The organism is Variovorax sp. YR266 (assembly GCF_900107295.1).
Taxonomy (GTDB): Bacteria; Pseudomonadota; Gammaproteobacteria; order Burkholderiales; family Burkholderiaceae_C; genus Variovorax.
Genome location: NZ_FNPM01000007.1, coordinates 223,717 through 278,675, shown reverse-complemented (window position 1 = coordinate 278,675; position 54,959 = coordinate 223,717). Strand labels below are relative to the sequence as shown.

At 65.1% G+C, this 54,959-nt stretch carries 56 protein-coding genes and 2 tRNA genes (1 of these 58 running past the window's edge); 27 read left to right on the top strand and 31 right to left on the bottom strand.

From position 1 onward, the window contains the following. Positions 1–3 precede the first annotated feature (3 nt). On the bottom strand, positions 4–1,560 hold the full coding sequence (ahpF, locus tag BLW48_RS19895) for an alkyl hydroperoxide reductase subunit F (protein WP_093051121.1): 1,557 nt from the start codon (positions 1,558–1,560) through the stop codon (positions 4–6). 91 nt (positions 1,561–1,651) lie between these two features. Beyond that, entirely contained in the window at positions 1,652–2,215 is a 564-nt protein-coding gene (gene ahpC, locus BLW48_RS19890; protein ID WP_007830764.1) for an alkyl hydroperoxide reductase subunit C, read from the bottom strand. 261 nt (positions 2,216–2,476) lie between these two features. Here ahpC and bfr point away from each other — a divergent pair, with 261 nt between their 5' ends. The 13 genes from bfr to hemP all read left to right on the top strand — a co-directional run bounded on the left by bfr (position 2,477) and on the right by hemP (position 13,591). Next, positions 2,477–2,953: a bacterioferritin gene (gene bfr / locus BLW48_RS19885; protein WP_007830763.1), complete on the top strand. Its 477-nt coding sequence runs from the start codon at positions 2,477–2,479 to the stop codon at positions 2,951–2,953. A 121-nt stretch (positions 2,954–3,074) separates the two neighbouring features. After that, a complete protein-coding gene (locus BLW48_RS19880) occupies positions 3,075–3,719 on the top strand; it encodes a PepSY-associated TM helix domain-containing protein (protein WP_093051127.1) in 645 nt (214 codons plus the stop codon). A 72-nt stretch (positions 3,720–3,791) separates the two neighbouring features. Next, positions 3,792–4,292 carry a DUF2271 domain-containing protein gene (locus BLW48_RS19875; RefSeq protein WP_371127560.1) on the top strand — a complete coding sequence of 167 codons (501 nt, stop codon included), beginning with the start codon at positions 3,792–3,794 and terminating at the stop codon, positions 4,290–4,292. 52 nt (positions 4,293–4,344) lie between these two features. Next, positions 4,345–5,154 (top strand): DUF4198 domain-containing protein, encoded by an 810-nt coding sequence (locus BLW48_RS19870; RefSeq protein WP_093177072.1) that lies wholly within the window; start codon positions 4,345–4,347, stop codon positions 5,152–5,154. Between the two features lie 14 nt (positions 5,155–5,168). After that, on the top strand, positions 5,169–6,173 hold the full coding sequence (locus tag BLW48_RS19865; RefSeq protein WP_093177070.1) for an FAD:protein FMN transferase: 1,005 nt from the start codon (positions 5,169–5,171) through the stop codon (positions 6,171–6,173). Next, on the top strand, positions 6,170–7,534 hold the full coding sequence (locus BLW48_RS19860) for a sulfite reductase subunit alpha (protein ID WP_093177209.1): 1,365 nt from the start codon (positions 6,170–6,172) through the stop codon (positions 7,532–7,534). Before BLW48_RS19865 ends, BLW48_RS19860 begins: the two co-directional genes overlap by 4 nt. A gap of 231 nt (positions 7,535–7,765) precedes the next feature. After that, on the top strand, positions 7,766–10,162 hold the full coding sequence (locus tag BLW48_RS19855) for a catecholate siderophore receptor Fiu (RefSeq protein WP_093177069.1): 2,397 nt from the start codon (positions 7,766–7,768) through the stop codon (positions 10,160–10,162). A 91-nt stretch (positions 10,163–10,253) separates the two neighbouring features. Continuing rightward, positions 10,254–10,934: a Fe2+-dependent dioxygenase gene (locus BLW48_RS19850; protein ID WP_093177067.1), complete on the top strand. Its 681-nt coding sequence runs from the start codon at positions 10,254–10,256 to the stop codon at positions 10,932–10,934. Between the two features lie 115 nt (positions 10,935–11,049). Next, positions 11,050–11,322 carry a (2Fe-2S)-binding protein gene (locus tag BLW48_RS19845; RefSeq protein ID WP_093051142.1) on the top strand — a complete coding sequence of 91 codons (273 nt, stop codon included), beginning with the start codon at positions 11,050–11,052 and terminating at the stop codon, positions 11,320–11,322. Positions 11,323–11,414: 92 nt separating this feature from the next. Then, the gene (locus tag BLW48_RS19840) at positions 11,415–12,125 is read left to right on the top strand and encodes an energy transducer TonB (RefSeq protein ID WP_093177066.1); all 711 of its coding nucleotides are present in this window, start codon (positions 11,415–11,417) and stop codon (positions 12,123–12,125) included. Between the two features lie 22 nt (positions 12,126–12,147). Further along, positions 12,148–12,864, top strand: a complete 717-nt coding sequence (locus tag BLW48_RS19835) for a MotA/TolQ/ExbB proton channel family protein (protein WP_093051148.1) — start codon at positions 12,148–12,150, stop codon at positions 12,862–12,864. 5 nt (positions 12,865–12,869) lie between these two features. Then, a complete protein-coding gene (locus BLW48_RS19830) occupies positions 12,870–13,283 on the top strand; it encodes an ExbD/TolR family protein (protein WP_007830740.1) in 414 nt (137 codons plus the stop codon). 95 nt (positions 13,284–13,378) lie between these two features. Beyond that, positions 13,379–13,591 (top strand): hemin uptake protein HemP, encoded by a 213-nt coding sequence (gene hemP, locus BLW48_RS19825; protein ID WP_093051151.1) that lies wholly within the window; start codon positions 13,379–13,381, stop codon positions 13,589–13,591. A 182-nt stretch (positions 13,592–13,773) separates the two neighbouring features. Here the strand turns inward: hemP and BLW48_RS19820 are convergent, their stop codons facing one another. Further along, positions 13,774–14,181, bottom strand: a complete 408-nt coding sequence (locus BLW48_RS19820) for a GlcG/HbpS family heme-binding protein (protein WP_093177064.1) — start codon at positions 14,179–14,181, stop codon at positions 13,774–13,776. Positions 14,182–14,345: 164 nt separating this feature from the next. Between BLW48_RS19820 and BLW48_RS19815 the strand changes: the two genes are divergently transcribed. After that, a complete protein-coding gene (locus BLW48_RS19815; RefSeq protein ID WP_093077694.1) occupies positions 14,346–15,047 on the top strand; it encodes a Bax inhibitor-1/YccA family protein in 702 nt (233 codons plus the stop codon). Between the two features lie 60 nt (positions 15,048–15,107). Here the strand turns inward: BLW48_RS19815 and rlmD are convergent, their stop codons facing one another. The 5 genes from rlmD to surE are packed head-to-tail and all read right to left on the bottom strand — an operon-like array spanning position 15,108 to position 20,088. Continuing rightward, positions 15,108–16,544, bottom strand: coding sequence for a 23S rRNA (uracil(1939)-C(5))-methyltransferase RlmD (rlmD, locus tag BLW48_RS19810; protein ID WP_093177063.1), 1,437 nt, complete (start codon positions 16,542–16,544; stop codon positions 15,108–15,110). Between the two features lie 30 nt (positions 16,545–16,574). Then, positions 16,575–17,624: a sigma-70 family RNA polymerase sigma factor gene (locus tag BLW48_RS19805; RefSeq protein WP_093177061.1), complete on the bottom strand. Its 1,050-nt coding sequence runs from the start codon at positions 17,622–17,624 to the stop codon at positions 16,575–16,577. Positions 17,625–17,628: 4 nt separating this feature from the next. Further along, positions 17,629–18,543, bottom strand: a complete 915-nt coding sequence (locus tag BLW48_RS19800; protein WP_093051166.1) for a peptidoglycan DD-metalloendopeptidase family protein — start codon at positions 18,541–18,543, stop codon at positions 17,629–17,631. Between the two features lie 11 nt (positions 18,544–18,554). Beyond that, the gene (locus BLW48_RS19795; RefSeq protein WP_093177060.1) at positions 18,555–19,328 is read right to left on the bottom strand and encodes a protein-L-isoaspartate(D-aspartate) O-methyltransferase; all 774 of its coding nucleotides are present in this window, start codon (positions 19,326–19,328) and stop codon (positions 18,555–18,557) included. Between the two features lies 1 nt (position 19,329). Further along, positions 19,330–20,088: a 5'/3'-nucleotidase SurE gene (gene surE, locus BLW48_RS19790; protein WP_093177058.1), complete on the bottom strand. Its 759-nt coding sequence runs from the start codon at positions 20,086–20,088 to the stop codon at positions 19,330–19,332. Positions 20,089–20,216: 128 nt separating this feature from the next. On the opposite strand from surE, the gene BLW48_RS19785 reads away from it, so the two are divergent. Continuing rightward, positions 20,217–21,203, top strand: a complete 987-nt coding sequence (locus BLW48_RS19785; protein ID WP_093051175.1) for an NADPH:quinone oxidoreductase family protein — start codon at positions 20,217–20,219, stop codon at positions 21,201–21,203. 84 nt (positions 21,204–21,287) lie between these two features. On the opposite strand, the gene BLW48_RS19780 is transcribed toward BLW48_RS19785, so the two are convergent. The 3 genes from BLW48_RS19780 to BLW48_RS19770 all read right to left on the bottom strand — a co-directional run bounded on the left by BLW48_RS19780 (position 21,288) and on the right by BLW48_RS19770 (position 22,710). After that, entirely contained in the window at positions 21,288–21,632 is a 345-nt protein-coding gene (locus tag BLW48_RS19780) for an H-NS histone family protein (RefSeq protein ID WP_093051178.1), read from the bottom strand. A 291-nt stretch (positions 21,633–21,923) separates the two neighbouring features. Beyond that, positions 21,924–21,999 (bottom strand) — tRNA-His (locus tag BLW48_RS19775). 78 nt (positions 22,000–22,077) lie between these two features. After that, positions 22,078–22,710: a YbhB/YbcL family Raf kinase inhibitor-like protein gene (locus tag BLW48_RS19770; RefSeq protein WP_093177057.1), complete on the bottom strand. Its 633-nt coding sequence runs from the start codon at positions 22,708–22,710 to the stop codon at positions 22,078–22,080. A gap of 208 nt (positions 22,711–22,918) precedes the next feature. Here BLW48_RS19770 and BLW48_RS19765 point away from each other — a divergent pair, with 208 nt between their 5' ends. Together BLW48_RS19765 and BLW48_RS19760 are read left to right on the top strand one after the other, a co-directional pair. Next, a complete protein-coding gene (locus tag BLW48_RS19765; protein WP_007830716.1) occupies positions 22,919–23,167 on the top strand; it encodes a GlsB/YeaQ/YmgE family stress response membrane protein in 249 nt (82 codons plus the stop codon). A gap of 43 nt (positions 23,168–23,210) precedes the next feature. Beyond that, a complete protein-coding gene (locus BLW48_RS19760; protein ID WP_093051185.1) occupies positions 23,211–23,543 on the top strand; it encodes a hypothetical protein in 333 nt (110 codons plus the stop codon). 12 nt (positions 23,544–23,555) lie between these two features. Here BLW48_RS19760 and BLW48_RS19755 read toward each other — a convergent pair whose 3' ends face one another. The 6 genes from BLW48_RS19755 to BLW48_RS19730 all read right to left on the bottom strand — a co-directional run bounded on the left by BLW48_RS19755 (position 23,556) and on the right by BLW48_RS19730 (position 28,969). Next, entirely contained in the window at positions 23,556–24,230 is a 675-nt protein-coding gene (locus BLW48_RS19755) for a histidine phosphatase family protein (RefSeq protein WP_093177055.1), read from the bottom strand. Between the two features lie 121 nt (positions 24,231–24,351). Beyond that, positions 24,352–26,271, bottom strand: a complete 1,920-nt coding sequence (locus tag BLW48_RS19750) for a SurA N-terminal domain-containing protein (RefSeq protein WP_093177053.1) — start codon at positions 26,269–26,271, stop codon at positions 24,352–24,354. A gap of 77 nt (positions 26,272–26,348) precedes the next feature. Continuing rightward, positions 26,349–26,424: transfer RNA gene (locus BLW48_RS19745), tRNA-Val, on the bottom strand. Positions 26,425–26,453: 29 nt separating this feature from the next. Continuing rightward, positions 26,454–26,726 (bottom strand): HU family DNA-binding protein, encoded by a 273-nt coding sequence (locus BLW48_RS19740; protein ID WP_007830705.1) that lies wholly within the window; start codon positions 26,724–26,726, stop codon positions 26,454–26,456. A gap of 210 nt (positions 26,727–26,936) precedes the next feature. Continuing rightward, positions 26,937–28,022 carry a tartrate dehydrogenase gene (locus BLW48_RS19735; protein ID WP_093177052.1) on the bottom strand — a complete coding sequence of 362 codons (1,086 nt, stop codon included), beginning with the start codon at positions 28,020–28,022 and terminating at the stop codon, positions 26,937–26,939. Beyond that, positions 28,019–28,969, bottom strand: a complete 951-nt coding sequence (locus BLW48_RS19730) for an alpha/beta fold hydrolase (protein WP_371127559.1) — start codon at positions 28,967–28,969, stop codon at positions 28,019–28,021. The genes BLW48_RS19735 and BLW48_RS19730 overlap by 4 nt, the downstream gene beginning before the upstream one ends. A gap of 38 nt (positions 28,970–29,007) precedes the next feature. Between BLW48_RS19730 and BLW48_RS19725 the strand changes: the two genes are divergently transcribed. After that, positions 29,008–29,967 (top strand): LysR substrate-binding domain-containing protein, encoded by a 960-nt coding sequence (locus tag BLW48_RS19725; protein ID WP_093051196.1) that lies wholly within the window; start codon positions 29,008–29,010, stop codon positions 29,965–29,967. A 12-nt stretch (positions 29,968–29,979) separates the two neighbouring features. Here the strand turns inward: BLW48_RS19725 and BLW48_RS19720 are convergent, their stop codons facing one another. Genes BLW48_RS19720 through uvrC form a run of 3 tightly spaced genes read right to left on the bottom strand, consistent with a single transcriptional unit; the run spans position 29,980 to position 33,443 of the window. Beyond that, positions 29,980–30,867, bottom strand: a complete 888-nt coding sequence (locus BLW48_RS19720) for a DMT family transporter (RefSeq protein ID WP_093177050.1) — start codon at positions 30,865–30,867, stop codon at positions 29,980–29,982. Next, on the bottom strand, positions 30,864–31,430 hold the full coding sequence (gene pgsA / locus BLW48_RS19715) for a CDP-diacylglycerol--glycerol-3-phosphate 3-phosphatidyltransferase (RefSeq protein WP_093051202.1): 567 nt from the start codon (positions 31,428–31,430) through the stop codon (positions 30,864–30,866). The genes BLW48_RS19720 and pgsA overlap by 4 nt, the downstream gene beginning before the upstream one ends. 48 nt (positions 31,431–31,478) lie before the next feature. Next, positions 31,479–33,443, bottom strand: coding sequence for an excinuclease ABC subunit UvrC (gene uvrC / locus BLW48_RS19710; protein ID WP_093177049.1), 1,965 nt, complete (start codon positions 33,441–33,443; stop codon positions 31,479–31,481). Between the two features lie 142 nt (positions 33,444–33,585). On the opposite strand from uvrC, the gene ggt reads away from it, so the two are divergent. Next, positions 33,586–35,628 carry a gamma-glutamyltransferase gene (gene ggt / locus BLW48_RS19705; protein ID WP_093177047.1) on the top strand — a complete coding sequence of 681 codons (2,043 nt, stop codon included), beginning with the start codon at positions 33,586–33,588 and terminating at the stop codon, positions 35,626–35,628. Positions 35,629–35,649: 21 nt separating this feature from the next. On the opposite strand, the gene BLW48_RS19700 is transcribed toward ggt, so the two are convergent. Continuing rightward, complete coding sequence (locus BLW48_RS19700) at positions 35,650–37,092, bottom strand: M20/M25/M40 family metallo-hydrolase (protein ID WP_093051210.1); 1,443 nt, start codon at positions 37,090–37,092, stop codon at positions 35,650–35,652. A gap of 86 nt (positions 37,093–37,178) precedes the next feature. Here BLW48_RS19700 and earP point away from each other — a divergent pair, with 86 nt between their 5' ends. The 3 genes from earP to BLW48_RS19685 all read left to right on the top strand — a co-directional run bounded on the left by earP (position 37,179) and on the right by BLW48_RS19685 (position 39,978). Further along, complete coding sequence (earP, locus tag BLW48_RS19695; protein ID WP_093177046.1) at positions 37,179–38,267, top strand: elongation factor P maturation arginine rhamnosyltransferase EarP; 1,089 nt, start codon at positions 37,179–37,181, stop codon at positions 38,265–38,267. 171 nt (positions 38,268–38,438) lie between these two features. Continuing rightward, on the top strand, positions 38,439–38,993 hold the full coding sequence (gene efp, locus BLW48_RS19690; RefSeq protein ID WP_007830687.1) for an elongation factor P: 555 nt from the start codon (positions 38,439–38,441) through the stop codon (positions 38,991–38,993). Between the two features lie 121 nt (positions 38,994–39,114). After that, entirely contained in the window at positions 39,115–39,978 is an 864-nt protein-coding gene (locus BLW48_RS19685) for an LOG family protein (RefSeq protein ID WP_093051216.1), read from the top strand. A 17-nt stretch (positions 39,979–39,995) separates the two neighbouring features. Here BLW48_RS19685 and BLW48_RS19680 read toward each other — a convergent pair whose 3' ends face one another. From BLW48_RS19680 to pncB, 8 genes are all read right to left on the bottom strand, one after another. Beyond that, complete coding sequence (locus tag BLW48_RS19680) at positions 39,996–40,661, bottom strand: TetR/AcrR family transcriptional regulator (RefSeq protein WP_093077714.1); 666 nt, start codon at positions 40,659–40,661, stop codon at positions 39,996–39,998. Positions 40,662–40,669: 8 nt separating this feature from the next. Further along, positions 40,670–41,125 (bottom strand): hypothetical protein, encoded by a 456-nt coding sequence (locus BLW48_RS19675; RefSeq protein WP_093177206.1) that lies wholly within the window; start codon positions 41,123–41,125, stop codon positions 40,670–40,672. Between the two features lie 83 nt (positions 41,126–41,208). After that, positions 41,209–42,738 carry an MFS transporter gene (locus tag BLW48_RS19670; protein WP_093177044.1) on the bottom strand — a complete coding sequence of 510 codons (1,530 nt, stop codon included), beginning with the start codon at positions 42,736–42,738 and terminating at the stop codon, positions 41,209–41,211. 112 nt (positions 42,739–42,850) lie between these two features. Next, on the bottom strand, positions 42,851–44,014 hold the full coding sequence (locus tag BLW48_RS19665; protein WP_093077717.1) for an MFS transporter: 1,164 nt from the start codon (positions 44,012–44,014) through the stop codon (positions 42,851–42,853). Further along, on the bottom strand, positions 44,011–45,396 hold the full coding sequence (rmuC, locus tag BLW48_RS19660) for a DNA recombination protein RmuC (protein ID WP_093177043.1): 1,386 nt from the start codon (positions 45,394–45,396) through the stop codon (positions 44,011–44,013). Before rmuC ends, BLW48_RS19665 begins: the two co-directional genes overlap by 4 nt. A 20-nt stretch (positions 45,397–45,416) precedes the next feature. Continuing rightward, the gene (locus BLW48_RS19655) at positions 45,417–46,397 is read right to left on the bottom strand and encodes a 2-hydroxyacid dehydrogenase (RefSeq protein WP_093177041.1); all 981 of its coding nucleotides are present in this window, start codon (positions 46,395–46,397) and stop codon (positions 45,417–45,419) included. 25 nt (positions 46,398–46,422) lie between these two features. Further along, a complete protein-coding gene (locus tag BLW48_RS19650) occupies positions 46,423–47,841 on the bottom strand; it encodes a sodium:proton antiporter (RefSeq protein WP_093177039.1) in 1,419 nt (472 codons plus the stop codon). A gap of 37 nt (positions 47,842–47,878) precedes the next feature. After that, positions 47,879–49,099, bottom strand: coding sequence for a nicotinate phosphoribosyltransferase (gene pncB, locus BLW48_RS19645; RefSeq protein ID WP_093177037.1), 1,221 nt, complete (start codon positions 49,097–49,099; stop codon positions 47,879–47,881). 178 nt (positions 49,100–49,277) lie between these two features. On the opposite strand from pncB, the gene BLW48_RS19640 reads away from it, so the two are divergent. Continuing rightward, positions 49,278–49,511 (top strand): CsbD family protein, encoded by a 234-nt coding sequence (locus BLW48_RS19640; protein WP_093177036.1) that lies wholly within the window; start codon positions 49,278–49,280, stop codon positions 49,509–49,511. A gap of 48 nt (positions 49,512–49,559) precedes the next feature. Beyond that, positions 49,560–49,967 (top strand): hypothetical protein, encoded by a 408-nt coding sequence (locus BLW48_RS19635; protein ID WP_093177034.1) that lies wholly within the window; start codon positions 49,560–49,562, stop codon positions 49,965–49,967. A gap of 33 nt (positions 49,968–50,000) precedes the next feature. On the opposite strand, the gene BLW48_RS19630 is transcribed toward BLW48_RS19635, so the two are convergent. Beyond that, entirely contained in the window at positions 50,001–50,447 is a 447-nt protein-coding gene (locus BLW48_RS19630) for an acyl-CoA thioesterase (protein WP_093077723.1), read from the bottom strand. A 229-nt stretch (positions 50,448–50,676) separates the two neighbouring features. Here BLW48_RS19630 and BLW48_RS19625 point away from each other — a divergent pair, with 229 nt between their 5' ends. Next, positions 50,677–51,228 (top strand): phasin family protein, encoded by a 552-nt coding sequence (locus tag BLW48_RS19625; protein WP_093077725.1) that lies wholly within the window; start codon positions 50,677–50,679, stop codon positions 51,226–51,228. 130 nt (positions 51,229–51,358) lie between these two features. Continuing rightward, positions 51,359–52,117: a 3-hydroxyacyl-CoA dehydrogenase gene (locus BLW48_RS19620; RefSeq protein WP_093051251.1), complete on the top strand. Its 759-nt coding sequence runs from the start codon at positions 51,359–51,361 to the stop codon at positions 52,115–52,117. On the opposite strand, the gene BLW48_RS19615 is transcribed toward BLW48_RS19620, so the two are convergent. Then, entirely contained in the window at positions 52,065–53,012 is a 948-nt protein-coding gene (locus tag BLW48_RS19615; protein WP_093177033.1) for a YihY/virulence factor BrkB family protein, read from the bottom strand. The genes BLW48_RS19620 and BLW48_RS19615 overlap by 53 nt on opposite strands. 82 nt (positions 53,013–53,094) lie before the next feature. Here BLW48_RS19615 and dnaG point away from each other — a divergent pair, with 82 nt between their 5' ends. After that, positions 53,095–54,959, top strand: the 5' portion of a protein-coding gene (dnaG, locus tag BLW48_RS19610; protein WP_093051854.1) for a DNA primase. The gene runs 166 nt beyond the window's last position; 1,865 of the gene's 2,031 nt are visible here — the first part of the coding sequence; its start codon is at positions 53,095–53,097; its stop codon lies beyond the right edge, outside the window.

The window sequence follows — 54,959 nt, the reverse complement described above, 5'->3', positions numbered from 1 at the left end:
TGATCACGCAGGGGCCGATGTGCGGATCAGATGGTCGAACGCACCGAGCGCCGCCTTCGCGCCGTCGCCTGCCGCGATGATGATCTGCTTGAACGGCACCGTGGTGGCATCGCCCGCTGCGAACACACCGGGCACAGAGGTCTGGCCGCGCGCGTCGACGATGATTTCGCCGTGCTTCGACAGCTCGACCGTGCCCTTGAGCCAGTCGGTGTTGGGCACGAGGCCGATCTGGATGAACACGCCTTCGAGCTCGACCTTCTTCAGCTCGCCCGTCGCACGGTCCTTGTAGACCAGGCCGTTGACCTTCTGGTCGCCGGTGATCTCGGTGGTCTGTGCGTTGGTGAACACGTCGACGTTCTTCAGGCTCCTGAGCTTGCGCTGCAGCACGGCGTCGGCGCGCAATTGCGTGTCGAACTCGATCAGCGTGACGTGGCCCACGATGCCGGCCAGGTCGATCGCCGCTTCGACGCCCGAGTTGCCGCCACCGATCACCGCGACGCGCTTGCCCTTGAACAGCGGACCGTCGCAGTGCGGGCAGTAGGCCACGCCCTTGTTCTTGAACTCGTGCTCGCCGGGCACGTTGATGTTGCGCCAGCGTGCGCCGGTCGAAATGATGACCGACTTGCTCTTGAGCGACGCGCCGCTTTCCAGCTTCACCTCGATGAGGTCGCTGCCGGGCACCAGCGCTTTTGCGCGCTGCAGATTCATGATGTCGACCTCGTAGTCGCGCACATGCTCTTCGAGCGCGTGGGCGAACTTCGGCCCTTCGGTTTCCTTGATCGAGATGAAGTTCTCGATGCCCATGGTGTCGAGCACCTGGCCGCCGAAACGCTCGGAGGCAACGCCGGTGCGGATGCCCTTGCGCGCTGCGTACACCGCAGCTGCCGCGCCGGCAGGGCCGCCGCCGACGATCAGCACGTCGAACGGGTCTTTGGCGGCGATCTTCTTCGCTTCGCGCTCGACGCCGCTGGTGTCGATCTTGGCGAGGATTTCTTCCAGGCTCATGCGGCCCTGGCCGAACTCGGTGCCGTTCAGGAACACGGTGGGCACAGCCATGATCTGGCGTTCCTTCACTTCTTCCTGGAAGGTGCCGCCTTCGATCATCGTGGTGCGGATGCGCGGGTTCTGCACCGCCATCAGGTTCAGCGCCTGGACCACGTCGGGGCAGTTATGGCAGGTGAGCGAGACGTAGATCTCGAACTCGAAGTCGCCGTCGAGCGCCTTGATCTGGTCGAGCACTGCCTGCTCGACCTTGGGGGGATAGCCGCCGATCTGCAGCAACGCAAGGATCAGCGACGTGAACTCATGACCCATCGGCAGGCCGGCAAAGCGCGGGCCGTGGTTTTCGCTCGGGCGGTTGACCGAGAACGAGGGCTTGCGATGGTTGTCGTCGCGGCTTTCGGTCAGCTTGACCAGCGGGGACGACTCGGCAACGTCCTTCAGCAGCGACAGCATTTCGCCCGAGGCCTTGCTGTCGTCGAGCGAGGCGACGATCTCGATCGGCTGCGTGGCGCGCTCGAGGTAACTCTTCAATTGGGCTTTGGTGCTTGCGTCGAGCATGAGGGACTCTCCTTCGATAACTGAAAACTATCAACTGGGGACAAAAAAGCCCGGGGCCTCGTGAGCGCCCGGGCTTTCGCGCGGGAGACGCTTAGATCTTGCCGACGAGGTCGAACGACGGTGCGATCGTCTTGTCGCCTTCATTCCACTTGGCCGGGCAGACTTCGTTCGGGTGAGCGGCGGTGTAGACCGCGGCCTTGAGCTTGCGCAGGGTTTCCTTGACGTCGCGGGCGATTTCGTTGGAGTGCACTTCGGCGGTCTTGATGATGCCTTCAGGGTTGATCACGAAGGTGCCGCGCAGTGCCAGGCCTTCTTCGGGGATGTGCACGCCAAAAGCGTTGGTCAGCGTGTGGGTCGGGTCGCCCACCAGGGGGAACTTGGCCTTGCCGACGGCCGGCGAGGTGTCGTGCCAGACCTTGTGCGAGAAGTGCGTGTCGGTGGTCACGATGTAGACCTCGGCACCCAGCTTCTGGAACTCGGGGTAGTTGTCGGCCGCGTCTTCGACTTCGGTCGGGCAGTTGAAGGTGAACGCCGCCGGCATGAAGATCAGCACGGACCACTTGCCCTTGAGCGTCTCGTCGGACACATCGATGAACTTGCCGTTGAGGTAGGCCTGGGTCTTGAAGGGCTGGACTTGGGTGTTGATCAGGGACATTGAAATTCCTTAGATGCTGCTGTTGGACAAAGATAAGTGCGAGCCATGAGTATAACTACCAATTCAATACATTTGATAGTCAGTATCTATTAAAAGTATTGGGACTTGCTATGTTTACGATGACCGCGAAACGCGTTTGGCGATACATCAATACGAACGTGTATCACCATCACACGCATGCAGACCGGCGCAGCATGGGATTGCTTGCAAGTGCCACTGCGCCCCTCTGACAATCGCTGCTTTCAGAACAAGGAAAAAACCATGAAGGGCGACCCCAAGGTCATCGAACATCTGCAGGCGCAGCTCAAGAACGAGCTCACTGCAATCAACCAATACTTCCTCCACTACCGCATGCTCAAGCACTGGGGTCTGGACAAGCTGGCGAAGAAGGAATACGAGGAATCGATCGGCGAAATGAAGCACGCCGACAAGCTGATGGACCGCATCTTCATGCTCGACGGCCTGCCGAACCTGCAGGACCTGGGCAAGCTGAACATCGGCGAAGACGTGCCCGAACTGCTGCGCTGTGACCTCGGCGCAGAAACCGGCGCGCAGGCCACCATCAAGGACGGCATCGCGCATTGCGAATCGGTGCGCGACTATGTCTCGCGCGATCTGTTGCAAGAGATCCTGGACGACACCGAGGAGCACATCGACTTTCTCGAAACCCAGATCGACCTGATCGACAAGGTCGGGGTGCAGAACTACCTGCAATCGCAGATGGGCGAACTCGAGTAAGGCGAAGTTCTCGCACCAGCCAATCAACGGGACTTCGGTCCCGTTTTTTATTGCTTTACGTAACTTAACTCTGCACGAATAACAGTCATTCTCATTTGCACGGATAAAATCCGCGCCTTCGATGACTGCCACCCGCCCCGACAACCGCCGCCGTGCCTACTGGCTCAAGACCCTGCACGAATGGCATTGGGTGAGTTCGGCCATCTGCCTCATCGGCATGATCCTGTTCAGCGTCACGGGCTTCACGCTCAACCACGCGGGGCAGATCGAGGCCAAGCCGGCCGTCACGAAATTGAGCGGTTCGATCGACGAAGCCCTTCGCGCGCAACTCGAAAAGCAGTTGCCCGCCGCCAAGGCCAGCAAGGGGAAAGCGCCCTTGCCCACCGAACTCCAGACCTGGGTGCAGACGCACTGGGACGTCGGCACCGCCGGCCGCGAGGCCGAGTGGTCGGACGACGAAATCTATCTGTCGCTCCCCCGCCCCGGCGGCGATGCCTGGCTGCGCCTGAGCCTGGCCGACGGCGAAATCGAATACGAGCGCACCGACCGCGGCTGGCTCTCCTACTTCAACGACCTCCACAAGGGCCGCAACACCGGCGCCGCGTGGAGCTGGTTCATCGACATCTTCGCGGGCGCCGCACTGGTCTTCTCGATCACCGGCCTGTTCATTCTCAAGATGCATGCAGGCAACCGGCCGTTCACCTGGCCGATGGTAGGCATGGGGCTCGTCGTACCGGTGCTGCTCGCGCTGATGTTCATTCACTGATTCATTCATCAATCGTCGATCCAGGAAAAGAGGTTTCCCGTGCACGTTCGCTATTCACTCGCGCCGCTGGCCATGTCGGCGCTGTTCGCAGCCCCGGCCTTCGCGTCGGGACTGGCCGTCAACATCGAGATACCCCGGCTGAATGTCTCCGAGTACCACCGCCCCTACGTGGCGACCTGGATCGAGCGCGCCGACAACACCGTCGCCGGCACGCTGGCCGTCTGGTACGACGTGCGCATCAAGACCAACAACCCCGAGGGCGAAGGCACGAAATGGTTGAAGGACATGCGCCAGTGGTGGCGCCGCGGCGGCCGCGAACTCGCGGTGCCGGTCGATGGCGTGACGGGCGCCACCAAGCCCGCCGGCAAGCATCAGCTGAGCTTCACTGAAGGCACGGCGCCCATGCCCAAGCTCGCACCGGGCGCCTACAAGCTCGTGGTGGAAGCCGCGCGCGAAGTCGGTGGCCGCGAGGTCGTGAGCATTCCCTTCCAGTGGCCGCCGACGGCAGCCGCGCAGCCAACTGCCACTGGCAAGGAAGAGCTCGGCGAGATCAAGCTCGAACTCAAGCCCTGACTTGCGCCGCACAGCCCCTTTCACCGCCAGCCCGTCACATCAAGGAACTGCCATGACCCATTTCAACCTGCGCGCTGCCTCCATCGCCATTGCCCTGTCAGCCGTCGCTTCGCTCGCCCAGGCGCACAACGCCTGGCTGCTGCCCTCTTCCACCGTGTTCTCCAAAGCCGACACCGTGAGCGTCGATGCCGCGGTGTCGAACGACTTGTTCGTTGCCAACCACGCACCGCTGCGGCTCGACGGCCTGCAGATCACCGCGCCCGACGGCAGCACCATCAAGCCCGAGACCGAGGCCAAGCTCAAGCTGCGCAACGTGTTCGACGTGAGCCTGGCGCAATCGGGCACCTACCGCATCGCCGTGATCAATGCCGGCGCCTTCGCGAGCTGGAAGGACAAGGCCACGGGCCAGACCAAGCGTGCGCGCGGCACGGCCGAGACCATCGGCAAGGAAATCCCGGCCGATGCGCAGGACGTGACGGTCACCCAGTCGTCCGGCCGCATCGAGACCTTCGTGACGGTCGGCAAGCCTTCGGTGCTCAAGCCGACCGGCCAGGGGCTGGAGCTGATCGCCACCGGCAGCCCGACCGACCTGGTCAAGGGCGAGAAGGCCACCTTCACGCTGAACCTCGACGGCCAGCCCGCCAAGGGACTCGAAGTGACAGTGACGGCAGGCAACACCCAGTACCGCGACAAGCTCGAGGAAATCAAGCTCAAGACCGACGACAAGGGCCAGTTCAGCGTGACCTGGCCGGCCGCCGGCATGTACTGGCTCGACGCCAGCACCAAGGACAACAAGACCACGGTGCCGCAAGCCAAGGAACGCCGCCTGAACTACGCGGCCACCCTTGAAGTGATGCCCTGACGCAGCAAGCCACCTTGGGCATTTCGTTCAGCACCTGGCGCGCTGGCGGCTACGCCAACTCAGCCGTACCGCGTCCCGCCGATCCCGCGACCCTGCAGCAGTTGGGCGGACAGACCATGGGTACCACCTGGTCGCTGCGCTTCGACAATCCGCGGATGCTGCCGCTGGCGCAGGTGCGCGCGGCCATCGAGTCGGCGCTTGGCCGCGTGATCGCGCAGATGAGCCACTGGGAGCCGGACTCGGACATCAGCCGGTTCAACCGGGCGCCGGCCGGGTCGCTGCACGTGCTGCCCGCGGAGTTCGCCGAGGTGATGCGCTGTGCTGCGCGATGGGCAGCAGCCAGCGGTGGTGCGATCGATCCGACAGTCGGTCCGCTCGTCGCTTGCTGGGGCTTCGGCCCCGAAGCGCGTGAAGGCGGCCTACCTGCTGCAAAGGCCCTGGCCGATGCGCGTGCGCGCGTCGGCTGGTCGCGGCTGGCCTTCGATTCGATCGATGGCTCGCTGCTGCAACCGGGCGGCGTCGCGCTCGACCTTTCGGGCATTGCCAAGGGCTTCGCGGTCGACCACGGCGTCGAGGCGCTGCGCGCACTTGGCCTTGTCGACCTTCTCTTTGAAGTCGGCGGGGAGTTGCGAGGCACCGGGCAACGTCCCGGTGGGCAGCCCTGGCAAGTGCTCGTCGACGGCGACCCGACCAAGGCGCGGCGCGTTGCGCTCGCCGACATGGCCATCGCCACATCGGGCGACCGCTGGCATCGGCGCTCGCACGAAGAGCGCCACTGGTCGCACACCATCGATCCGCGCACGGGCGAGCCTATCGCTCATGCGCTGGCCAGCGTCACCGTGCTGCACGCGGAATGCATGCAGGCCGACGCGCTGGCCACCGTGCTGACGGTGCTGGGCCCGGACGAAGGATTCGACTTTGCGCAGCAGCACGACGTTGCCGCACTGTTCGTGAGCCACGGCGACGCATCGCCTGCGGCAAAGGCCACGCGCGCGTGGCCCGCACCGGCCGGGGCATGAACGACCTCACCTTGCGCGCGCTGGGCGCGGGTTCCACCGTGGTGGCGTATGCGGCGCTTTGTGCGTCGATCTACATGCGCGAGCGCAGGCGTCAAGCCGCTGCCGCACGCGACGCCGTGGCGCTCTCAGGGAGCGGCGACGAGCCCCCCGTTCTCGTGCTGTTCGCCAGCCAGACCGGACAGGCCGAAGCCATCGCCTGGCAGACCGCGCGGCAGCTGAGCGCCGCAGGCATGCCGGCTCGCTTGATGGAGCTGAACACGCTCGATGCCCCGACGCTTGCCGCCGCGCGGCGTGCACTCTTCATCGCAAGCACCTACGGCGAAGGCGACGCACCTGATGGCGCCAGCGTGTTCGCCGAACGCGTGATGATGAATTCGCCACCCAAGCTGCCTTCGCTGCGCTATGCCGTTCTGGCGCTGGGCGACCGCCAGTACGCCAACTTCTGCGGCTTCGGCCGCGCGCTCGACGAGTGGCTGCTTGCGACGGGCGCCAAGCGCGAGTTCGATCGCATCGAGGTCGACAACAGCGACCCTGCGGCACTGGCCGCATGGCAGGCGCAATGGGGCGATATGCCAGCGGCCGACGACAGCGCGACGACTGCCAGCTTCACGCAGTGGCGGCTCATTGCACGCGAGCGGCTCAATCAAGGCAGTGCGGGCGCACCTGTCTTCCACCTCGGACTTGTGCCGCAGGCCGGTGCGATGCCGCATTGGGTTTCGGGCGACCTGGCGCAGGTGGCGGTGGCGAGCGATCCGGCGCGCCCGCGCGACTATTCGATCTCATCCGTGCACGCCGACGGCGAACTGCACTTGCTCGTCCGGCAGGAGCAGCATCCCGACGGGACGCTTGGTGCTGCATCAGGGCTGCTCACGTCCACCCTCAGCATCGGCGACACGGTGGCCTTGCGGCTGCGGCCTCATCGAGGGTTCCGCCTGGACGGCAACGAAACGCGGCCGCTGATCCTCATCGGCAATGGCACCGGCCTGGCCGGTCTGCGCGCCCATCTGCGGGCCCGTGCCGCCGCGGGCAGGCACGACAACTGGCTGGTGTTCGGCGAACGCCAAGCGGCCCACGACTTTCTTTACCGCGAAGAAATCGAAACCTGGCAGGCCAACGGCGTGCTGCAGCGGCTCGACATGGTGTTCTCGCGCGATCAGGCGGAGCGCTTCTATGTCCAGCACCGGCTGCTGCAGTCGGCCGACGCCTTGCTGCGGTGGCTGCACGACGGCGCGGCCGTCTATGTCTGCGGAAGCTTGCAAGGCATGGCGTCGGGCGTGGACGCCGCGTTGCGGCAGGTTGCGGGTGAGGCGCTGGTGAATGAGCTGACAGCCAGCGGGCGCTATCGCCGCGACGTCTATTGAGGCCCGCACGCCTGCTTCAGTTGCGCGATAGCAACAGAAAGCAAAACTTTTGGATTAGAAAGTACTCCATCTGCGTTTCTTCGTATTGAGAAGCAATATCATTCGCAGCGATTTACAAACGCTTTGTAAGTCGACTCACCCAGCCAGTCCGCCCTCGCTTCTCCAGAAAACGCAGGCCGCCAGGACATCGCCAGTCGAGTCCTGCTGCCGCCCTTTTCGGAGAAGAACTTCATGGCCTACATCAAGAGCCGCAAACACACCGTTTCGCGCGCCGTTCCACACCTCTCAGGCGCTGCCGCCGCCACGCTGATGGCCATTGCGGCCCCAGCCGCTCTCGCCCAATCGGGTGGCGCGCTGCCTGAAGTCCGCGTGCAGGACTCCACCGCCGCCGACTACAAGACCGACAACTCGTCGAACCCCAAGTTCACGGCTCCTCTGGTGAACACGCCCCAGACCATCCAGGTCATCAAGGAACAGATCATTCGCGACCAAGGCGCGACCACGCTGACCGAGGCGCTGCGCAACACGCCCGGCGTGGGCACCTTCTTCCTCGGGGAAAACGGCAACACCAACACGGGCGACGCCGTCTTCATGCGCGGCTTCGACAGCTCGAGCGCGATCTTCGTCGACGGCATCCGCGACCTGGGCTCGGTGTCGCGCGACGTGTTCAACATCGAACAGATCGAGGTCGTGAAGGGCCCGTCGGGCACCGACGTGGGCCGCACCTCGCCCACCGGCTACATCAACCTCGTCACCAAGAAGCCGAAGCTCGAAGACAGCTTCCTTGGTTCGCTGAGCTTCGGCAGCGCCGACTTCAAGCGCGGCAGCGTCGACTGGAACAAGTCGCTCAGCAGCGCCAACGGCATCGGCGCGGCGTTCCGCCTGAATGCAGTAACCGAAGACGGCGGCGTGGCCGGCCGCGATTTCGTCAAGAACAAGCGCACGGCGATCGCCCCGTCGCTGGCCCTCGGCCTGAACAGCCCGACGCGTATCTTCCTCGACTACCTGCACGTCAAGCAGAACAACATTCCCGATGGCGGTGTGCCCACCATCGGCCTGCCGGGCTACAGCACGCCTGACGCCACCGCGATCACGCGCGGCCTGGCGCGCCGCACCTACCTGAACGCCGCCGCGCGCGTGGATTCGAGCAACTTCTACGGCACCAGCTCGGACTTCGACAACGTGACCGCGGACATGTTCACCGCGCGCATCGAGCACGACCTGACGCCCGACATCACCATCCGCAACACCACGCGCTACGGCAAGACCTCGCAGGACTACATGCTGACGTCGTTCATGGGCGGCGGCCTCACGGCGTCGGCAACCGGTGTCGGCCAACTGCCGGCCGCGAACGCGGGCTTCCTCAACACGGTGATCCCCACGATTCCCGCCAGCTGGACCGTCACGCGCAACCTGCCCACCAACAAGGACCAGGAAAACACGATCTTCACCAACCAGACGAGCGTGTCGGCCAAGTTCAACACGGGCAGCATCAGCCACTCGTTCAACGGCGGCCTCGAATTCATCCGCGAGAAGCAGACCGCCAACAACTTCTACGCACCAGGCTTTGCCAGCGTGGGCACCACGCTGGCCGCGGCCGGTTCGTGGCCAGCCGCCAACCTGTACAACCCGAACCCGTACGTGAGCGGCTACAACCGCATTGCCAACGGCACCGGCTCGGACGGCAGCACCGACACCATCGGCCTCTACGCCTTCGACACGCTCAAGTTCAACGAGCAATGGCAGCTGACCGCCGGCCTGCGCTATGACCACTACTCGACCACGTACAACGCCACCGCGCTGACGCTGGCACGCACCGGCAACGGCCCGCAGACCTCGACGATCACGCCGACCAACCTGAAGCTGTCGGACAACCTGCTCTCCGGCAAGATCGGCCTGGTCTACAAGCCCACCGAGAACAGCAGCGTCTACGCGGCCTACGGCACCGCCGCACAGCCGCCGGGCGGCGCCAACTTCCAGCTGGCCGCCAGCGGTACCGGCAACAGCGCCGGGCGCACCGACTTCCTGCCGCAAAAGGCCAAGACCTACGAGGTCGGCACCAAGTGGGACGTGATGAACAAGCGCGTGGCCCTGACGGCGGCGCTGTACCGCACCGACGTGAGCAACGAAGTCGTGCAGGACGCGGTCTCGCAGCAGTACTTCCAGACCGGCAAGAAGCGCGTGCAGGGCGTCGAGCTGGGCGTATCAGGCGCGCTGACCGACAACTGGGGCGTGAGCTCGGGCTTCACCACCATGAACACCCGTGTGGCGAGCGGCCCCTCGGTGCTGGCCGATGGCTCGACCGCCCTCGCCTACACGCCGAAGAAGGCCTTCACGCTCTGGACCACCTACCAGTTCCCGTTCGGCCTGACTGTCGGCGGCGGCGCCCGCTACAACGGCAAGCTGCAGCGCGGCACCGACGGTGCGGTGGGAACGCCGGCGTACGTCGATTCGTACTGGGTGTTCGATGCGATGGCCTCCTATCGCATCAACAAGAACATCGACATCCAGCTGAACCTGTACAACCTGTTCGACAAGGACTACGTGGCGGCCATCAACAAGAGCGGCTACCGCTACACACCGGGCACGCCGCGCTCGGCCAAGATCACCGCGAACTTCGCGTTCTGACGGTCCTTGCGCGCGCCGGGCTTGCCCGGTGCGGTGCGAAACTCGAGCCCCGGCCCGCGCCGGGGCTTTTCTCATTGCGGAGTTCCTGAAAATGATGCTGCATGTGCCCGAAGTGCTGAGCCCTGACCAGGTGCGTGAAATGCGCACCGCACTCGATGCCACGCAATGGACCGACGGGCGCGAGACGGTCGGCGCACAAGGCGCGCAGGTCAAGCGCAATCGCCAGTTGCCGGAACAGTCGGCCGTCGGCCGGGAGCTGGGCAACATCGTGCTGGCCGCGCTGGCCCGGCACTCGCTTTTTTTCTCGGCAGCGCTTCCGTCGCGCTTCGTGCCGCCGCTGTTCAATCGCTACGAGGGGGGCGAGCATTACGGCGTTCATGTCGACGGTGCGGTCCGTGCTCTGCCCGGCAGTGGCCAGCAACTGCGCACTGACCTGTCGTGCACCCTCTTCCTGTGCGACCCCGAAGACTACGAGGGCGGCGAACTGGAGGTGATCGACACCTACGGCTCACATGAAGTGAAGCTGCCGGCCGGCGACCTCATCCTCTACCCGGCCAGCAGCCTGCATCGCGTTCACCCTGTGACCCGGGGAGCGCGGATCTGCTCATTTTTCTGGCTGCAGAGCATGGTGCGAAACGACCAGCAGCGCAGCATGCTGTTCGAGCTCGACCAGAACATCCAGAAACTGCGCGTGCACCTCGGCGAATGCGAGGAAACGGTGGCGCTGACCGGGCACTATCACAACCTGCTGCGGCTCTGGTCGGAAGTCTGATTCCGGAGGCACAAGATGTTGCATGAATCAGTAACACATAGTTATTGCAAATGCGATGGATTCTTATTTATAATCAACCACATCCAACAGCCAGCCAACTGCCGCTTTCACAGCCATGATCGTTTGCGTCTGCCGCCGAGTCTCCGACCGAGAAATCGCACGCCATGTGCGGGCCGGCATGACTTTTGACGAAGTGCAATTCGAACTTGGCGTGGCCACCCAGTGTGGTCAATGTGAAGGTTGTGCGCGCGATATCGTCGCGCAGTGCAGCGCTTCGCATCCGGTCGCCGCGCTGAATTGCGATTCGGGTCCGAGAGCGATCCAGCTTGCCAACTCCATCAAGGAAAGCAAGGCATGGAACTCGTCTCGGCACTCGGCGGCAGCCTGATTCTGGTCGCAGGTTCGGTCTGGTGGATCTTTCGCAAGTAGCGCGCGTGGCGTCTTCGTAGCGGTTTTGCTGCAATCGGGGCACCTTTCGCGGTGCCCGCATTCGAATGGTTGATCGTGTCTGACCGCTTTGCTCCCCCCCCATCCGTCCTTGGCCTTTCGCGCAATGTCGTCATTGCCGGCGGTGTCATCCTGTTTCACGCGGCCGCGCTCTGGGCGCTTCAAAGCGGATTACTGCGCCGCGCCGCCGAAGTGGTGATTCCCGTCGAGATACTGAGCCAGTTCGTCGAGCCACCGAAGCCGAAGGCGGACCCGCCTCCGCCGCCCCCACCACCGCCCCAACCCAAGGTGACCAAGGCGCCGCCTCCGCCGCGGCCCCAGGCCATTCGCGAGCCGAAGCCCACGCCGGCGCCCATGGCGCCCGTCGGCGTCACGGAACCACCCCCACCGGCAACGCCGCCGGCACCTCCCGCTCCACCGGCGCCGCCCGCGCTGCCACCTGCGCCCCCGGCGCCACCGGCCGTGCAGCTGCCGTCGAGCAACGCCGACTATCTTCAGAATCCGAAAGCCACCTACCCCGCCATGAGCAAACGGCTCGGCGAACAGGGCAAGGTGATCGTGCGAGTGCTCGTCGGTGTCGACGGCCTGCCCAAGAGCGCCGAGGTCAAGAAATCCAGCGGCTTCGATCGCCTCGACGAGGCGGCCGTGGAATACATCATGAAATGCCGGTTTGTGCCCGGCAAGGTCAACGGCGTGGTGCAGGCCATGTCCTATGACGCCCCCGTCAATTACGTCCTGAACTAATTTTTCTCTGGAGCAACTTCGTATGGATTCCCAATTTGGCTTGATGAACGTCTGGAATCAGGGCGATTTCGTCACCAAGGCCGTGGCGGTGCTGCTGGTCGGCATGTCGCTCGCGTCGTGGATCGTGATCATCGTCAAGGCACTCGATGTCGTCCGCTACAAGCGCCTTGCCAAGCATTCGCAGGACTTCTGGCACAGCGAAGACTTCGCCACCGCGCTGAACAAACTGGGCAAGGACGACAGCAACCCCTTCCGCGCGCTGGCCCTTGAAGGCCGCGAGGCGGCTGCTCACCACCGCAACACCAAGGCCCATCTGCACGATGCGCTCGACGTGAGCGACTGGATCACGCGCGCACTGCGCAATGGCATCGACGCCTTCACCGCCCGACTGCAGACCGGCCTCGCGATCCTGGCTTCGGTCGGCTCCACCGCGCCGTTCATCGGCCTGTTCGGCACTGTCTGGGGTATTTATCACGCGCTCATGAGCATCAGCTCGGCCGGCCAGGCGACCATTGACAAGGTGGCTGGCCCGATCGGTGAAGCGTTGATCATGACGGCGCTCGGCCTTGCCGTGGCCATTCCCGCGGTGCTGGGCTACAACGCACTGGTGCGCGGCAACAAGTTCGTGCTGACCAAGCTCAACGCCTTCGCCCACGACCTGCACGCCTACTTCGTGACCGGCGCCCGCGTCCAGAGCGGCAGCGGCGATGCCGTCGTGGTTCCGCTCAAGAAGGGCTGAGCATCATGGCTTTCGGAACGCAAGACGAACCCGATGAGGTGATGAACGAGATCAACATGACGCCGCTGGTCGACGTCATGCTGGTGCTCCTCATCATCTTCATCATCACCGTGCCGGTGATGAAGCACGCAGTCAACATCGACCTGCCGCGCGCTTCCAGCGAGCCAGAGCAGCCCAAACCGCAGAACATCCTGTTCAGCGTCACGGCTGACGGTTCCTACTACTGGAACGAACAGAAGATTGATGACAGCGAGTTGCCCAACCGCCTCGCCGCCGAAGCCGCCAAGGAACCGCAGCCCGAGCTGCACATCCGCGGCGACAAGGCCGTGCGTTACGAGCGCGTGGCCAAGGCGATGTCGGAAGCCCGTGAAGCCGGTGTGCGCAAGATCGGCTTCATCACAGAGCCTGAAGCGAAGTGATCTGAAATCGCAAGCCAAAAAAAATTGATCGCGACGATTGACTTTTTATTGCGAATCATTATCATTCACTCATCGCTTCGATAAGGGAACTCCAGATGCCAGCCACACCGAATGCCTTTTCTGTCCTGAACCATCCTTCGCTCGACCAGTCGGGTGGCGGCCATGCGTCCATCCAGGCAACGCGTCCAGTGCCGATGGTTGAAAGCACGGAGCTTCTGAAAGGAAGCAAGACTGTGGGCATCATGCACAACGGTTCTCTCTACCGGCTTCAAGCCACCAAACTCGGCAAGCTGATCCTGACCAAGTAAGTCGTCCAGCCCGCCCTTCGCGCAAGTTTCATCGTGGGGCGACTCAAGGAGATTCATCTCCGAAGGGTCGTTTTTTGCTAGCCAACGGTTCGCCGACTAGCCAAGCTTTTTTTCACGCTGAAGCAGCCCAAAAGAAAACGCCGACCTCGAAGTCGGCGTTTTGCTTTGTGCGGAAGAAAAACTCAGAGGCCGAGAGCCGCAATGCCCGCCTTGGCAATCTGGGCATCTTCATTCGACTTCACTCCGCTCACGCCAACAGCGCCGATCACCTGGCCGTCCTTGACGATCGGCACGCCGCCTTCGAGCAAGCCCTGCACTTCGGGAGCCGTCAGGAACGCCGTGCGGCCGCCGTTGATGATGTCTTCGTAGACCTTGCTTTCGCGCCGGCCCATGGCTGCCGTGTGCGCCTTGGCAGGAGCGATGTGCGAAGACAGCGCCGCGGCGCCGTCCAAGCGCTGCAGCCAGAGCAGGTTGCCGGCGTCGTCCGAGATCGCGATCGTCACCGCCCAGTTGTTCTTCAGGGCCTCGGCTTCAGCCGCTGCGGCAATGGCCTTGACGTCGGCGAGTTCGAGGAAAAATTTGGTCTTCATGATGAGCTCAGTTTGCGTGAAAACCCGACAGCATAACGGCCATGCTGCCAGGGGTGTCTTCAGGGCTTGAGAACACCCCGCATACGGTCTTTGCGACACCCCCTCTTGCAGCCCCCTAGAATGCGCCCAACTGCGTCATTGCAGCAATCACAGGAGCTCCGGCCATGAACGACCGCGTTACCACCCTAGATACTTCAACAGGCTACGGCCAGCCGCTGGCGCAGGCTGAACGCCAGCGCGTACTGCGCAACACCTACTGGCTGCTTGCACTGAGCATGCTGCCCACCGTTCTGGGCGCCTGGGTCGGCGTGAGCACCGGCATCACCCGCTCGCTCACCGGTGGCCTGGGCCTCATCGTCTTCCTTGGCGGCGCCTTCGGCTTCATGTTCGCCATCGAGAAGACCAAGAACTCCGCCGCCGGCGTGCCGGTGCTGCTGGCCTTCACCTTCTTCATGGGCCTGATGCTGTCGCGCCTGATCGCGATGGTGCTCGGCTTCAAGAATGGCTCGGAACTCATCATGACGGCCTTCGGCGGCACCGCCGGCGTGTTCCTCGTGATGGCCTCGCTGGCCACGGTCATCAAGCGCGACCTGTCGGGCATGGGCAAGTTCCTGTTCGTCGGCGCGCTGGTGCTGATGTTCGGCGCCATCATCAACGTGTTCGTTGGTTCGACCACGGGCATGCTGGTCATCTCGGTGGCTGCCATCGGTATCTTCTCTGCCTACATGCTCTATGACCTGAAGCAGATCATGGACGGCGGCGAAACCAACTACATCAGCGCCACGCTCGCGCTATACCTCGACCTATTCAACGTGTTCCAGAGTCTGCTGGCGCTGCTGGGCATCTTCGGCGGCGAGCGCGACTGAACGAACGAACAAGCGAGCGAATCGCGCTCACCAGAACAAAGGGCCCCGAGGGGCCCTTTTTCATTCCAGCTCGAAGACCGCTATCGACTCGACGTGCGCGGTGTGCGGAAACATGTTGACCACCCCCGCGAATGTGCAGCGGTAGCCCGCCTGGTGCACCAGCAAGCCGGCGTCGCGCGCGAGCGTTGAGGGATTGCAACTCACGTACACGATGCGCTTGGGCGGCGTCCAGCCATCAGTGCGCAACTCGGGCTGCTGGTGTAGGTCGGCCATGGCCTTGGCCAACGCGAACGCGCCTTCGCGCGGCGGATCGACCAGCCACTTGTCGGCGCTGCCATCTGCCACCAGCATCGCCGGCGTCATGTCGAACAAATTGCGCGCCACGAAGGTTGCAGGCGACAACGCACGGCGGGCCGAGGTTGCAGGCTGGTTTCTCTTGAAGTTGTCGGTCGCGCGCGCCACCAGCGTGTCGCTGCCCTCGATGCCCAGCACCTCGCGCGCCTTGCTCGCCAGCGGCAGGGTGAAGTTGCCGAGGCCGCAGAACCAGTCGATCACGCGCTCGTCCGACTGCACGTCGAGCAGGCGCAGCGCCTTGCCCACCAGCGCCCGATTGATGTGCGGATTGACCTGCGTGAAATCGGTGGGCTTGAACGGCATCGTGACGCCGAACTCCGGCAACCGATACGCCAGCGGCGTGCCGCCCTCTTCCAGCAGCTTCACGGTTTCCGGCCCCTTGGCCTGCAGCCACCACTGGACGCCTTCGTTGCCCGCGGCAAAAGCCTTCAACCGATCGATGTCCGCACGCGAGAGCGGCTCGAGGTGACGCAGCACCAAAGCGATCGTGCCGAGCCGCGTGGAATCGGGTGCGTCACCGCAGGCCAATTCGATCTGCGGGCATGTCTCGCGCGCATCCATCGAACCGATCAACGCGCGCAGCGGCATCAGCATCTCGCTGACCTGCTTCGGCAGCACCGGGCACACCTGCATGTCGGCCAGGTAGCGGCTCTTGCGCTCGTGAAAACCGATCAGCACCGTGCCCTTCTTGACCACATGGCGCACCGAAAGACGCGCACGGTAGCGGTAGTGCCAGGCCGGCCCTTCGAGCGGCCGCAGCAGGTTCTCGGGTTTGACCTTGCCGAGGTGCCACAGGTTGTCTTCCAGTGCGCGCTGCTTCACGGCCACCTGGGCGGCCGCGTCCAGGTGCTGCATCTTGCAACCGCCGCAGGCGCCCGTGTGCAGGCCGAAATGCGGGCAGCCCGGGCGCGCCCGCTGCGACGATTCGCGGCGGATGGTCGTGACCGTGCCCTGCTCCCAGTTGTTCTTGCGGCGATGGACATTGAACTGCACTTCCTCGAAAGGCAATGCGCCTTCGATGAACACGACCATGCCGTCGGCCTTGTGCGCCACGCCCTGCGCATCGAGGTCGAGAGACTCGACCTGCAGCCATTCTTCGCCGGGATTCGTGGGGACTTTCTTTTCTTCGATGGATTCCGTCATCCCCCGATTGTCTCAGCGTGGCCGGGCCCCCTAGAACAGCGCGTCGCGGCCCACGCCCGAACGGGCCAGTTGGCGGCGCATCTTGGCCAGCGCCTCGTTCTGGATCTGCCGTACACGCTCGCGCGTGAGGCCGAGGCGCACGCTCAGCACCTCCAGCGTTTCGGGCTCGCGGTCGTGCAGGCCATAGCGCCCCTCCAGCACCTCGCGTTCGCGCGCATCGAGGGCGTGCACCCATTGGTCGAGCAGGCGCTCCACCTCGTGCGTGTGCGCCACGCCAGTCGGACTACTCTGCTCGTCTTCAGAAGCCACGGTATCGGCCAGCGTGAAGCCCTCGTCTCCCCGGGCATCGCCCGCATCCAGCGAGCGCGGGGCCTCGGACAGGGCCAGCAGGTCGGCCACCGCCTGCACCTCGCGGCCCAGCAGCGCAGCAATGTCTTCCACGCGCACGCCGTCGGGCCGGTGCGCAAGGAATTCGGCGTCGCCTTCGAGGGTGCGGCGAGCCCTCAGAACTTGCTGCAGTTCGCGCACCACATGCACCGGCAGCCGGATCGCACGCGCCTGCGTCATGACGGCGCGCTCGACAGACTGGCGGATCCACCAGGTCGCATACGTGGAAAAGCGAAAGCCGCGTTCGGGCTCGAACTTGGTGATGGCGTGCATCAGGCCAAGATTGCCCTCTTCGATGAGATCGGACAGCGGCACGCCCCGGCCCAGGTAGCTCTTGGCGATGTTGACCACGAGCCGCAAGTTGTGCTCGATCATCGATTGGCGCGCGGCGAAGTCGCCAGCCCGCGCGGCGCATGCAGTCTGGTATTCCTGCGCGGGCGTGAAGAGCTCGGTGCGCCGGACCTGGCGCAGGTAGATGGTCAGCGCATCCGCGCCCTCACCGCCAATCAGTTCGCTCGCGACGCCATTGGGCAGCGCGGTGTCTGTCGACGACGGATCTACGCCTTCTTCTTGGGGACCAGCGCTCTCGCTGGTGAGCTCACGCTGACCCTTGCTGGAAGATGGGCTGCTGCCGCCCCTGCCCGCCGACCCGCGCACAGGCAACAGCGTGCGGCGGGGGCGGGAGGCAGCCATGGCATCACCGGCCGGGCAGGTAGCGCGAAGGATCGACGGGCTTGCCCTGGCGGCGAATCTCGAAATGCAACTTCACGCGATCAGCATCGCTGTTGCCCATCTCGGCGATCTTCTGGCCCTTCTGAACCGACTGGTCTTCCTTCACGAGCAGCGTCTGGTTGTGCGCATACGCCGTGAGGTAGGTGTTGTTGTGCTTCAGGATGATCAGGTTGCCATAGCCGCGCAGACCTGCACCCGCATAGACCACACGACCGTCGGCGGCGGCCAGCACGGGGTCGCCCGCCTTGCCGCTGATGTCGTAGCCCTTGTTCTTGGCTTCGTCGAAACCCGCGATCAGCGAACCGCTGGCGGGCCAGATCCAGCCGAGGTCTTCATCACCCGAGTTGCCGCTGCCAGGACTGGCTGGGGAAGCCGTAACCGGGGCCGGTGGCTTGCTCGCACCGCTGGCAGGCGTCGTGGGCACCACCGCAGGCTGCGGCGTCACAGGCTTCGTGACCGCACCCTCGGAAGAAGTGGCCGGAGGCGTCGCGGGCGCGGCCGCAACAGCCGTTCCCGAACCAACTGGCGGAATCACGCGCAGCACCTGGCCGACTTCGATCAGGTCTGGGTTATCGATGTTGTTCCAGCGAACGATGTCCTGCCAGCGCTGGCCGGTTTCATTGCCGATACGGCGGATCGTGTCGCCCGGGCGCACAGCGTAGTAGCCAGGCTTGCCATAGTTTTCGATACCGGCGAGTGGCTTGCCGTTGGCATCTGTGGTGATGGGCGGGCCGCCAGGCACTGCTGCGCCTGGCGCGCGCGTCATGGTGCCGCGGTCTTCGACCGGTGCCGGCCCACGCGGTGTGGAACAGCCCGCGATCACGAGCACAAAGGCCAACGTGACGCCAGCGAACCAACTCCGATTGCCAAAACCCTGCATTTGTTATTCCTTCAAGCGATACCTGATTTTAGGGGGACAAAGTGAACCGCCTCAAGAATGAGCCGCTCCAGTCCCCGTGAGGTCTTGTCGATGACGACAAGGGCTTGACCACCGCTCGCTGATTGGGTCGGCGCCACGATGCGGCCGCCCACCGCGAGCTGCGCAATCCAGGCCTCGGGCACCGCCTCGCCGCCTGCCGCGGCAATGATGCCGGCATAGGGCGCGCCCTTGGCATAGCCGATCATCCCGTCGCCCAGCATCAGGTGCACCGTGGCCAAACGGAAGTGCCGCAGGTTGGCGCGCGCTCGCTCGTGCAGGCCACGCAGGCGCTCGATGCTGTAGACCTCGGTCGCCACATGATTCAGCACGGCCGCCTGGTAACCGCAACCGGTGCCGATCTCGAGCACGCGGCCCAGTTTGTCCTGCGGCTTTCCTGCCAGTGCGGGTGCACCCATCAGCAGCTCGATCATGCGGGCCACCACGTTGGGCTTCGAAATGGTCTGTCCCAACCCGATCGGCAGGCTCGTGTCCTCGTACGCCTGATTGACCAGCGCACTGTCGACGAAACGATGCCGCTCCACGGCCCCCATCGCGCGCAGAACGCGCGGATCGGAAATTCCTTGTGCTGCAAGCCTCTGCACCATGCGCGCGCGCACGGCATCAGACGCCATCGAGGGCGTGGAGTGCACCAAGGGCTTGGCCGGCACGGCGGGCATGCGCCCACGCGTGGCGGCAGAAGCAGTAGGTGTAAGGCGAACGGGGAAACTGGGCCGCTGTGTGGCCATGTCAGTTGCCGAGACGGGCCACCGTCTCGCGCCATTGGCCGAGGTTGGCGTGGTCGGTCAGGTCGATCTGCAGCGGTGTCAGCGCGATGTGGCCGGCTGCAGTGGCATGGAAGTCGGTGCCTTCGCCGCTGTCCTTGGCGCCGCCCGCGCCGGCGATCCAATACATGGTCTCGCCGCGAGGACTGTCCTGCGTGATCACCTTCTCAGCCGCGTGGCGACGGCCGAGCCGGCAGACCTTGACGGGCTTCAACTCGTCGAAAGGCAGGTTCGGCACGTTCACGTTGAGCAGGAAAGCACCGCCGTCGAGCATGCGTTCGCGTTCGATCTGCTGCACCAGTCGACGCGCCACCTGGGCGGCCGCATCCACATGTGCCCAGCCCTTTTCGATCTGCGAGAACGCAATGGCCGGAATGCCGAACAGATAGGCCTCCATCGCCGCACCGACCGTACCTGAATAGATGGTGTCGTCGCCCATGTTGGCACCGTTGTTGATGCCGGAAACCACCAGGTCGGGCCGATAGTCGAGCAGGCCCTTGAGCGCGATGTGCACGCAGTCGGCTGGAGTGCCGGTCACATAGCGAAAGCCGTTGTGCGCCTCGCGCACGTAGAGCGGTGCCGCCAGGGTCAGCGCGTTCGACTTGGCACTGTTGTTGTGTTCGGGTGCAACCACCTCGACCTCGGCGATGTCCTTGAGCGCGTCGTACAGCGCGACGATGCCCGGCGCCTGAAAGCCATCGTCGTTGGAAATTAGTATCTTCATGGTGTCCTGGATGCGCTCAGATTGTAGGCGTCGGGTGCGTCGCAGCAGGGACAAGCCCACCCCACCGCGCCACCTATCATCGCCCGCATTCATTGGCCGAACATTACCTACCCGAAGGAGACCCGAGCATGCACGCATGGCTTTGCGAAAACCCCACCGGCGTCGACGCGCTGACCTGGAAAGAACTGCCGACACCGACACCGGGCCCGGGTCAGGTGCTGATCGAAATCAAGGCGGCGAGCCTGAATTTCCCCGATCTGCTGATCGTGCAGAACAAATACCAGATGAAGCCGCCCCTCCCCTTCGTGCCGGGCTCTGAATATGCGGGCGTCGTCCAGGCGGTCGGCGATGGTGTCACGCACCTCAAGGTCGGGCAGAACGTGGCCTGCCTTTCGGGTACGGGCGGCTTCGGCACCCATACGCTGGCGCCCGCGGCCCTGTGCATGCCACTGCCTGAAGGTTTCGGTCACGTCGATGCGGCGGCTTTCATCATGATCTATGCCACATCGTGGCATGCACTGATGGACCGCGCGCAACTCAAGGCCGGCGAAACCGTGCTGGTGCTCGGTGCGGCCGGCGGTGTGGGCACGGCGGCCATCCAGATCGCAAAGGCTGCAGGAGCCAAAGTGATCGCAGCAGCCTCCACCGACGAGAAATGCGAGCTTTGCCGTTCCATCGGCGCCGACGCGACGATCAACTACACGACGCATGCGCTGCCCAACGGTTTTCGCGACGCCATCAAGGCCGCCACCGATGGCAAAGGACCGGACGTCATTTACGACCCGGTGGGCGGTGATTTTGCAGAGCCGGCCTTTCGCTCCATCGGCTGGCGCGGCCGTTATTTGGTCGTCGGTTTTGCGTCCGGCCCGATTCCGTCGCTGCCATTGAATCTGACGCTGCTGAAAGGCGCTTCGCTGGTCGGCGTGTTCTGGGGCGATTTCGCCAAGCGAGAACCCAAGGCCAATGCACAGATGATGGCGGAATTGGCGCACTGGTACGGTCAGGGAAAGATCAAGCCAGTGATCGACAGCACGATGCCGATGGCGGAATTGAAGGCCGCATACGCCCACATGGGTTCGCGCGGCGTTAAAGGAAAACTGGTGATGGTGAACTGAGCGCGTCACCCCTCAACGCCCAATAAAAAAGCCCGCGCATGCGGGCTTTTTTATTGGGCACCTGCCCAGCGAAAACAGGGGCACTTACTTGATCTCGTAATCAGAAAGCGACTTGCCTGCGGCCAATGCCTCAGTCACCCAACGCGGCTTGCGGCCACGGCCACCAGACCAGGTTTCGCCCGTCGGGCCGCGGTATTTGGCGGCAGCCTTGGCCGGAGCGGCTCCCGCACTGCGCTTGGCCGCGCCCACACGGCCGGTAAGTTTCAGATCGGAAGCCGTCAAACCGTATTCGGCGATCTTCTTGCGCAACTCTTCAACCACGCCTGCGCGTTCCTGGTTGCGCAGGTCTTCAGCCTGCTTGCGCAATTGCGCAATCTGCTCGTCATGCTTCTTGATCTGGGAATTGATATCGGCGAGGGTCGAAGCCATTGTTGGACTCCTGAAATTGAAAACGGGTGGATTTTAATTCAGTTTACATTTGCCACAAGTACCTTACCGAGCGAAAAAAATGGCGGCGCATTGCATTAATGCAACAACTCGCAACGTAAAGCGCACCACTTTGGACGCGTTATATGCGAGTGAGATGGGGAAAAGAGTCTGCGGCGCGCAGGCAGAAGAAGAAGTTGCGGCGGCCAGAAATGGCAACGCCGGGGCAAGCCCGGCGCTGTGATCCTTTGAGTGCTATTGCGCAATAGCACAAAGGAGATATGAGATATTTTTTGGGGTGGCTGATGGGACTCGAACCCACGACGACCAGAATCACAATCTGGGACTCTACCAGCTGAGCTACAGCCACCGCAGAGCCTACGATTGTAGCGTTAAAAATCGCGGTTTTGACGGCAGCAATCAATGGCGAGGCTTGAAAGCCACATTTTCACCCGGCCGCCATTGGCCCGCCCGGGGTCACACCCTCCTGAATCTTGATCGAGCCATCAGATCTCTCGTGCGTGCCGATCAACAGTCCGCTGGCAATAGCGTGTTCGTGCAAGGCATCGACGATCTCGTCGCGGCCGGGAGTGTCTGAAAGCTCCGGAACGCTTCCAAGCGCAAACAACTGGAACGCGTATCGATGGATCCCGTGCCCAGGAGGCGGATCGGGCGGCAGCCAAGCTGCCTGCAGCGTCGAATTGCGCCCAACGTGCAATCCCGCGCCCTCATTACCCTGACTGGGAATGGCAGCCTCGGCCAGCGCCCCGCTGTCCACCGCAAGATTCACCACGATGGCATGCACCAGCGGATTCGGCGTGGGTGAATCGGCGTCTTCCACGATAAGCAGCAACGACGCCGCGCCAGCCGGCAAGCCGGTCCACTGGAGCGGCGGCGATACGCCTTCTCCATCAGCGGTATAGCGCCTCGGCAGCGGCGCATGGTCCGCAAAGGCCACACTGGTGAGCGCAATGGAGGCCATCCCTTCCCGCATGCCGAGAGTGTTGAAGACGATGTTGTCCAGGCCGGCGCGCACACCCTGCAGCGCCTGGCCGATGACTTCGGGCAGTTTTTCGAGCATGCGAACGGTGTATCGCGGCGCTGGCAGCGGACCTGTAGGACGCGGCGCAGCCTCCACGTCACGAAGTCCGGCACAAATTCTCGTGTGCCTGTTCGATGTGCGTCGCCGGCACCGACACGCATATCGCTCCGCTATCATGAATGCGGCCCGCGCAGACGGGCATGGCTTCTGGCCACTTCCACCACTTCACCACCAAAGGAATTTCTTCATGAGCATCGTCTGGACTATTCTGATCGGGTTCGTCGTGGGTCTTGTGGCACGGGCCGTCAAGCCGGGCGACGACTCCGCGGGCTTCATCGTCACCACCATCATCGGCGTCGCAGGCTCGCTGATCGTCACGTACGTCGGCCAATCGCTGGGCTGGTACACCGCCGGCCAGGGCGCTGGCTTCATCGCCTCCGTGCTGGGCGCGATCGTGCTGCTCATCATCTACGGCCTGATCAAGCGCAAGAGCTGATGCGAAAAAGGGGCCGTGCCGCTCCGCGCGCACGGCCACCGTGATGCCCCGCAAACCACGCGCCAAGCATCATGTCTATGTGGTCGAACTCGACGACCGCGTATGGAACAACGGCCGCTTCAGGCGCGCCAACCCCGACTACCAACTCGGCAAGCCCTTCGTCTACGTCGGCATGACCGGCCTGGACCCCGACATCCGTTTCGACAAGCACAAGGCCGGCATCCAGGCCAACACCTTCGTGCAGGAGTTCGGCCTTCGCTTGCTGCCCGCGCTCTACGAACGCTACAACCCGATGACCTACGAGGACGCGCGCCTGATGGAGGTCGACCTCGGCATCGCGTTGCGCAAGGCCGGCTACGGCGTCTGGCAGGCCTGATGCGGCAAGCCTTCAGGAGTAGGTGATCCAGTCTTCATACGCCGGACCATCCAGGTGCGGCAGCGTGTTGTAGGTCACGAGCATGTGCCGCTTGGGCGTGAAGGCGAACTCGGTCACCGACGTATTGCGGATGCGCAGGTTGAGCTCGATCGTCGTCTCGGCGCTCGTACCGAGCACATGCCCCACCGCCGTGCTGATCGGCCCCCCGCTCGACACCACCAGTACCTTCGCACCATGGTGCTTGTCACGCACGTGGTCGAGCGCCGTCGTCACTCCAGCCAGAAAGTCGACATAGTTCGGCATGCCGACTGGCGCCGTCTTGCCCTGCATCCACGCGCTCAACCCTTCGCGCAGCAGGCGGAAGTGGTGACGGTACATCTCGGGCGAATCGGGCTTCTGCAGCTGGCCTTCGTGGATGGTGGCGATGACCGCTTCGCTGTCGTACTCGTTGAGGCCGGGCCACGGCAACACGTCGTCGCGCTCGAGACCAAGGCCCTTGGCGATGCCTTCCCACGTCTGGCGATGGCGCTTCAACGTGCCGGTGATGACGGCATCGAACTTCATGCCGCGCTCACGCCAGTACTCACCGAGGCGAACAGCTTGGCGATGTCCGAGTTCGCTCAGGTTGTCATAGTCGGCAGCGCCAAAGCTGGCCTGCCCGTGGCGCACGAGGTAGAGGGTTCCCATGCACGGGATTCTGGCAAGAAGCGAAGACGCCGCTTGTCCCTCGTGCGACCAATTCGCGCGGCCATGAAAAAAGCCCGAGCCTTTGATTGGCTCGGGCTTTGTCTGGCGACGCTCGTGTGTATCAGCGGCCCGCAGCAGTCGGCAGGGTTTCTGCCGGCTTCGGCACCAGGATCTCAGCCTTGAAGCGGTCCTTCAGCATGTTGTAGTAAGCGGCATCTTCAGCCGCGGACACGGACTGGCCGACCTGCGCCTGCTCCTGTTTTGCGAGCTCGGGTGGCGGCGGCGTACGCGGAACAATCTTGGTCACGCGGACCACGGAATAGCCCTGCGCGCCGAGGTCCACGCCCACGATCGCGGGAAGCTTGGAGCCATCCGCACGCAGCGCGGCGTCGATGACCGGCAGCGGCTGCGATTGCGCGTCGCGGCGCGACACCGTCACGGGTGCGCCGAAAGTCGCGCCGTCCGCCTTGGCGGTCCACGCGGCGAGCTTGGCCTCACCCTCGGTCTTGGCCAGCACCGCAGCGCGCTCGGTGACAAGCTGCGCACGGATCTCGTCCTTCACGTCGGCCAATGGCACCGGGTGCGCCGGCGTGTACTTCGTCACGCGGCCCGAAGCAAGCTGGCTGGGGCCGACTTCGATCGCTTCAGTGTTCTGCTTGCGATCGAGCGAGTCGGCTGCGAACAGCGCGCTCAGGAAGTTGCGGCTGGCCAGCGGACCGGTGGCGCCCGGTGCAGGCAGGCGCGCGACGTTGTCTGCCGTCTTGATCGTGAGCTTCAGCTTGTCGGCCGCCGGCTTGAGGCTCTCGGGCGACTGGTAGACGGCATCGGTGAATGCTTCGGCAGCCTTCGCGAACTCCTGGGTCGCCTGCTGCGAGCGCATGTCGTTCTCGATGGTCGCGCGTACCTGCTCGAAGGGCGGCACCTGCGCCGGTTTGATCTCGTTGAGCTGAACGATATGGAAGCCAAACTCTGACTCGACTAAGTTGCCAATTTCGCCCTTCTTGAGCGCAAATACAGCATCGTCCAATTGCTTGGCAATGAGACTCCCCTTTGGCCCCATGTCAAGCTGACCACCATTTTTCGCCGTCAGATCATCTTGCGAGTTTTTCCTGGCCAAGTCGGCGAAAGTGTTGGGCGCCTTCTTCACATCGGCCAGCAGTTGCTCGGCCTTGGCCTTGGCCTTTTCGCGGTCGGCGGCGGACATGCTGGCTGGCGCGGTGATCAGGATGTGGCTGGCGCGGCGCTCTTCCTTGGCGCCGAAGCGCGAGGCATTCTGTTCGTAATAGGTCTTGAGGTCGGCCTCGTTCACGACGACGTTCTTCTTGGCCGCCTCGAGGTCGAGCACGAGGTACTCGATGCTGGCCTGCTCGGGCGCCTGAAACTGTGCCGTGTGGTCCTTGTAGTAGGCCTCGATGTCGGCATCGCTCACCGCCACCTTCGATGCGAAGCTCTCGGGGCTGAAGCGGGCCACCTGGATTTCGCGGCTGTCGTAGAAAGCGTTGATGGTGGTGGCGGCCAGAGCAGGCGGTGTGAAGGCCGTGCCCGAAACGCCCAGCAGCACCTGCTGCGTTGCCATGTCGGAGCGCACCGACGCTTCGTACTGTTCAGGCGTGCGACCGGTCACACGCTGGAAAGCATCGCGGTCGAACTTGCCGTCGGGTGTACGGAACGCAGCCAGGCCGGTGTCCTGCGCAAACATGCGCGACAGGCGGTCTTCAGACACCGTCATGTTGGCCTTGGCAGCCGCTGCGGCCAGCACGCGGTCGCGCACCATGCGCTCCAGAGTGGCGTAGCGCAAGGCATCGGAGTCGAGCAGCGTCGGGTCGACGTTGGGCGATTGCTGGCGAATGCGATCAGTCTCAACGCGGTGCTGCTGATCCCATTCGGGCTTCGTTATGTCGTGGCCCTCGATGCGGGCTACCTTCTCGTCGCGACCGGAGCCCTGGTAGCGCTCGACACCGAAGAGCACGAACGAGGGAATGATCAGCAAGAACAAGAAAATCATGACGATCTTGTTGTACTTGCGGAAGAAATCAAACATGCTTGAACACTCTTTTTCGACGGCTGTCGGACGGCAATAAAAAAGGCGAACTTGTGGTTCGCCTTTGCATCGGGTGGTGGTGGGTGCTGAGGGGCTCGAACCCCCGACCTACGCCTTGTAAGGGCGCCGCTCTACCAACTGAGCTAAGCACCCCACCGGGAATACTTTCCGAGTCTAACGTCTTAGTTCAGCGCGTCTTTCAGCGCCTTGCCTGGACGGAACTTCGGGATCTTGGCTGCCTTGATTTTAATCGCGTCGCCGGTACGGGGATTTCGGCCGGTGCGGGCCGCGCGTTTGCCTACTGCGAAAGTGCCGAAACCGACGAGCGAAACGGAGCCGCCCTTTTTGAGCGTGGTACGAATGGCGCCGATGGTGGATTCGAGCGCACGGGTCGCTGCGGCTTTGGAAATATCGGCGTTCTTTGCGATGTGCTCAATCAGTTCGGTCTTGTTCACAAGGGCCCCTTGTAGAAAAAAAGTTGGTCGGCTTCCGTCAGCTGCGACCTGGCCGCAAACGGTGCGACTCAAGAGCCTGGCAGGCCTGACGCCTCGGCAGCGCACTGCCAGCGAGGATTACAACCACTGGTCTGCAGGGTGTCAATAAGACACAGAGCCATGCCGATCAGCGGAGCGCGCGATTTTAGGGGCCTTTCGTGAACTCCTTTTTCAAAGCGCCTCGGCGATCGCCTTGCCGAGGTCGCTGGTGCTGGCCGTCCCGCCGATGTCCGGGGTGCGTGGTGCTCCGCTTTGGGGCGCGAGCACCTTCTCGATGGTCGAAAGAATGGCGTCGTGCGCCTGCTTGTGGCCCAGAAACTCCAGCATCATCGCGCCGCACCAGATCTGCCCGATCGGGTTCGCGATGCCCTTGCCGGCGATGTCGGGCGCCGAGCCATGCACCGGTTCGAACAGCGAGGGCATGGTGCGCTCGGGGTTGAGATTGGCGCTCGGCGCGATGCCGATGGTGCCGGTGCAGGCCGGGCCCAGGTCCGACAGGATGTCGCCGAACAGGTTGCTCGCCACCACCACGTCGAAGAAGTCGGGCCGCTGCACGAAGTGCGCGGTGAGGATGTCGATGTGGAACTTGTCGAGCGTGATGCCCGGGTAGTTCTTGCCCATCTCTGCCACGCGCTCGTCCCAGTACGGCATGGTGATCGAGATGCCGTTCGACTTGGTGGCGCTGGTCAGATGCTTCTTCGGCCGCGATTGCGCGAGCTCGAACGCGAACTTCAGTACCCGGTCGACGCCCACGCGCGACATCACGGTTTCCTGCACCACGATCTCGCGCGGCGTGCCCTGGTACATGCGCCCGCCGATGCTGGAGTACTCGCCCTCGGTGTTCTCGCGCACGATGTACATGTCGATCTCGCCGGGCTCGCGCGGCGTGCCGTCGCGCCGCACCACGGGCGCGATGATGCCGGGCATCAGGCGTGCCGGACGCAGGTTGACGTATTGGTCGAACTCGCGGCGGAACATCAGCAGCGAGCCCCACAGCGACACGTGGTCGGCAATCTTCTCGGGCCAGCCGACCGCGCCGAAGAAGATGGCGTCGTGCCCGCCGATCTGGTCCTTCCAGTTGTCGGGCAGCATCTGGCCGTGCTTCTCGTAGTAGTCCCAGCTCGAGAAATCGAAGTGGTCGAACTTCAGGTCGATGCCGAATTTGCGCGCCGCGGCATCGAGCACGCGCACGCCCTCGGGCATGGTTTCCTTGCCGATGCCGTCGCCGGCGATGACTGCGATTCTGTGGGTGCTCATGGGTTGGCTCCTGCGTGTGCGTGTTGTAGAGGTAGAAAGAATGCTTGGGCCTCGGCGAGCAACTCGTCCGGAGCCTCTTCGGGAACGTAGTGGCCGCACGGCAACGCACGGCCCGACACATCGGCGGCGCGGTCGCGCCACAGCGCGAGCACGTCGAAGGCCTTGCCGACTGCACCATGCTCGCCCCACAGCACGCGCAGCGGCTGCGCCAGCTGCCGGCCGGCGGCGATGTCTTCGCGGTCGTGCACGAGGTCGATGGTGGCGGAGGCGCGATAGTCCTCGCAGATGGATTCGGCGGTGCCCGCGATGGCGGCGCAGCGCTCGTATTCGGCCAGCACCTCGGGCGCAAAAGGTGCGAGGCCGGCATGCCGCCCGCCCATCACGCTGCGCACGTAGCGCACGGGGTCGGACGCAATCAGCGCCTCGGGCAGCGGCGGTGGCTGAATCAGGAAGAACCAATGCCAGTAGGCCTTGGCAAATGCTTCGGAAGTCTGCTCGTACATCGCGAGCGTGGGTGCAATATCGAGCAGCAGCATGCGCTCGACTGCTGCGGGATGGTCCATCGCGAGCCGATGAGCCACACGCGCGCCACGGTCGTGCGCCAGCACGCCGAAGCGCTCGAAGCCGTGATGCCGCATGGCGGCGAGTGCATCGAGCGCCATCTCCCGCTTGCTGTAGACCGCGTGTTCGGCATCGGCCGCCGGCCGGCCCGAATCGCCGTAGCCGCGCAGGTCGACCGCGACCACCGTGAACCGCTCCATCAATGCCGGCGCCACGCGATGCCAGATCGCATGTGTCTGCGGATGACCGTGCAGCAGCAGCAAGGGAGCCCCGCTCCCGCCGATACGGCCGTGGATGCGCACGCCGTTGCGCTCGATGTCGAAAGTGGGAAGGGAAAGAAATGAGGCCGTCACGGGAACGATTGTGCGTTGCGCCTCCACGATCATCAAGCAACAATCAGCCAATTCATACTTTCCGATCTGGCATGAATCAACCCTCGATGGACCGCGGCGACCTCGCACTGGTACTGGCCATTCGCGACCACGGCAGCCTGGCGGGCGCGGCAGCCACGCTCGATGTCGTGCCCTCCGTCATCACCAAGCGGCTGGGCGCGCTCGAAGCCCGCCTGGGCCAGCGCCTGTTCGACCGCACCACCCGGCGGCTCAGCGTCACGGCCGAAGGCGAGGCGGTCTGCCTGCATGCGCGAACACTGCTCGATGGCTTTGCCGCACTCGAAAGCGAGCTCGGCGAACGCCAGAACGAGCTGACCGGCACAGTCCGTCTGGCCGCGACATTCGGCTTCGGCCGGCGCTGGCTCGGACCGGCGGTGGCGGCCTTTCAGGCGCGGCACCCTGCGCTGCAGATCGAGCTGATGTTGACCGAACAGTTGCCCGACCTCGGTGCCGAAGGCTACGACGGCGCGGTCTGGCTCTGGGCCGTTCAGCAGCGCCATGCGGCCGACTGGGTCTCGCGGCGCATCGCGCGCAACCAGCGCGTGCTGGCGGCATCGCCCGGCTACCTGAAGCGCCGTGGCACGCCGGCCACCGTCGAGGCACTGGCTTCGCACGATTGCCTGGTCGCCCGCGAGAACGGCGATGCCAGCCAGCGCCAGTACGCGCTCTGGACCCTGCGCCATGCGCGCGACGGCAGCACGGCGCGCGTGCGTGTTCAAGGGCCGCTGGCCAGCAACTCGGGCGAGATGGTGCGCGACTGGTGCGTGGCCGGGCACGGCGTCATGCTGCGCAGCCTGTGGGACATCGCACCGCAACTCGCGAGCGGCGAACTCGTGCGCGTGCTGCCGCAATACGCGATGGCGGAAGCCGACATCCACTGGATCGCGCCCTGGCGGCCGAAGACGCCGCGCCGCGTGCGCCTGTTGGTCGATCACCTCGTGGAGCAGTTCCGCGGCGAGCCCTGGAAGCCCGGCAAGGCCGGCGCACGTTAAGAAACCGGCCGCTCAGCGCCCGCTGCGCACCACGAGACTCACGCCCACCGCGGTGAGCGCAATGCCCAGCACTGTCACCAGCGTGATCGGCTCGGAGAACAGCAGCCATGCCATCACCGCCGTGCAGGGCGGCACCAGGTACAGCAGGCTCGTGACGGCCGTCGCCGTGCCGCGCTGGATCAGCATGTAGAGCAGCGAACTGCCGCCCAGCGACAGCGCCAGCACCGACCACGCCATCGCGCCGCCCGAGTACGCGTTCCATTCGATGCCTTGAGACTCCAGCGCAGCGAACGGCAGCGTGACCAGCAGCGCCGCCGCCATCTGCACGGCGCTGGCACTGCGCACGTCACAGGGCGCGACGAAGCGCTTCTGATAGAGCGTGCCCGCCGTGATACACAGCAGCGCCATCACCACCAGTGTCATCGTCAGCGCATTGACCTCGGCGCCCTGCCCGAGCTTGCGCGACACCACGAGCACCAGCCCCGCAAAGCCCAGCACGAGCCCGGCCCACTGCCGGCCCGAGATGCGCCCGCCGTTGAACGACATCCACACCGCCGTCAGCACCGGTTGGATGCCGACCAGCAATGCCACCAGCCCCGCGCCCATGCCGGCATGCACCGCGGCCCACACGCCGCCCAGGTAGCCCGCCTGCATCAGGATGCCCGTGACCGCCAGGTGCCCCCACTGCGCGCGCTGCTTCGGCCACTCGACCCGCGCCAGCGCGACCCACACGCCGAAGCACACCAGCGACAAGGCGAAGCGCACGGCCAGGAACTTGAGGGGTGGCGCATACGGCATGCCGTAGCGCGCGACGATGAAGCCCGTGCTCCAGATCAGCACGAAGACCGCCGGCATCGCCCGCAGCCAGCCCCCGCCGGGGGCCGTGGCCGCCGAGGTCATTTGGTGCGGGCCCGGATTTCCGGAATGGCCTTCTGCAGGTAGTACACCATCGACCAGATGGTGAGCACGGCTGAAATCCAGATCAGCCATTGCCCCCAGACACCGGTGTCGATCACCTTGAACAGGCGCCCGTCATAGAGCAGGAACGGAATGGCGATCATCTGCACGGTCGTCTTGACCTTGCCGATCATGTGGACCGCCACGCTCTTGCTGGCGCCGATCTGCGCCATCCATTCGCGCAGCGCCGAGATGGCGATCTCGCGGCCGATGATGATCAGCGCAACGAACACGTCGGCCCGGTTCAGGTGCACCAGCACCAGCAGCGAGGCGCACACCAGGAACTTGTCGGCCACCGGATCGAGAAAGGCCCCGAAGGCCGAGGTCTGATTGAGCCGGCGTGCCAGGAAGCCGTCGAGCCAGTCGGTTGCCGCGAAGACGATGAACATGACCGTGGCGATCAGGTTGCGCATCGGCTCGGCCATCGGCAGGTAGAACACACCGACGATCAAAGGGATCGCGACGATGCGCGTCCAGGTCATGATGGTCGGTAGTGTCCAGAACATCGCTTGATTGTGTCATGGCGGAAGTAACCCCCTTCGGGGGTCACGCCCTCAATGCAACGCCTTGTAGATTTCCTCCGCCAGGTCGGAGGCAATGCCCTCGACCGACGCGATGTCTTCCACGCTTGCCGCAGCCACGCCGCGGATGCCGCCGAAGCGCTGCAGCAGCCGCGCACGCCGCTTCGGCCCGATGCCCGGAATGTCTTCGAGCTGGCTGCCGCCGACGCGTACCTTCGCACGCTTGGCCCGCATGCCGGTGATGGCGAAGCGGTGCGCCTCATCGCGAATCTGGGCCACCAGCATCAGGGCAGCCGAGTCCTTGCCCAGGTAGACCTTCTCGCGGCCGTCGGCGAACACGAGTTCTTCGAGTCCGACCTTGCGGCCCTCGCCCTTCTCGACCCCAACGATCAGCGACAGCGGCAGACCCAGCTCGCCAAACACTTCGCGCGCCATCGACACCTGCCCCTTGCCGCCGTCCACCAGCACCAGGTCGGGCATGCGTGCGATCCGGGGCTTCGGCGGCGCGTCTGTGTCGTCGCTTTCGGCGTCACCCGGAGGCAAGGCATCGGTCTCGGCCGCCATGGCCTCTGCCAGCTTGCCGTAGCGACGATGCAGCACCTGGCGCATGGCCGCATAGTCGTCGCCAGGCGTGATGCCTTCGATGTTGTAGCGGCGGTACTCGCGGTTCTGCATGGTGTGGTGCTCGAACACCACGCAGGAGGCCTGCGTCGCCTCGCCCGCGGTGTGCGAGATGTCGAAGCATTCGACGCGGAAGTTGTCGAGGTCGTCCGATGCCAGCTCCAGCGCATCGACCAGCGCGCGCGTGCGCGCCTGCTGCGAGCCCTCTTCGGCCAGCAGCCGGGCCAGCTGCAGCTTGGCATTGGTCTCGGCCATTTCCAGCCAGTGCCGGCGCTGCTCGTGCGGCTGGAACACCGCCGTCACGCGCGCGCCGGCCTGCTGCGAAATCGCCTCGATCAGCTCGCGGCTCACCTGCTCGCTCAGCACCAGCGTGGCCGGCACGGGCACGTCGATGTAGTGCTGCGCGATGAAGGCCTCGAGCACCTGCACTTCGATCGGGTCTGCGGCAACGGGCGGCGCATCGTCTCCATCGTCGTCAAGTTCGCCGTGATGGATCTGCGCCGCGTCTTCCACATGCACGGGAAAGTATGGCCGGTCGCCCAGGTGCCGACCGCCGCGCACCATCGCGAGGTTCACGCAGGCCTTGCCGCCTTGCACCTTCACAGCCAGGATGTCCACGTCCTTGTCGGACGCGATCTCGATCGACTGCTGGTGCAGCACGCGCGAGATGGCCGACATCTGGTTGCGCAGTTCGGCCGCCTGCTCGAACTCGAGCTTCTCGGCGTGTGCCGTCATGCGCTGTTCGAGCTTCGAGAGCACGAGTTGCGTGTCGCCCATCAGGAAGGCTTCGGCGCTGGCCACGTCCTGCGCATAGGCCTCGGGCGCGATATAGCCGACGCACGGCCCGCTGCAGCGCTTGATCTGGTACAGCAGGCAAGGCCGCGTGCGGTTGGCATACACGGTGTCCTCGCAGGTGCGCAGGCGAAACACCTTCTGCAGCAGCTGGATTGATTCCTTCACCGCCCAGGCGGTCGGGTACGGCCCGAAGTAACGGTGCTTCTTGTCGACCGCGCCGCGGTAGTAGGCCAGCCGGGGGAACTGGTGCGACGCGATCTTGAGGTAGGGATAGCTCTTGTCGTCGCGAAACAGGATGTTGTAGCGCGGCTTGAGCGTCTTGATCAGGTTGTTTTCGAGCAGCAGCGCCTCGGCCTCGGAGCGCACCACCGTGGTTTCCATGCGCACGATCTTCGAGATCATGTGGCCGATGCGGGTGCCGCCGTGGCTCTTCTGGAAGTAGTTGGCAACCCGCTTCTTGAGGTTGCGCGCCTTGCCCACGTAGAGCACCGCGCCCGCCGCATCGAAATAGCGGTAGACGCCGGGCAGCTGCGGCAGGGCCGCGACTTCGCTTAGCAATTGATCGGAATGCACGTCTGACATGGCGGCTATTGTGGCGCGCGGCACGCGGTGCGGCGCCCGCCTGCGCGCAAACCCCGACGTTGCTGGAATGGAATGTGCTGAAGATGGCTACGGGCGCGAGGAGCGCCCGTGGTTTTTCAACATACCTACCCGGGAAATCCACATGAACAAAAACAACAGACGCGTCTGGTGGGCGCTCTCGCCCATCGCCCTCTCGCTGGGCCTGGCGGGCTGTGGTGGCGCCTCCAGAAACGACGCCCAAGACACGGCGACGATTCTTGCAACCATCGCCGCGATCAACGCGGCCAACCAGCCGCCCGCTCCCGACAACGGCTGCCTCACCTCGGCAGGCAATTCATCCGTGGTGGTCGGCTCGGGCGACGCAGGCGACCCGGCTGCACCCGAGGCGGCGTCGGGCTATGCGCCGGGCCACAAGCTGGTGTATGCCAAGACTTACATGGTGGTGGCCAACCATCCGCTCGCCACCCGCGCCGGCTGCGACGTGCTGAAGGCCGGCGGCAGCGCCGTCGATGCGGCAGTGGCCGTGCAGGCCGTGCTGGGCCTGGTCGAGCCGCAATCCAGCGGCCTGGGCGGCGGCGCCTTCATGCTCTATTACGACGCCGCGACCAAGAAAGTGCAGGCCTACGACGGCCGCGAAACCGCGCCTGCCGCCGCCAACGAGAACTACCTGCGCTACATCGACCCGACCGGTGCCGACACCACGCCGCCCCTGCCCGGCGGCGCGCGCGCCAGCGGCCGCTCCATCGGCACGCCCGGCGCGGTGCGCATGCTCGACCTCGCCTACCAGGACCACGGCAAGCTGCCGTGGAAAGACCTCTTCGGCTACGGCATCACGCTGGCTTCCGACGGCTTCCTGATCGGCGGACGCATGGCCGCCGCCATCTCGTCGTCGGCCACGAGCCTGAAGCGCGACGCCGAAGCCACGGCCTACTTCTTCAACGCCGACGGCACGCCAAAGGCGCTGGGCACGCGGCTGCAGAACCCGGCTTACGCGAAGACGCTGACCACCATCGCCACGCAGGGCGCCAACGCCTTCTACACGGGCGACGTCGCCAAGGGCATCGTCGACAAGATCGGCATCACCACCGCCGCGAACGACGGCTCGGCCATCACACCCGGCATGACCACGCTAACCGACCTGGCCAACTACAAGGCCAAGCGGCGCGACCCGGTCTGCGGCACCTACCGCGACTACTACGTGTGCAGCATGTCGCCGCCGTCCTCGGGCGGCATCGCGGTGGTGGCGAGCCTGGGCATCCTCGAGACCTTCAACATGGGCCTGTACAAGCCGACCGCCATCGACATCGAAGGCGGCAAGCCGACCGTGATGGGCGTGCACCTGGTGAGCGAGGCCGAGCGCCTGGCCTACGCCGACCGCGACAAGTACGTGGCCGACACCGGCTTCGTGCCGCTGCCGGGCGGCTCGGTCGACACGATGATCAACAAGCCCTACCTGCAGAGCCGCGCCAGCCTCATCAGCCTGACGAAGAGCATGGGCGTCGCGCAGGCCGGCAACCTGGGCGCGGTGCCGCTGGGCATCGACAAGACCGAGGAGCACGGCACCACGCACTTCACCATCGTCGACAAGCAGGGCAACGTGGTCTCGATGACCACCACGGTGGAAAGCACGCTGGGCTCGTTCCACATGACGCAGGGCTTCATGCTGAACAACCAGCTCACCGACTTCTCGGCCAATCCGAACGACACGGTCGACCCAAGCATCAAGGTGGCCAACCGCGTCGCGCCGGGCAAGCGCCCGCGCAGCACGATGGCGCCGACGCTGGTGTTCAAGAAGCAGAGCGACGGCAGCATGGGCGAATTCGTCATGGGCACCGGCTCGCCCGGCGGCGGCACCATCATCCAGTTCGTCGTGAAGACGGTGGTCGGCGCGCTCGACTGGGGCCTCGACGCACAGCAGGCCACCTCACTGGTCGACTTCGGCGCCTCCAACAGCGCGACCACCAACGTCGGCGGTGAGCATCCGAACATCGACGCGACGAACTCGGGCCTCAACGATCCGCTGGTCGCCGGCCTGATCGGGCTCGGTCACAAGGTGTCTGTATCGGCGCAGTCCAGCGGCGTGAGCACCGTCATCCGCACCAGCGTCGGTGGCAAGACGGTGCTGACCGGCGGCGCCGACCCGCGGCGCGAAGGCATCGTGCTGGGCGATACCTTCACGCCCTGAGGGTCTTGAAGGCGCCGCTTACTACTTCGCGAGTTCGCTGACCAGCCGATACAGGAACTCGCGGCCGTCGTACAGCCGCTGGATCTCGATGCGCTCGTCGAGCCCGTGCGCCCGCGCGTCGGCCGGCTCCAGGAACATGCCGGTCACGCCATACATCGGGATGCCCGCGTTGCGCATGAAGCGGCTGTCGGTGGCGCCGGTGCTCATGGCAGGCACCACGGGCACGCCCGGCCACATCTGCTGCGTGATCGACTCCACCGTCTTCACGAGGTCGCCGTTCAGCGGCGACGCGGGGCTACGCAGCGGCTTGCCCAGGTTGCGCACCACGATCTTGTCGTTGCCGATGGCCTGGGTCAGCAGGCGCTCCACTTCCTCGGGGTCGTCGTGCGGCAGGATGCGGCAGTTGACCGTGGCCTTGGCCGATTGCGGCAGCGCGTTCTCGGCGTGGCCGGCCTGCACCATCGTCGCGACGCAGGTGGTGCGGAACTGTGCGCTGTAGGCCGGGTTGGCCGACATGCGCTCGATGACTGCGGGATCGGGATTGCCGCTGCCCACCGCGCGCATGTCGTCGGCCAGCTGGCCGGTGGCGAACGGTGCGCTGCGCGCGAAGTAGGTCTTGGTGACGTCCGCAAGCTTCACCGGGAAGCTGAAATTGCCCAGGCGCTCCAGGCCCGCGGCCAGCGCATAGATCGGGTTGTTCTTCGTCGGCACCGAGCTGTGGCCGCCCACGTCGCGCGCCTCCAGCATGTAGGTGGTGTACATCTTCTCGGCCACCTGCATGCGGTGCAGGTTCGGCTTGCCGCCGCGCAGCTCGCCGCCTCCACCTTCGTTGATGCCGAACTCCGCCTGCAGCAGTTCGGGCTTGTTGTTGATGAGCCAGAAGGCGCCGTTGCTGAGCGCATCGCCGCGCTCCTCGTCGGCAGTCAGCGCGAGGATGATGTCGCGCTTGGGCTTGAAGCCCTCCTGCTTCAATTGCCCCACCACGGAGACCAGTGCCGCGGCCATCGCCTTGTCGTCGATGGCGCCGCGGGCGGTGAAATAGCCGCCGGTTTCCTGCAGCTTGAAGGGATCGGTCTTCCAGTCTTCGCGGCGGGCCTCGACCACGTCGATGTGGGCCAGCAACAGCAGCGGCTTCTTGCTGCCGTCGCCCTTGAAGCGCAGCACCAGGTTGCCCTTCTTCGGGAAGGGTTCGAAGATCTGGACGTCGCCGGGCGCAAAGCCAGCATCGACCAGGCGCTTTTCCATGGCGCGCGCGGCCACGGTGTTGTCGCCCACCGAATGGGTGGTGTTGATCTCGATCAGCTCTTTGTAGATGTCGTGAAAGCGCTGCTGCTGCGGCGTGAGCGCAGGAGCCGAAGTCTGGGCCGACGCACCGGCCATGCCGCACAAGGCCAGCGACAGGGCGAGCACGGTTCTCGCGGAACGAAAGGACAGGGGCGAGCGGCGACGGGTCTGCATCCTCATGGGTTCTCTCTCCGGTGGTGGTTGTGCCGTCAGCATAGCAAGCACGGCCGGCAGCCCAGCCACCGAAGACAGGCACACTCGCGGCCATGCAATCCAGGCAATGGGACATCTTCTGCAAGGTCATCGACAACCACGGCGACCTCGGCGTCTGCTGGCGGCTGGCCTGCCAGCTGGCAGCGATTGGTGAACGCGCGCGGCTGTGGGTCGACGACGCATCGGCACTGCTCTGGATGGCGCCCGAGGCTCGCACCGGCCGTGACGGCGTGGAGGTGATCGACTGGCTTGATCCCGCCGCACTTCAGGCGGCCGTGGCAGGGCCGGCGCCCGATGTGCTGATCGAAGCCTTCGGCTGCGAGCCGGCGCCGGAACTGATCGCCCGCTTTGCCGAAGGGCCGGGCCTTGCATGGATCAACCTCGAATACCTGTCGGCCGAGCCGTATGTGGAACGGCTTCACGGGCTGCCTTCGCCGGTGTTCAAGGGCCCTGGCGCCGGGCTGACGAAGCGCTTCTTCTATCCGGGCTTCACCCCCGCTACGGGCGGACTGCCGCGGGAACCCCATCTGATGGAACGCCGGGCGCGTTTCGACCGCACGCAGTGGCTGGCTGCACGGCAGATCCCGTGGCAGAACCACGAGCGGCTGGTGTCGCTCTTCTGCTACGAGCCGCCGGCGCTGGCCGCCCTGCTGGCCCGGCTGGCGGAAGGCCCAGAGCCCACGCGCCTGCTGGTGACGGCGGGCCGTGCCACGCAGGCAGTCCAGGCATGCTTTGCGAGCACGCCATTGCCCCACGGGCGCGGTGCGCTATCAATTTCATACCTTCCCCACCTCACGCAGCCCGATTTCGACCATCTGCTGTGGGCCTGTGACCTGAACTTCGTTCGCGGCGAAGATTCGCTGGTGCGCGCCCTCTGGGCCGGCGCGCCGCTGGTCTGGCAGATCTACCCACAGGATGACGATGCCCACCACGTCAAGCTGAATGCCTGGCTGGACTGGCTCGGCGCCCCGCCCTCGCTGCGGCTTTTTCACCACGCCTGGAACGGCTTCGGCGACAGCGCCCTGCCCGCACCGGAAACGCAGGGCCCGTGGCGCGAAACGGCCCTGGATGCCCGCAAGCGGCTGCTAGCGCAGGACGATCTGGTCACGCAACTGCGGAAACTGATCGCCCAAAAAAGCTAAAATAGTGGGCTTTGCGGATTTCGGCCCGGATCTCATCGATCCGAGATGCTCTCCGCTAAACCTGCCGCGGGACCTGTACCGCGGGGCCAGACATAGCGGCAAACGTCCAAATAATCGAGACGGTCGCCGATGGCCCCGTGCACCGAGCGGCCAACATCCAGAGACCCTGTTATGAAAATCGCTCAAGAAATCCGCGCCGGCAACGTCATCATGCACGGCAAGGACCCGATGGTCGTCCTCAAGACCGAATACAGCCGCGGCGGCCGCAACTCCGCCACCGTGCGCATGAAGATGAAGAGCCTGATCGCCAACTTCAACACCGAAGTGGTCTTCAAGGCCGACGACAAGATCGACCAGATCGTGCTCGAGAAGAAGGATTGCACCTACTCCTACTTCGCCGACCCGATGTACGTCTGCATGGACGCCGACTACAACCAGTACGAAGTCGAAGCCGAAAACATGGGCGACGCCCTGAACTACCTCGAAGACGGCATGGCTGTCGAAGTGGTGTTCTACGACGGCAAGGCCATCTCGGTCGAACTGCCGACCAGCGTCGAACGCGAAATCACCTGGACCGAACCCGCCGTCAAGGGCGATACCTCGGGCAAGGTGCTCAAGCCCGCCAAGATCGCCACCGGCTTCGAAGTGCCGGTTCCCCTCTTCGTCTCGCAAGGCGACAAGATCGAAATCGACACGCGCACCGGCGAATACCGCAAGCGCGTCTGAGTCTCGGCTTCACCGCTGACCATCACCCTCGAAAAAGGCTCCGAAAGGAGCCTTTTTTGTTTGGTGGGCATGGTGGTTGCAACGCTGCACAATCTCCAAGGTACTTCTGTCTGGTTTCCCCATGAACAACACGCACAACATTCACGACAAACGCCTGGCCGATGCCTGGGCCACGCTCCGGTCCCATGCCGACCAGGGCCTGCCGCTCGACCCCGATCCCTCGCGCATCGCCTTCGCCGACCCCGAGTTCCTGCTGCGCCGCGAGACGCGCGGCATCCGCATGCAGCTCGAGCTGATGAAGCCCGACATCGAGCAGCGCGCCCATGGCATCGAGAACACCGTGGTGGTGTTCGGCAGCGCCCGCTTTCGCAGCGAGGAAGACGCCGCCGCCATGATCGCCCAGGCCGATGCCAGCGGTGACGCAGCAGCGTCCGAGCGCTGGCGCCGGCTCGCGCGCAACTCGCACTACTACGAGAAGGCGCGCGCCTTCGGCAAGCTGGTCGCCCAGTACAGCAACGACAAGGAACCGCAGGACAAGCTCTTCGTCTGCACCGGCGGTGGCCCCGGGATCATGCAGGCGGCCAACCGCGGCGCGCACGAGGGCGGCGGCCTCTCCGTCGGCCTGGCCATCGCGCTGCCGATGGAAGAAGAAGCCAACCCGTACGTCACGCCGGCGCTGAGCTTCAAGTTCCACTATTTCGCCATCCGCAAGATGCATTTCATGATGCGTGCGAAGGCGCTGGTGGCGTTCCCGGGCGGCTTCGGCACGCTCGACGAGCTCTTCGAGGTGATCACGCTGGTGCAGACGAAGAAGTCGAAGCCGGTGCCGATCGTGCTGTTCGGCTCGGACTACTGGAAGCGGCTGATCGACTTCGACTTCCTGGTCGAAGAGGGCGTGATCTCGCCGGGCGACGTGAAGCTCTTCGAATACGTCGACGCGCCGGAAGATGCGTGGAGCGCAATCAAGCGCTTCTACAAGCTCTGACCTGAACCGCGCCGGCTTCAGTCGGCGCTGTCATCCTCGGCCGGGTGCAGCGCCTGCTCGAGGAATCTCGTGAGCGTGCGCGCGCGGCGCTTGCGCTCCGCCTCACCGGTCTGCCCCACCGCCACCGCGTCGTCGGCCACGCCGTGCAGCGCATTGAAGAGGATCACGGCCGTGAGGGTCGCGTCCTCCACGTCCCAGAAGCCGGCGGCATCGCCCTGCTTCAGCAGCCCGACCAGTTGCGTGATGACCGCGTTGTCGTTGCGCATGCGGCGGTCTTCGGGCCGGTACTCGTGGAACACCACGTCGTGCAAGGCGACGTTGTCCAGATAGGTTTCGAGCCCCGTTTCGACCCAGGCCTTCAGGCGCTCGTGGTAGTTGTCGGGCCGATGGCGGTCCATGGCCTCCTGCAGCCGCGCGCAGAAGGTGTCGACAAAGCGCTGCTGCAATGCGCCGAGCATCGCCTCCTTCGACGGGAAGTACAGATAGAAGGTGCCTTTGGCCACCTGCGCGCCGGCCGCGATGTCGTCGATGCTGGTGGTGGCGATGCCCTTCGCGATGAAGAGGCGCTCGGCGGCGTCCATCAACGCGGCGGCGCGCGTTTCGGGTGCCTTGGTGCGGCGGCGTGGCGCGGCCTCTCCCTCGGGAGATGCGGGAATCGTGACGGTGTCGCTGCTCTTGACCATCGGCTGCCTCAGGAAACGGCTGCCGCCAGGCGGGCCGAGCGGATCGCCGCACGCACGGCCGCCAGATCGAAAGGCAGGCCGCGCGGCGCCATTACGCGCTCGCAGAGCCACACCAGTGCGTCGTCGGCGTCGGCAAAGATGCTGGCGGGCACGCCGAAGAGTTTCTCGACATTCATCTTGCGCATTTTCTCGTACTGGTCGGCGGGCACCACGCTCGCCATGCCCATCATATGGCTGCGGATGTCGGCACCGCGCTCCTGCAACCATTGCCTGGCGCTCTGCGCGCTGCCTTCGGGGTGGGCCAGCGCATCGGCGTCGGCGAACACGCGCAGCGAGGCGAAGGGTTCGCCGCGGTCGAGCCAGCGGTTCCAGTCCTCGGTGAAGGCCTGCATGCCTTCGGGTGTCTGAAGCCCGGCCGAGACGCTGATGACGAGGGGCCATTGGCTGAGTTCGTGATGGGTCATGAAAAGCTCCTTGGAAAAAATCGAACGAAGACGCGCACGAAAGCGCACCGGCACGTATGCGGCGGGCATGGCTGGACGAAGCCTCAGGCGCGCGCGGGCAAGGCGGCGGCGCGGGGCCGCACGCTCACGAGCAGTCCCGCCGCCAGCAGGCCGGCGATGCCGGCGCAAGCCACGGCGGCGTGGAAGCCACCGGCCAGTGCGCTGGCCAGGAGGCTGTGCGCGGTGGACGCATCGAGCGAGACCAGCGCGCCCAGGTCATGCCGGCCCACCGCCGCGGCGGCTGCCTGCCGCGCGTTGGCCATGCCCGCTTGCCCGAGCGCATCGGCAAGCAGCGAGGTGGCGCGCGTGCTCATCAGCGTGCCGAGCAGCGCGATGCCGATCAGCATGCCGGCCTGGCGCAGCGCGTTCATCGTGGCCGAGGCCATGCCCGAACGCTGTGCCGGCACCGACGCCATCACGGCCGTGCTCGTGGCCGGCACGGCAAGGCCGGTGCCCGCGCCGAGGAACACGAACAGCAGCGCCAGCAACGCATAGGACGTGTCGGCGGAGAACAGCGTCAGCAGCAGCATCGCGCCGCCGATGAGCCCGTAGCCCGCCACCATCAGCGTGTGCACGTCGAAACATTTCGCGAGACGGCCGAACTGCGAGGCCACGACACCGGTCGCAACGAACTGCGGCACCAGCCGCCAGCCGGTGTCGCTGGGCGACCAGCCCTGCACCTGCTGCAGGAACAGCGAGAAAAAGAACAGGCTGGCGTACGCCGAGAACCCGAGCACGAACGACGCGAAATTGGTGACCGAGAAGCGCGCATCGCGGAACAATCCGAGCGGCAGCAATGGCCGCGCCACGCGCGCCTCCACCATCAGGAACAGCGCGAGCCCGATGGCGGCCGCCACCAGCGCGCTCGCGGCCTGCACGGAACCCCAGCCATGCTCGCCCGCCGCGATCAGCCCGTAGGTCAGCGCTCCCAGCCAGAGCACGCTGAGCACCTGGCCGACCGGGTCGAGCGCGGCATGCTCGGGATGCGAGCTTTCCTTGATGCCCCAGAGCCCCAGCCCCACCGTGAGCAGCCCGATCGGAATGTTGATGAGGAAGATGCTCTGCCAGCCCGCATGGTCCACCAGCAGCCCGCCGAGCAGCGGCCCGAGGACCAGCGACAGCGCCGAGAACGACGACCAGCCGCCGATCACCCGCGCCCGCGCGACCGGCTCCGGAAACGCATGCGCCAGCAGCGACAGCGCGCCTGGAATCATCAGCGCGCCGGCCACGCCCTGCACCGCCCTGCCCGCCAGCAGGATCGGCAGGCTGCCGGCCATCGCGCACATTGCCGAGCCGATGGTGAACACAGCCACGCCGGCCAGCCACGCGCGCTTGCGGCCGTAACGGTCGCCCAGCGGCCCCGCCGACAGCATGAAGGCCGAGAGGCACAGCGCGTAGATGTCGATCACCCACTGCAACCCGGCGAGGTCGGTGGAAAGCGCCCGCTGCAACGTGGGCAGCGCGACGTTGACGATGCTCACGTCGAGCGTGGCGATGAAGCTGCCGAGGTACACCGCGGCAACCAGCGCGAGACGGCGGCGCGGATCGGCCGCAGCCTGAATGGGGGAGTCCATGGACGCCTTCAAGGTCGTTGAAGAAGGCGCCGATACTGACTTCAGGTCAGTAAATTGTCAATCAGATGAGAATTAATCGCATTTGTAGCGTGGATTTGGCGCCCTCGCCCCGTCAGACCTTGAGACCCCAGGTCGCGCGCGCGCCAATGGCCACCACGCCCCCAACCACCCAGAACACGCCACCGATGCCGATCAGCGCGCCGAGCGAGCCGAACAACATCGGCATTGCCACGCTCGACGCATTGATGGTCATGAGCCGCAGGCCCAGCGCCTCGCCATGGCGGGTGTGCGGCGTGATCTGGTGGAGCATGCTCATCACCATCGGCTGCACCGCACCCAACGCAAACCCGAGCACCACCGAGCAGATGCCCATGGTCCAGGCTGAGTCCAGCAGCGGATAGATCGCGAACACCATCGCCGTGACCGCCGTCGAACTCAGGATCACGCTGCGCTCCGATGCCCGCGACGCAATCACCGGCAGCACCACGCGGATGACCGCCGCCGCAATGGCGAAGGCGCCCAGGATCGAGCCGATCACCGAAGCGCTGATGCCCCGGTCGTGCCCCAGCACCGGCAGCACGAAGGCGTGCACGTCCCAGCTCGACGACTGCAGCCAGTTCACGAACAGCAGGCGGCGGAACATCGGCTCGCGCAGCAGGTCCCAGGCGCGCGTCGGCTTGGCGCCCGCCACCGGGGCGGTGGGCGGCGGCTCGTGCGCGCCGCGCGCGAGCATCCAGCAAAGGATGGGCAGCGCCGCCATCACGGCGAAGCAGATGCGGAACGCGAGCATGTCCGCAGGCGCACGGCCCGCATGGTCGATCAGCATGCCGGCAAGGAACGGCCCCACGAAATTGGCCACGGCCGGCGCGATGGCGAGCCAGCTGAAAACGCGCTTGAGCTGTGTCGGGTCGGTGGCCGAGCGCCCCACGTGCCGCTGCAGCGCGATGACCGTCGCTCCCGTGGCGCCGCCGGTCAGCAGGGCCGCGACGCACATCACCGGAAAGATCGGGAAGATCACCACCAGCCCCGCGCCGACAACCGCCGCGATGACCGACAGCCACAGCGGCCGCTTGAAGCCGTATCGATCGGCAAAACGCCCTGCCGGCAAGGCGAGAAAAACCTGGGTCAGCGCGAACAGCGAGATCAGCACGCCGACCGCCAGCGCGCTGTACCCCTGTTGAAGTGCCAGCAGCGGCGTGGCGAGCCGCATGCCGGCCATGGTGGCGTGCAGGCACACCTGGGCGCCGATGACACGCAACAGTTCGGAGCCTTTCACGGGGTGTCTTCGCCCTCGTTGTCGGATTCGGCGTCAGTGCCAGCCGTGGGCGGCAGCAGCGCCTGGGCCTGCGCCTCGGGCAGCGCCTCGACCTTGCGCAGCGCCAGGCGCATCTGCCGGGCGCGCGTGTCGGCCTTGTCGAGCGTGTCCGAAGCCTTGGCCACCTGCTCCTTGATGCGCGCGACCCATTCGCCATAGCGCTCGAACTCGGTCTTCACCGCGCCCAGCACCTTCCAGACCTCGGACGCCTGCCGCTCCAGCGCCAGGGTGCGAAAGCCCATGTGCAGGCTGTTGAGCATCGCGAGCAGGGTGGTCGGGCCGGCCAGCGTCACGCGATGCTGGCGCTGCACCGCATCCATCAGGCCGGGCCGGCGCAGCACCTCGGCATAGAGGCTTTCGACGGGCAGGAAGAGGATGGCGAAGTCGGTGGTGTGCGGGGTCGCGAGGTAGTTGTCGGCAATCGACTTGGCCTCGGTGCGGATGCGCGCTTCGAGCGCCTTGGCAGCCAGCTCGGCGCCCCCGGCATCGGCTCGTTCGTGCGCATCGATGAGCCGCTCGTAGTCGTCGCGCGGGAACTTGGCGTCGATGGGCAGCCACACCGGTGCGCCGTCATCGCCGCGGCCCGGAAAGCGGATCGCGAAGTCAACGCGCTGCCCGCTGCGCGGCTTGGTCTCTATCTGCTTGGCGTACTGGTCGGGCGTGAGCACCTGTTCGAGCAGCGCTTCGAGCTGCACCTCGCCGAAGATGCCGCGCGTCTTCACGTTGGTCAGCACGCGCTGCAGGCTGCCGACGCCCACGGCCAGCGTCTGCATTTCGCCAAGGCCCTTGTGCACCTGCTCGAGCCGGTCGGCCACCTGCTTGAAGCTTTCGCCAAGGCGCGCTTCGAGCGTGCTCTGCAGCTTCTCGTCGACGGTCTTGCGCATCTCGTCGAGCTTGGCTGCGTTGGTCTGCTGCAGCTGCGCGAGCTGCGTTTCCATCGTCTCGCGCACTTCCGACAGGCGCCGTGCGTTCGATTCGCTCAGGCCCTGCAACTGCGTATTGAGCGTGTCAGCCAGCGTCTTCTGCAGTGACGCGAGCTGCAGCGAGAAGGCATCGAGCTGCGCGTTCTGCGTGCGCGTGGCCTCGGCGCCCTGCTGCACCAGCGCCTGCTGGAAGGTGGCGAAGGCCTGTGCGGTTTCCTGCCGCGCACCGCGCGAGCTTTCGCCGATGTCGTTGCGCAGTTCGCGCTCGGTGCGCTCGTTGGCCGAGCCCAGCGCGGCCAGCACGCGCAGCAGGTCGCTGTGGTCGGCCGGGGCCTGCTGGCGGGCCAGCAGCCAGATCACCAGCACGAGCTGGATGACCGCGAGTACGGCCAGTGCAATAAGAACCAGTGAAGTGTCCAAGGTTGCGGTATCGCCTCTGCCTATTTGCCAGGCACTGGCGTCACGGGCGTCAGCGGCCCCTTGCCGCCGAAGTACGCGATGAGGTTGTCCGCCGCGAGGTCGGCCATGGCGCGGCGCGTGGGCACGGTGGCGCTGGCGATGTGCGGTGTCAGCACCACGTTGGGCACTGTCAGCAGGTCGGGATGCACCTTGGGCTCGCCCTCGAACACGTCGAGGCCAGCGGCGGCAATGCGCTTTTCGCGCAGGGCCACGGCCAGGGCCGCGTCGTCGACGATGCCGCCGCGCGCGATGTTGACGAGCGTGGCGGTCGGCTTCATCAGCGCGATCTCGGCCGCGCCGATGGTGTGGTGCGAAGCCGGCGAATAAGGCACCACCAGCACCACGTGGTCGGCCGTCTTGAGCAGCTCTTCCTTGCTCACGTAGCTGGCCTTGCATTCGGCTTCGAGCGCCGCGTCGAGCTTCGAGCGGTTGTGATAGATCACCTTCATGCCGAAGCCGTGCGCGCCGCGCTTGGCAATACCCTGCCCGATGCGGCCCATGCCGATGATGCCCAGCGTCGAGCCGTGGATGTCGGAGCCCGCGAACATGTCGAAGCTCCACTTCTGCCACTTGCCCGCGCGCAGGAAGTGTTCGCTCTCGGTGATGCGGCGTGCCGTGGCCATCAGTAGCGCAAAGCCGAAGTCGGCGGTGGTCTCGGTCAGCACGTCGGGCGCGTTGGTGCCGAGCACGCCGTGCGCGGTCATGGCATCGACGTCGAAATTGTTGTAGCCCACAGCCATGTTGGCGCAGATCTTCAGGTCGGAGCAGGCGTCGAGCACGGCGGCGTCGATGCGCTCGCTGCCGGTGGTGAAGGCGCCCTGCTTGCCCTGCAGTTTGGCAATCAGCTGTTCCTTGCTCCAGCTCTCGTCCGACTGGTTCGACTCGACCTCAAAATGCTGCGACAGGCGTTCGATGGTCTCGGGAAAGATCGCGCGCGCGACCAGGATCTTGGGCTTGCTCATGATGTTGTCTCTCTGCGAAGGAAGGTCAGCGGAAGAAGATGAAGGTGCAAATGACGAACAGCGGAACCAATATGGCCACCGACCACGCCATGTAGCCGAAGAAGCTCGGCATACGCACCCCGCGGCTCTCGGCGATGGCCTTGACCATCAGGTTGGGCGCGTTGCCGATGTAGGTGTTGGCGCCCATGAACACTGCGCCAGCCGAAATGGCAGCCAGCGTGGAGGCGTAGGTGGTCATCAGCGCCGCCGGGTCGCCGCCCGCGGTGTTGAAGAACACTAGGTAAGTCGGAGCGTTATCGAGGAAGGAGCTCAGCACGCCGGTGGCCCAGAAGTACATCGCCGGATCGGGCTGGCCGTCGGCGCGCGTCACGGCCGAGACGATGGCGCCGAACGGGCCCTGCGTGCCGGCCTTGAGCATCGCGATCACCGGGATGATGGTCAGGAAGATGCCTGCGAACAGCTTGGCCACTTCGGCCATGGGCTCCCACTCGAACTGGTTGTCGGCGTGCACCTTGGGCGCGGTGAGTTTGTACGAGACCAGCGCGATCAGCGCCAGCCCCACGTCGCGCACCAGCCCCGGCAGGCCGACCTCGGTGCCGAACACGTCGAAGGCCACGGGCGATTTCCAGAAGCCGCTGAGCAGCACCAGCGCGACCACGCCGCCCAGCAGCCAGAAGTTGGCAGCGCCGTCGAAGCCGATGCCGGGCGTGTCGGGGGTCGGATCGACCGGCATCACGCCTTCCTTGCGGTAGTAGTGGCGGTCGATGGCATAGAACAGCGCCAGCAGCACGCCGAGGATGAACAAGGTTTCAGGCAGGATGTTCTGCGCGGTCCAGAAGAAGCCCACGCCCTTCAGGAAACCCAGGAACAGCGGCGGATCGCCCAGCGGCGTGAGCGCACCGCCCGCGTTCGACACGATGAAGATGAAGAACACGATCACATGCACCTTGTGCACGCGGTTGTCGTTGGCGCGGATCAGCGGCCGTATCAGCAGCATCGATGCGCCCGTGGTGCCCATGAAGCTCGCAAGCACCGCGCCGATGGCGAGGATCGCCGTGTTGAGGCCGGGTGCGCCATGCAGGTTGCCGCGAATGTGGATGCCGCCCGCCACGGTGAAGAGCGCCGTCAGCAGGATGATGAACGGGATGTACTCGGCCACCAGCGCGTGCACGAGTTGAACGCCGGCAAGCTGTACGCCGAAGGCCGCTGCAAAGGGCAGGAGGAACGCCAACGCCCAGGCCGCGGAGATCTTGCCGTAGTGGTGGTGCCAGAACGCAGGCGCGAGCAGCGGAAACAGCGCGATCGACAACAGGATGCCTGCAAACGGCACGCCCCACAGCGGCGAGAGGCTGCCGCCGTCGAAGTCGGCGGCCGAGGCCAGGGCGGGAAGAAAAAGCAGCGGCAGCGACACCGCGGCCGCCTTCAGTCGAATCGTTTTTTGCATGGGGGGCTGTACCGTACCAGACAGGTCAGTACAGCCTTCAAGCCGGAGGTTGTTCGATTTCGAACACCTGGCGCAGGTACGCCAGGTATTTTTCGTCCTCGCACATGTTCTTGGACGGCGTGTCCGACAGCTTGGCCACCGGCTGGTCGTTGCAGTGGATCATCTTGATGACGATCTGCAGCGGCTCATAGCCCAGGTCGTTGGTGAGGTTGGTCCCGATGCCGAAGGCCAGTTGGCAGCGGCCGCGGAACTGCTGGTACAGCTCGATGGTGCGCGGCACCGTGAGGCCGTCGCTGAAGATCAGCGTCTTGGTGCGCGGGTCGACCCGGTTGGCGATGTAGTGCGCCAGCATGCGCTCGCCCCACTGGAACGGGTCGCCGCTGTCGTGCCGCGCGCCGTCGAAGAGCTTGCAGAAGTACAGGTCGAAGTCGCGCAGGAAGGCGCTCATGCCGTACACGTCGGACAGTGCGATGCCCAGGTCGCCGCGGTACTCGCGCGCCCAGCTCTCGAAACCGAAGATCTGGCTGTCGCGCAGCCGCGGGCCGAGCGCCTGGCAGGCCTGCAGGTATTCGTGGGCCATGGTGCCCAGCGGGATCAGGCCGAGCTTCATGGCGTACAGCACGTTGCTGGTGCCCGCGAGCTGCGGCAGCCGCGTGCCAGGCGGTGCCTGCACCGGCGGCGAGGTGACGGCGCCGAGGCGGGCGGTCAGAGTGCGCAGCACCTCTTCGTGCCAGTCTTTCGAGAAGCGGCGGCGCGTGCCGTAGTCGGCGATCTTCAGGTCGGCGAGGCCGGCGTCCTGCAGCTGCGTGATCTTGGTTTCGAGACGGCGGCGGCCTTCGGCGATGTCGGGCTTCTTCTGCGTGTTGCGGAAGTAGACCTCGTTGACGATGGCCAGCACCGGGATCTCGAACAGGATGGTGTGCAGCCACGGCCCCTTGATGCGGATCTCGAGCTCGCCCGAGGGCTGGGGAATGATGTTGATGTACTTCTCGTTGAGCCGGAAGAGCCCGAGGAAGTCGACGAAGTCGCTCTTGATGAAGCGCATCGAGCGCAGGTAGGACAGCTCGGCATCGCGGAACTGCAGCGAACAGAGGCTGCGCACCTCGTCGCGGATCTGTCCCGCGAACTGGGCCAGGTCGACACCGGGGTTGCGGCACTTGAAGCGGTACTCGACCCGGGCCCCCGGGAAGTGATGCAGGACCACCTGCATCATCGTGAACTTGTAGAGGTCGGTGTCGAGCAGGCTGTGAATGATCATGGTGCTGGGCGCGGTGTCTCAAACTTTTCGGCGGCCGTTCGATTATCACGGGGCGCGTCGGCCTCTGCCTACGGGGCCTGAACAGCACGTCCTACCGGGAGGGTGAATCAGCCCCGCGACAGTGATTTCACGGCGGCGAACACAGCCCGTCGAATCAACTGTCTCAAAGGAGATTCGCATGAACAAGGACACCATCGAAGGCAACTGGAAACAGCTCAAGGGCAAGGTCAAGGAGCAATGGGGAAAGCTGACGGACGACGACTTCGACGTCATCGCCGGCAAGCGCGACCAGCTGCTCGGCCGCATCCAGGAACGCCACGGCATCAGCCGCGAGGAAGCCGAAAAGCAGGTCAAGGACTGGGAATCGCGCGACGGCCGCACGCCGGACGCACTCTGGTTCGAACGCTACTGAGCGCTGAGCGCCCCCTCGATTTCATCAACTCCCCGAAGGAAAACAACCATGAAAAAGCACCTCCTCATGCTGGCTCTCGCCTCCGCCTGCTTCGTGGCCACGCAGGCCAGCGCCATGACCAAGGACGAATACAAGGTCGCCAAGGAAAAGATCGAGGCCGACTACAAGGTCGCCAAGGCCCAGTGCGACACGATGAAGGACAACGCCAAGGACGTCTGCCAGAAGGAAGCCAAGGGCAAGGAAGACGTTGCCAAGGCGGAGCTCGAGCAGCAGTACCAGCCGAGCGACAGCCACGCCCGCAACGTGGCTGAAGAGAAGGTGAAGGCCGCCTACGAAGTCGCGAAGGAAAAGTGCGACGACCAGAAGGGCGAAGCCAAGACCGCATGCGTGAAGCAGGCCAAGGCTGATGAAGCTCAGGGCAAGGCCGACATCAAGGCCATGAAGAAGGCCATGTAAGGTCTTCGCGGCGGGTGGCCTCGGTTGCTCAGGTCAGTTCCTGAGCGAATCGACCACCCGCTGCAGCGCCTCGGGCAGCGCCACTGGCCGCTGCGTGGCGCGGTCCACGTAGACGTGGACGAAGTGGCCTTGCGCCGCGGCGGTGTCAGCCCCTTCGGCGAACAACGCAATCTCGTATCGCACGCTCGATCGGCCCGCCTGGGCCACCCGAATGCCCGCCTCCACCGTCTGCGGGAACGCGATCGGCGCAAAGTAGTTGCACTGCGTCTCCACCACGAAGCCGATGACCTGGCCCTGGTGGATGTCGAGCGCGCCGCGCTCGATCAGCAAAGCATTCACCGCCGTATCGAACCAGCTGTAATAGACGACGTTGTTGACGTGGCCGTACATGTCGTTGTCGGCCCAGCGCGTCGGGATGCTGCGAAACGCGCGATAGCTGCTGCGCGCGTGCGGGGTGGGTTTGGTGGGGGCGCTGCTCATCGCGCGGCATTTTGCCAGCGGCCGTTGCCGTCGAAGGCGGCTTTGGACTTGAACGGGCCCGCCCGGCGGCCGAATTTAGAAGACGGCTTCTAAATTGCTGCAGGGCAGCAAAAACCCCTTGATCGCAAAACTCAGCTGCCTATACTTGAGGCCATGCTGCACCGCAACATAGACGGCGAGACAGCGCAACGTGAACCGACCACTCAATCATCCCTTCTGGAGATCCCAAATGGCCCTGACCGCTGACCAAATCCTCGCCGCCCAAAAAGCAAACCTCGAAACCCTGTTCGGCCTGACCACCAAGGCTTTCGAAGGCGTCGAGAAGCTCGTCGAACTGAACGTGACCGCTTCGAAGGCCGCCCTGGCCGAAGCCCAGAACACCGCCCAGGCTGCCCTGAGCGTCAAGGACGCACAAGAACTGCTGACGCTGCAAGCCAGCCTGTTCCAGCCCCTGGCTGAAAAGACCGCTGCCTACAGCCGTCACCTGTACGACATCGCCCAAGGCACCGGCGCCGAGTTCTCCAAGGCTTTCGAAGCCAAGGCTGCTGAAGCCCAGCAAGCCTTCGTCGGCCTGGTCGACAGCGCTTCCAAGAACGCCCCCGCCGGTTCGGAAACCGCCGTTGCCGTGCTGAAGAGCGCAGTGGCTGCCGCCAACAACGCTTTCGAATCGGTTCAAAAGGCCGTCAAGCAAGCGTCGGACGTCGCCGAAGCCAACTTCAACGCCGTGTCGACCCAAGCCGTCGCCGCCGCGAAGACCGCCACCGCTTCGCGCAAGCGCTAAGCCGCCGACCACCACCAGTTGTCTCCTTGGGTCCTCACGGATCCAATTCAGGGCCTCATCCTCGGATGAGGCCTTTTTTTTGGCCTGGCGGGGCGTCTTCGATAATGCCGGTCTCATCCAGGAGACTTCAATGCAGATCGATGGCAAGGTTTTTATCGTGACCGGTGGCGCTTCGGGCCTCGGCGAAGGCACGGCGCGCATGCTGGCCGCCAACGGCGCCAAGGTGGTGATCGCCGACATGCAGGCTGACAAGGGCGAAGCCGTTGCAAAGGAAATTGGCGGCGTGTTCGTCAAGTGCGACGTGAGCCAGGAAGCCGACGGCCAGGCGGCCGTGGCCGCCGCACTCAAGCTTGGCAAGCTGGTCGGCCTCGTCAACTGCGCTGGCATTGCGCCGGCCGAGAAGACGGTGGGCAAGAATGGCCCGCACGCGCTGGCCGTGTTCAGCAAGACCGTCACGGTCAACCTGATCGGCAGCTTCAACATGATCCGGCTCGCGGCCGACGCCATGGGCAAGAACGAGCCCGAAGCCACGGGCGAGCGCGGCGTGCTGATTTCCACCGCCTCTGTCGCAGCCTACGACGGGCAGATCGGCCAAGCGGCCTACAGCGCCTCGAAGGGCGGCGTGGTCGGCATGACGCTGCCCATCGCCCGCGACCTCGCGCGCAGCGGCATCCGCAACATGACCATCGCCCCCGGCATCTTCGGCACACCCATGCTGTTCGGCATGCCGCAGGAAGTGCAGGACGCGCTGGCCGCCAGCGTGCCCTTCCCTTCCCGCCTGGGCACGCCCGAGGACTATGCCAAGCTCGCCAAGCACATCATCGAGAACGACATGCTCAACGGCGAGGTGATTCGCCTGGACGGAGCGATTCGATTGGCTCCCCGCTGACCTCGGAGGCTGGCAGCTTCGCGCTGCCGGTGCGGTCCAGGCGCTCGTAGTTCGCGATCACCTGGGCCCCGAGCAGCACCAGCGTGGCGGCGATCTCCAGGCTCAGCAGCACCACGATGGCCGTGGTGAGCGAGCCATAGACCACGTTCACCTGCGACAAGGTCGAGAAGTACCAGATCAGCACGCGCCGCGTGGCCTCCCACAGCAGCGCGGCCGTCACGCCGCCCAGCAGCGCATGGCGCAGCGACATGCGCCCGGCCGGCATCACGAGGTAGAGCGAGGTCAGCATGAAGATCTCGCCGCCCAGCCCCAGCAGGTACAGCAGCAGCCCCGAAACGCCCGACAGCGACCAGCTGCGCCCCAGCAGGTCGACACTTTCCCGTCCCACCAGCTGCAACGCGCCCGACACCAGCGTAACCAGCAGCAGCCCCACGCACAGGCACAGGATGTAGATGTAGGGCATGGCCACCGACACCAGGAAGTGGCGCTTGTGGTCGGCCTTGCGGTGGTGAAAGATCACCGCCATGGCGCTTTCGAGCACGCTGAAGGCCAGCGAGCTGAAGAAAAGCATCGTCACCAGCAGCACCGGCCCCAGCACGTCGCGGTGGTCCAGGAAGCTCGACAGTTCGGCCACGATGGCTTTCGACTGCCCCGGCAGCAGCCAGCCCAGGTACTGTCCGATGGTGCGCAGCAGTTCGGCCTGCTCGATGACGTGCGACAGCGCGATCACGCTCACGATCAGCAGCGGCACGATGGAAAGCAGCGCGTAGTACGCCACCGCCCCTGCGAGCAGCAGCCCCTGGTTGGCGCGAAATTCCTTGAGCGCATCCCAGGCGAATCTCAGGGGGTGGCGCAGCAGCGGCGCGATGTGTTGCAGGGGTTTGGGCATCGTCATGCATGGATTCCGGTCGCTTTCAGTATGCCGTCCGGCCGCCAGCCTTCGCCCGCTTGCGTATGATTTGCCGCTCTTCGCCTACATGACCATCCCCGCTTCATTCATCCAGGAACTCATCGCGCGCGCCGATGTGGTCGAGATCGTCGGCCGTTATGTGCAGCTCAAGAAGGCCGGCGCCAATTTCATGGGGCTGTGCCCGTTCCACGGTGAGAAATCGCCCTCTTTCTCCGTCAGCCCGACCAAGCAGTTCTATCACTGCTTCGGCTGCGGGGTGCATGGCAACGCCATCGGCTTTCTGATGGAGCATGCGGGCATGGGCTTTGTCGAGGCGGTGCACGACCTGGCCGGCCAGTACGGCCTGCAGGTGCCCGAGGACGACGCCTCCCCCGCCGAGCGCGCCCGCGCCGCCAGCCAGCGCCAGAAGCAGGCCACGCTGACCGACGTACTCGAAAAAGCCGGCGACGCCTACCGCAAGCACCTGCGGCAGGCGCCTGGCGCCATCGAATATCTGAAGGGCCGCGGCGTCTCGGGCGAGGTGGCCAAGCAGTTCGGCATCGGCTATGCGCCGGCCGGCTGGCGCGCGCTGGCCAGCGTCTTCCCCGACTACGACGACCCGCTGCTCGCCGAGAGCGGACTGGTGATCGTCAACAACGAGGAAGGCAAGCTCAGCGACGAAGAAGCCAAGCGCTACGACCGCTTCCGCGACCGCGTGATGTTCCCGATCCGCAACGTGAAGGGCGAATGCATAGGCTTCGGCGGGCGCGTGCTGGGCGACGAGAAGCCCAAGTACCTGAACTCGCCCGAAACGCCCGTGTTCAGCAAGGGCCGCGAGCTCTACGGCCTTTATGAAGCCCGCGCCGCCTTCCGCGACCGCGGCTATGCGCTCGTCACCGAGGGCTACATGGACGTGGTGGCGCTGGCCCAGCTCGGTTTTCCGAACGCGGTGGCCACGCTCGGCACCGCCTGCACCACGGAGCACGTGCAGAAGCTCTTCCGCTTCACCGAATCGGTGGTGTTCAGCTTCGACGGCGACGCCGCCGGCCGCCGCGCCGCGCGCAAGGCGCTCGACGGTGCCCTGCCCTACGCCACCGACGTGCGCAGCATCAAGTTTTTGTTCCTGCCAGCCGAGCACGACCCCGACAGCTTCATCCGCGAGCACGGCGCCGAGGCCTTCGCCCGCTTCGTCAACGAGGCCACGCCGCTGTCGCGCTTCATGCTCGAAGCCGCCCGCGAAGGCTGCGACCTGACCACCGCCGAGGGCCGCGCCCACATGACGAGCAACGTGCGCCCACTCTGGAGCGCCATGCCCGACGGTGCCCTCAAGCGACAGCTGCTGAGCGAGATCGCGACGCTGGTGCAGCTCGACGCGCCGGCGCTGTCGGAACTCTGGGCCTCCACGCCGGGCCCGCGCAAGGCCGGCGGCGCACCCGCGCCGCAGCGCCAAGGCGAGCCCTCCGGCTACGGCGGCGGTGGTGGCGGTGGCGGTGACGACTACTACCCGGACATGCCCCCGCCGCAGGACTTTGAACCGCCGCGCTATGAAAGCGATAGCAAGCCCAAGTTCCAGCCGCGCAAGTTCGTCAAGGGCAAGCGCTGGGGCGGCAAGTTCGAGGAACCCATCGAGCCCCTGCGCGGACGCGGTGCCCCGCCCAGCCGCCCGGATGTGGCGGTGCGGCTGCTGCTGTCGAACATGGCGCAATGGGAAGCCCTGTCGCACGAGCTCCACGTGATGTTGTGCGACCTGCCCGGCTCGCACGGCGCGCTCTTCACCTGGCTCGACAGCCAGCTGCACGAGCACGGCGTCCAGCCCTGGGCGGCCCTGCGCGAAGGCATGCGCGGACTCGACTTCGAGCCGCTGGCCGAGCGGCTGATGTCCGTCTCCGAGGCCGGTCCGGTGCCCGAGGGCGAGGAGGCGCAGCACCTGGCCGACGCCGCCCGCGAACTCTC

What these genes read in the sequence shown, in the direction of transcription:
- BLW48_RS19650 (WP_093177039.1), bottom strand. Translation starts at nt 47,841, where the DNA reads ATGCAAAAAACGATTCGACTGAAGGCGGCCGCGGTGTCGCTGCCGCTG.
- efp (WP_007830687.1), top strand. Translation starts at nt 38,439, where the DNA reads ATGAAAATCGCTCAAGAAATCCGCGCCGGCAACGTCATCATGCACGGC.
- BLW48_RS19770 (WP_093177057.1), bottom strand. Translation starts at nt 22,710, where the DNA reads ATGCTCGAAAAACTGCCCGAAGTCATCGGCCAGGCGCTGCAGGGTGTG.
- BLW48_RS19730 (WP_371127559.1), bottom strand. Translation starts at nt 28,969, where the DNA reads ATGATCGTGGAGGCGCAACGCACAATCGTTCCCGTGACGGCCTCATTT.
- BLW48_RS19640 (WP_093177036.1), top strand. Translation starts at nt 49,278, where the DNA reads ATGAACAAGGACACCATCGAAGGCAACTGGAAACAGCTCAAGGGCAAG.
- BLW48_RS19820 (WP_093177064.1), bottom strand. Translation starts at nt 14,181, where the DNA reads ATGAAGACCAAATTTTTCCTCGAACTCGCCGACGTCAAGGCCATTGCC.
- BLW48_RS19750 (WP_093177053.1), bottom strand. Translation starts at nt 26,271, where the DNA reads ATGTTTGATTTCTTCCGCAAGTACAACAAGATCGTCATGATTTTCTTG.
- BLW48_RS19845 (WP_093051142.1), top strand. Translation starts at nt 11,050, where the DNA reads ATGATCGTTTGCGTCTGCCGCCGAGTCTCCGACCGAGAAATCGCACGC.
- ggt (WP_093177047.1), top strand. Translation starts at nt 33,586, where the DNA reads ATGAACAAAAACAACAGACGCGTCTGGTGGGCGCTCTCGCCCATCGCC.
- BLW48_RS19835 (WP_093051148.1), top strand. Translation starts at nt 12,148, where the DNA reads ATGGATTCCCAATTTGGCTTGATGAACGTCTGGAATCAGGGCGATTTC.
- BLW48_RS19870 (WP_093177072.1), top strand. Translation starts at nt 4,345, where the DNA reads ATGACCCATTTCAACCTGCGCGCTGCCTCCATCGCCATTGCCCTGTCA.
- BLW48_RS19675 (WP_093177206.1), bottom strand. Translation starts at nt 41,125, where the DNA reads ATGACCCATCACGAACTCAGCCAATGGCCCCTCGTCATCAGCGTCTCG.
- BLW48_RS19720 (WP_093177050.1), bottom strand. Translation starts at nt 30,867, where the DNA reads ATGACCTCGGCGGCCACGGCCCCCGGCGGGGGCTGGCTGCGGGCGATG.
- BLW48_RS19635 (WP_093177034.1), top strand. Translation starts at nt 49,560, where the DNA reads ATGAAAAAGCACCTCCTCATGCTGGCTCTCGCCTCCGCCTGCTTCGTG.
- BLW48_RS19875 (WP_371127560.1), top strand. Translation starts at nt 3,792, where the DNA reads ATGTCGGCGCTGTTCGCAGCCCCGGCCTTCGCGTCGGGACTGGCCGTC.
- BLW48_RS19815 (WP_093077694.1), top strand. Translation starts at nt 14,346, where the DNA reads ATGAACGACCGCGTTACCACCCTAGATACTTCAACAGGCTACGGCCAG.
- BLW48_RS19880 (WP_093051127.1), top strand. Translation starts at nt 3,075, where the DNA reads ATGACTGCCACCCGCCCCGACAACCGCCGCCGTGCCTACTGGCTCAAG.
- BLW48_RS19680 (WP_093077714.1), bottom strand. Translation starts at nt 40,661, where the DNA reads ATGGTCAAGAGCAGCGACACCGTCACGATTCCCGCATCTCCCGAGGGA.
- BLW48_RS19655 (WP_093177041.1), bottom strand. Translation starts at nt 46,397, where the DNA reads ATGAGCAAGCCCAAGATCCTGGTCGCGCGCGCGATCTTTCCCGAGACC.
- BLW48_RS19685 (WP_093051216.1), top strand. Translation starts at nt 39,115, where the DNA reads ATGAACAACACGCACAACATTCACGACAAACGCCTGGCCGATGCCTGG.
- BLW48_RS19805 (WP_093177061.1), bottom strand. Translation starts at nt 17,624, where the DNA reads ATGGCTGCCTCCCGCCCCCGCCGCACGCTGTTGCCTGTGCGCGGGTCG.
- BLW48_RS19760 (WP_093051185.1), top strand. Translation starts at nt 23,211, where the DNA reads ATGCCCCGCAAACCACGCGCCAAGCATCATGTCTATGTGGTCGAACTC.
- BLW48_RS19780 (WP_093051178.1), bottom strand. Translation starts at nt 21,632, where the DNA reads ATGGCTTCGACCCTCGCCGATATCAATTCCCAGATCAAGAAGCATGAC.
- BLW48_RS19830 (WP_007830740.1), top strand. Translation starts at nt 12,870, where the DNA reads ATGGCTTTCGGAACGCAAGACGAACCCGATGAGGTGATGAACGAGATC.
- BLW48_RS19765 (WP_007830716.1), top strand. Translation starts at nt 22,919, where the DNA reads ATGAGCATCGTCTGGACTATTCTGATCGGGTTCGTCGTGGGTCTTGTG.
- BLW48_RS19700 (WP_093051210.1), bottom strand. Translation starts at nt 37,092, where the DNA reads ATGAGGATGCAGACCCGTCGCCGCTCGCCCCTGTCCTTTCGTTCCGCG.
- pncB (WP_093177037.1), bottom strand. Translation starts at nt 49,099, where the DNA reads ATGATCATTCACAGCCTGCTCGACACCGACCTCTACAAGTTCACGATG.
- uvrC (WP_093177049.1), bottom strand. Translation starts at nt 33,443, where the DNA reads ATGTCAGACGTGCATTCCGATCAATTGCTAAGCGAAGTCGCGGCCCTG.
- bfr (WP_007830763.1), top strand. Translation starts at nt 2,477, where the DNA reads ATGAAGGGCGACCCCAAGGTCATCGAACATCTGCAGGCGCAGCTCAAG.
- BLW48_RS19850 (WP_093177067.1), top strand. Translation starts at nt 10,254, where the DNA reads ATGATGCTGCATGTGCCCGAAGTGCTGAGCCCTGACCAGGTGCGTGAA.
- BLW48_RS19630 (WP_093077723.1), bottom strand. Translation starts at nt 50,447, where the DNA reads ATGAGCAGCGCCCCCACCAAACCCACCCCGCACGCGCGCAGCAGCTAT.
- BLW48_RS19860 (WP_093177209.1), top strand. Translation starts at nt 6,170, where the DNA reads ATGAACGACCTCACCTTGCGCGCGCTGGGCGCGGGTTCCACCGTGGTG.
- BLW48_RS19615 (WP_093177033.1), bottom strand. Translation starts at nt 53,012, where the DNA reads ATGACGATGCCCAAACCCCTGCAACACATCGCGCCGCTGCTGCGCCAC.
- BLW48_RS19785 (WP_093051175.1), top strand. Translation starts at nt 20,217, where the DNA reads ATGCACGCATGGCTTTGCGAAAACCCCACCGGCGTCGACGCGCTGACC.
- BLW48_RS19800 (WP_093051166.1), bottom strand. Translation starts at nt 18,543, where the DNA reads ATGCAGGGTTTTGGCAATCGGAGTTGGTTCGCTGGCGTCACGTTGGCC.
- rlmD (WP_093177063.1), bottom strand. Translation starts at nt 16,544, where the DNA reads ATGACGGAATCCATCGAAGAAAAGAAAGTCCCCACGAATCCCGGCGAA.
- earP (WP_093177046.1), top strand. Translation starts at nt 37,179, where the DNA reads ATGCAATCCAGGCAATGGGACATCTTCTGCAAGGTCATCGACAACCAC.
- BLW48_RS19725 (WP_093051196.1), top strand. Translation starts at nt 29,008, where the DNA reads ATGAATCAACCCTCGATGGACCGCGGCGACCTCGCACTGGTACTGGCC.
- BLW48_RS19670 (WP_093177044.1), bottom strand. Translation starts at nt 42,738, where the DNA reads ATGGACTCCCCCATTCAGGCTGCGGCCGATCCGCGCCGCCGTCTCGCG.
- BLW48_RS19755 (WP_093177055.1), bottom strand. Translation starts at nt 24,230, where the DNA reads ATGGGAACCCTCTACCTCGTGCGCCACGGGCAGGCCAGCTTTGGCGCT.
- surE (WP_093177058.1), bottom strand. Translation starts at nt 20,088, where the DNA reads ATGAAGATACTAATTTCCAACGACGATGGCTTTCAGGCGCCGGGCATC.
- ahpC (WP_007830764.1), bottom strand. Translation starts at nt 2,215, where the DNA reads ATGTCCCTGATCAACACCCAAGTCCAGCCCTTCAAGACCCAGGCCTAC.
- BLW48_RS19620 (WP_093051251.1), top strand. Translation starts at nt 51,359, where the DNA reads ATGCAGATCGATGGCAAGGTTTTTATCGTGACCGGTGGCGCTTCGGGC.
- pgsA (WP_093051202.1), bottom strand. Translation starts at nt 31,430, where the DNA reads ATGTTCTGGACACTACCGACCATCATGACCTGGACGCGCATCGTCGCG.
- hemP (WP_093051151.1), top strand. Translation starts at nt 13,379, where the DNA reads ATGCCAGCCACACCGAATGCCTTTTCTGTCCTGAACCATCCTTCGCTC.
- BLW48_RS19625 (WP_093077725.1), top strand. Translation starts at nt 50,677, where the DNA reads ATGGCCCTGACCGCTGACCAAATCCTCGCCGCCCAAAAAGCAAACCTC.
- BLW48_RS19855 (WP_093177069.1), top strand. Translation starts at nt 7,766, where the DNA reads ATGGCCTACATCAAGAGCCGCAAACACACCGTTTCGCGCGCCGTTCCA.
- ahpF (WP_093051121.1), bottom strand. Translation starts at nt 1,560, where the DNA reads ATGCTCGACGCAAGCACCAAAGCCCAATTGAAGAGTTACCTCGAGCGC.
- BLW48_RS19795 (WP_093177060.1), bottom strand. Translation starts at nt 19,328, where the DNA reads ATGGCCACACAGCGGCCCAGTTTCCCCGTTCGCCTTACACCTACTGCT.
- BLW48_RS19735 (WP_093177052.1), bottom strand. Translation starts at nt 28,022, where the DNA reads ATGAGCACCCACAGAATCGCAGTCATCGCCGGCGACGGCATCGGCAAG.